This window comes from uncultured Dokdonia sp. (assembly GCF_947492535.1).
Classification (GTDB): domain Bacteria; phylum Bacteroidota; class Bacteroidia; order Flavobacteriales; family Flavobacteriaceae; genus Dokdonia.
The window spans coordinates 115,344-173,014 of sequence record NZ_CANLNH010000004.1 but is presented as its reverse complement, the minus strand read 5'-3'; the positions used below and the strand labels follow the sequence as shown (position 1 = coordinate 173,014).

43 protein-coding genes (1 of these 43 only partly in view) are annotated in these 57,671 nt (G+C 34.8%); 29 read left to right on the top strand and 14 right to left on the bottom strand.

The window, feature by feature from the left end; translation table 11 throughout:
* Positions 1–270 carry the start of a branched-chain amino acid transport system II carrier protein gene (brnQ, locus tag Q1A60_RS07090; RefSeq protein ID WP_299764094.1) on the bottom strand. Its footprint begins 1,008 nt before the window's first position, so 270 of the gene's 1,278 nt are visible here — the first part of the coding sequence; the start codon lies at positions 268–270; the stop codon falls past the left edge of the window.
* A gap of 36 nt (positions 271–306) precedes the next feature.
* Between brnQ and Q1A60_RS07085 the strand changes: the two genes are divergently transcribed.
* A complete protein-coding gene (locus tag Q1A60_RS07085; RefSeq protein WP_299764096.1) occupies positions 307–1,080 on the top strand; it encodes an alpha/beta hydrolase in 774 nt (257 codons plus the stop codon).
* Between the two features lie 190 nt (positions 1,081–1,270).
* Positions 1,271–1,519, top strand: coding sequence for a hypothetical protein (locus Q1A60_RS07080; RefSeq protein ID WP_299764098.1), 249 nt, complete (start codon positions 1,271–1,273; stop codon positions 1,517–1,519).
* Positions 1,520–1,526: 7 nt separating this feature from the next.
* Here Q1A60_RS07080 and thiL read toward each other — a convergent pair whose 3' ends face one another.
* Positions 1,527–2,576: a thiamine-phosphate kinase gene (thiL, locus tag Q1A60_RS07075; protein ID WP_299764100.1), complete on the bottom strand. Its 1,050-nt coding sequence runs from the start codon at positions 2,574–2,576 to the stop codon at positions 1,527–1,529.
* A 254-nt stretch (positions 2,577–2,830) separates the two neighbouring features.
* On the opposite strand from thiL, the gene Q1A60_RS07070 reads away from it, so the two are divergent.
* Genes Q1A60_RS07070 through Q1A60_RS07050 form a run of 5 tightly spaced genes read left to right on the top strand, consistent with a single transcriptional unit; the run spans position 2,831 to position 8,812 of the window.
* The gene (locus Q1A60_RS07070) at positions 2,831–4,270 is read left to right on the top strand and encodes a choice-of-anchor B family protein (protein ID WP_299764103.1); all 1,440 of its coding nucleotides are present in this window, start codon (positions 2,831–2,833) and stop codon (positions 4,268–4,270) included.
* Positions 4,267–5,517 carry a choice-of-anchor B family protein gene (locus tag Q1A60_RS07065; protein ID WP_299764105.1) on the top strand — a complete coding sequence of 417 codons (1,251 nt, stop codon included), beginning with the start codon at positions 4,267–4,269 and terminating at the stop codon, positions 5,515–5,517. The genes Q1A60_RS07070 and Q1A60_RS07065 overlap by 4 nt, the downstream gene beginning before the upstream one ends.
* 16 nt (positions 5,518–5,533) lie before the next feature.
* Positions 5,534–6,961, top strand: coding sequence for a hypothetical protein (locus tag Q1A60_RS07060; RefSeq protein WP_299764107.1), 1,428 nt, complete (start codon positions 5,534–5,536; stop codon positions 6,959–6,961).
* 10 nt (positions 6,962–6,971) lie between these two features.
* Complete coding sequence (locus Q1A60_RS07055) at positions 6,972–7,736, top strand: MbnP family protein (RefSeq protein WP_299764109.1); 765 nt, start codon at positions 6,972–6,974, stop codon at positions 7,734–7,736.
* Positions 7,736–8,812 (top strand): cytochrome c peroxidase, encoded by a 1,077-nt coding sequence (locus Q1A60_RS07050; protein ID WP_299764110.1) that lies wholly within the window; start codon positions 7,736–7,738, stop codon positions 8,810–8,812. The genes Q1A60_RS07055 and Q1A60_RS07050 overlap by 1 nt, the downstream gene beginning before the upstream one ends.
* 4 nt (positions 8,813–8,816) lie before the next feature.
* On the opposite strand, the gene Q1A60_RS07045 is transcribed toward Q1A60_RS07050, so the two are convergent.
* The 3 genes from Q1A60_RS07045 to Q1A60_RS07035 all read right to left on the bottom strand — a co-directional run bounded on the left by Q1A60_RS07045 (position 8,817) and on the right by Q1A60_RS07035 (position 12,607).
* The gene (locus tag Q1A60_RS07045) at positions 8,817–9,659 is read right to left on the bottom strand and encodes a hypothetical protein (RefSeq protein ID WP_299764112.1); all 843 of its coding nucleotides are present in this window, start codon (positions 9,657–9,659) and stop codon (positions 8,817–8,819) included.
* A gap of 37 nt (positions 9,660–9,696) precedes the next feature.
* The gene (locus Q1A60_RS07040) at positions 9,697–10,455 is read right to left on the bottom strand and encodes a sulfite exporter TauE/SafE family protein (RefSeq protein ID WP_299764114.1); all 759 of its coding nucleotides are present in this window, start codon (positions 10,453–10,455) and stop codon (positions 9,697–9,699) included.
* A gap of 115 nt (positions 10,456–10,570) precedes the next feature.
* Complete coding sequence (locus Q1A60_RS07035; RefSeq protein WP_299764116.1) at positions 10,571–12,607, bottom strand: TonB-dependent receptor; 2,037 nt, start codon at positions 12,605–12,607, stop codon at positions 10,571–10,573.
* Positions 12,608–12,703: 96 nt separating this feature from the next.
* On the opposite strand from Q1A60_RS07035, the gene Q1A60_RS07030 reads away from it, so the two are divergent.
* The 16 genes from Q1A60_RS07030 to Q1A60_RS06955 all read left to right on the top strand — a co-directional run bounded on the left by Q1A60_RS07030 (position 12,704) and on the right by Q1A60_RS06955 (position 28,026).
* Complete coding sequence (locus Q1A60_RS07030) at positions 12,704–15,076, top strand: hypothetical protein (protein ID WP_299764117.1); 2,373 nt, start codon at positions 12,704–12,706, stop codon at positions 15,074–15,076.
* A 156-nt stretch (positions 15,077–15,232) separates the two neighbouring features.
* Complete coding sequence (locus tag Q1A60_RS07025) at positions 15,233–16,333, top strand: T9SS type A sorting domain-containing protein (protein ID WP_299764118.1); 1,101 nt, start codon at positions 15,233–15,235, stop codon at positions 16,331–16,333.
* Between the two features lie 167 nt (positions 16,334–16,500).
* Positions 16,501–16,830 (top strand): iron-sulfur cluster assembly accessory protein, encoded by a 330-nt coding sequence (locus Q1A60_RS07020; RefSeq protein WP_299764120.1) that lies wholly within the window; start codon positions 16,501–16,503, stop codon positions 16,828–16,830.
* A 138-nt stretch (positions 16,831–16,968) separates the two neighbouring features.
* The gene (gene sufB, locus Q1A60_RS07015; protein WP_299764122.1) at positions 16,969–18,414 is read left to right on the top strand and encodes a Fe-S cluster assembly protein SufB; all 1,446 of its coding nucleotides are present in this window, start codon (positions 16,969–16,971) and stop codon (positions 18,412–18,414) included.
* 27 nt (positions 18,415–18,441) lie between these two features.
* Entirely contained in the window at positions 18,442–19,317 is an 876-nt protein-coding gene (locus Q1A60_RS07010; protein ID WP_299764124.1) for an N-acyl homoserine lactonase family protein, read from the top strand.
* A 7-nt stretch (positions 19,318–19,324) separates the two neighbouring features.
* Positions 19,325–19,741, top strand: coding sequence for a hypothetical protein (locus Q1A60_RS07005; protein ID WP_299764126.1), 417 nt, complete (start codon positions 19,325–19,327; stop codon positions 19,739–19,741).
* Positions 19,742–19,772: 31 nt separating this feature from the next.
* Positions 19,773–20,522, top strand: a complete 750-nt coding sequence (gene sufC, locus Q1A60_RS07000) for a Fe-S cluster assembly ATPase SufC (protein ID WP_299764128.1) — start codon at positions 19,773–19,775, stop codon at positions 20,520–20,522.
* 23 nt (positions 20,523–20,545) lie between these two features.
* Positions 20,546–20,938 (top strand): four helix bundle protein, encoded by a 393-nt coding sequence (locus Q1A60_RS06995; RefSeq protein ID WP_299764130.1) that lies wholly within the window; start codon positions 20,546–20,548, stop codon positions 20,936–20,938.
* A 39-nt stretch (positions 20,939–20,977) separates the two neighbouring features.
* The gene (gene sufD, locus Q1A60_RS06990; RefSeq protein ID WP_299764132.1) at positions 20,978–22,291 is read left to right on the top strand and encodes a Fe-S cluster assembly protein SufD; all 1,314 of its coding nucleotides are present in this window, start codon (positions 20,978–20,980) and stop codon (positions 22,289–22,291) included.
* A 175-nt stretch (positions 22,292–22,466) separates the two neighbouring features.
* Positions 22,467–23,705 carry a cysteine desulfurase gene (locus tag Q1A60_RS06985; protein WP_299764134.1) on the top strand — a complete coding sequence of 413 codons (1,239 nt, stop codon included), beginning with the start codon at positions 22,467–22,469 and terminating at the stop codon, positions 23,703–23,705.
* 11 nt (positions 23,706–23,716) lie between these two features.
* Complete coding sequence (locus tag Q1A60_RS06980) at positions 23,717–24,274, top strand: GNAT family N-acetyltransferase (RefSeq protein ID WP_299764136.1); 558 nt, start codon at positions 23,717–23,719, stop codon at positions 24,272–24,274.
* 63 nt (positions 24,275–24,337) lie between these two features.
* A complete protein-coding gene (locus Q1A60_RS06975; RefSeq protein WP_299764139.1) occupies positions 24,338–24,760 on the top strand; it encodes an META domain-containing protein in 423 nt (140 codons plus the stop codon).
* Positions 24,761–24,762: 2 nt separating this feature from the next.
* Entirely contained in the window at positions 24,763–25,188 is a 426-nt protein-coding gene (locus Q1A60_RS06970; RefSeq protein ID WP_299764141.1) for a SufE family protein, read from the top strand.
* A gap of 138 nt (positions 25,189–25,326) precedes the next feature.
* Positions 25,327–25,653, top strand: coding sequence for an SUF system Fe-S cluster assembly protein (locus Q1A60_RS06965; RefSeq protein WP_089369915.1), 327 nt, complete (start codon positions 25,327–25,329; stop codon positions 25,651–25,653).
* A gap of 602 nt (positions 25,654–26,255) precedes the next feature.
* On the top strand, positions 26,256–26,759 hold the full coding sequence (locus Q1A60_RS06960) for a DUF2480 family protein (protein ID WP_299764145.1): 504 nt from the start codon (positions 26,256–26,258) through the stop codon (positions 26,757–26,759).
* Positions 26,760–27,078: 319 nt separating this feature from the next.
* Positions 27,079–28,026 carry a DUF3078 domain-containing protein gene (locus tag Q1A60_RS06955; protein WP_299764147.1) on the top strand — a complete coding sequence of 316 codons (948 nt, stop codon included), beginning with the start codon at positions 27,079–27,081 and terminating at the stop codon, positions 28,024–28,026.
* Between the two features lie 85 nt (positions 28,027–28,111).
* Here Q1A60_RS06955 and Q1A60_RS06950 read toward each other — a convergent pair whose 3' ends face one another.
* Positions 28,112–29,455 carry a hypothetical protein gene (locus Q1A60_RS06950; RefSeq protein WP_299764149.1) on the bottom strand — a complete coding sequence of 448 codons (1,344 nt, stop codon included), beginning with the start codon at positions 29,453–29,455 and terminating at the stop codon, positions 28,112–28,114.
* Positions 29,456–29,564: 109 nt separating this feature from the next.
* Entirely contained in the window at positions 29,565–30,776 is a 1,212-nt protein-coding gene (gene hflX, locus Q1A60_RS06945; protein WP_299764151.1) for a GTPase HflX, read from the bottom strand.
* Between the two features lie 63 nt (positions 30,777–30,839).
* On the opposite strand from hflX, the gene Q1A60_RS06940 reads away from it, so the two are divergent.
* Together Q1A60_RS06940 and Q1A60_RS06935 are read left to right on the top strand one after the other, a co-directional pair.
* On the top strand, positions 30,840–31,820 hold the full coding sequence (locus tag Q1A60_RS06940) for an endonuclease (protein WP_299764153.1): 981 nt from the start codon (positions 30,840–30,842) through the stop codon (positions 31,818–31,820).
* Positions 31,821–31,907: 87 nt separating this feature from the next.
* A protein-coding gene (locus tag Q1A60_RS06935) for an IS3 family transposase (RefSeq protein ID WP_299764155.1) occupies positions 31,908–33,148 on the top strand; the annotation gives its coding sequence in 2 pieces (ribosomal slippage) (positions 31,908–32,253 and positions 32,253–33,148; 1,242 coding nt in all).
* Positions 33,149–33,199: 51 nt separating this feature from the next.
* Here the strand turns inward: Q1A60_RS06935 and Q1A60_RS06930 are convergent.
* On the bottom strand, positions 33,200–35,806 hold the full coding sequence (locus tag Q1A60_RS06930) for a T9SS type A sorting domain-containing protein (RefSeq protein ID WP_299764157.1): 2,607 nt from the start codon (positions 35,804–35,806) through the stop codon (positions 33,200–33,202).
* A 465-nt stretch (positions 35,807–36,271) separates the two neighbouring features.
* Between Q1A60_RS06930 and Q1A60_RS06925 the strand changes: the two genes are divergently transcribed.
* From Q1A60_RS06925 to Q1A60_RS06915, 3 genes are all read left to right on the top strand, one after another.
* Entirely contained in the window at positions 36,272–41,188 is a 4,917-nt protein-coding gene (locus tag Q1A60_RS06925; protein WP_299764159.1) for a choice-of-anchor L domain-containing protein, read from the top strand.
* Positions 41,189–41,271: 83 nt separating this feature from the next.
* Positions 41,272–42,186: a type IX secretion system membrane protein PorP/SprF gene (locus Q1A60_RS06920; RefSeq protein WP_299764161.1), complete on the top strand. Its 915-nt coding sequence runs from the start codon at positions 41,272–41,274 to the stop codon at positions 42,184–42,186.
* An 18-nt stretch (positions 42,187–42,204) separates the two neighbouring features.
* Positions 42,205–44,085, top strand: a complete 1,881-nt coding sequence (locus Q1A60_RS06915; RefSeq protein ID WP_299764163.1) for an OmpA family protein — start codon at positions 42,205–42,207, stop codon at positions 44,083–44,085.
* A 542-nt stretch (positions 44,086–44,627) separates the two neighbouring features.
* Here Q1A60_RS06915 and Q1A60_RS06910 read toward each other — a convergent pair.
* Both Q1A60_RS06910 and Q1A60_RS06905 read right to left on the bottom strand, forming a co-directional pair.
* A complete protein-coding gene (locus Q1A60_RS06910) occupies positions 44,628–46,604 on the bottom strand; it encodes a DUF5689 domain-containing protein (RefSeq protein WP_299764165.1) in 1,977 nt (658 codons plus the stop codon).
* Between the two features lie 37 nt (positions 46,605–46,641).
* Complete coding sequence (locus tag Q1A60_RS06905) at positions 46,642–49,503, bottom strand: TonB-dependent receptor (protein WP_299764168.1); 2,862 nt, start codon at positions 49,501–49,503, stop codon at positions 46,642–46,644.
* Positions 49,504–49,645: 142 nt separating this feature from the next.
* Between Q1A60_RS06905 and Q1A60_RS06900 the strand changes: the two genes are divergently transcribed.
* Positions 49,646–50,704: an endonuclease/exonuclease/phosphatase family protein gene (locus Q1A60_RS06900; protein ID WP_299764170.1), complete on the top strand. Its 1,059-nt coding sequence runs from the start codon at positions 49,646–49,648 to the stop codon at positions 50,702–50,704.
* A 119-nt stretch (positions 50,705–50,823) separates the two neighbouring features.
* Here Q1A60_RS06900 and Q1A60_RS06895 read toward each other — a convergent pair whose 3' ends face one another.
* The 4 genes from Q1A60_RS06895 to Q1A60_RS06880 all read right to left on the bottom strand — a co-directional run bounded on the left by Q1A60_RS06895 (position 50,824) and on the right by Q1A60_RS06880 (position 57,520).
* Positions 50,824–51,258: a hypothetical protein gene (locus Q1A60_RS06895; protein ID WP_299675862.1), complete on the bottom strand. Its 435-nt coding sequence runs from the start codon at positions 51,256–51,258 to the stop codon at positions 50,824–50,826.
* Between the two features lie 113 nt (positions 51,259–51,371).
* A complete protein-coding gene (locus Q1A60_RS06890) occupies positions 51,372–52,385 on the bottom strand; it encodes a M12 family metallopeptidase (protein WP_299764173.1) in 1,014 nt (337 codons plus the stop codon).
* 361 nt (positions 52,386–52,746) lie between these two features.
* Positions 52,747–54,006, bottom strand: a complete 1,260-nt coding sequence (locus Q1A60_RS06885; protein WP_299764175.1) for a M12 family metallopeptidase — start codon at positions 54,004–54,006, stop codon at positions 52,747–52,749.
* Positions 54,007–54,280: 274 nt separating this feature from the next.
* Complete coding sequence (locus Q1A60_RS06880; protein ID WP_299764177.1) at positions 54,281–57,520, bottom strand: carboxypeptidase regulatory-like domain-containing protein; 3,240 nt, start codon at positions 57,518–57,520, stop codon at positions 54,281–54,283.
* Positions 57,521–57,671 lie beyond the last annotated feature (151 nt).

The window sequence follows — 57,671 nt, the reverse complement described above, 5'->3', positions numbered from 1 at the left end:
CGAAATCACATATACAATAAGACTATATATAAAGGCAAAAGTAGGAGATACTTTTTTACCAAAATCCATCATCGTCCCTTGCAATCGCGCATGTCCATAAATAGCTAAAATAGGAATCACTACCGCAGAAAGCACAAAACCTACAGCTACCATAAACCAACCATCACCTGCATTATAACCTAAAAAAGCAGGAAATATCAAGTTTCCAGCTCCAAAAAACAGCGAAAACAATGCAAAAGAAGTAATAAAAGTTTGTTTGGTGATTTTCATAGGTTCATTGATATTTGCGCATCAAGATAAGTCAAAATGGAGATTACACATAAAGGGAGTCGTATTTTTTATACAGATCAGGGAGCGGGAGATCCTATTCTATTACTACATGGCTTTTTAGAAAATAGTACGATGTGGGGTGGTTTACTTCCTTTTCTCATAAAAAAGTATCGCGTTATTTGTGTGGATCTTTTAGGGCATGGTAAGACTGATTGTTTAGGCTATATCCATACTATGCAGGATTTTTCAGAAGCTTTGCACGCCGTCATACATGAATTACATCTCCACAAAATTACCCTTATTGGACATTCCATGGGGGGATATGTTGGGATCGCTTTCGCGAAAGCATACCCAGAAAAAGTCAACGCATTATGCCTCTTAAATTCTACCCCAGAAGCAGATCAGGAAGAACGAAAACAATTGCGACTCAGAGCTAATCAAATGGCTAAAACACAATTTGAACAATTAGTACGCATGTCTTTTATTAATCTTTTCGATCCTGCCTCCAAAGAAACATACCACGATGAAATTACAGCGGCATTACACCATGCCTTACAAACCACTATACAAGGATACATTGCTTCAAACGAAGGTATGCGCTTAAGAGAAGATGCAACAAACTTCTGGAAAAATGCTTCATTTAAAAGAGGCATGATTTTAGGAGAAAACGACTGGATTATTGATGCAAAACGACAAGAAGAAAAATTCAACTCCTATATAGCCTATTTTTCAATTATTAAGGGTGGACATATGAGTCATATATCTAATAAAGAAACTATGATTGAGCATATTTTAAACTTCTTATCATAAATAACTCACAGTATTCCCTAACGTCCCAATTATATTTTTAACAAGTAAATAGTGTATATATCCTCCCAAATCTATCTTAATATGTTGGGAAAATATTTGAAAATGTTAAAATTTTAAGTATTTCGTCGATAATTTTGTGTTGTTTGTGGATTTTGTATACATTAGTACTCAAGTTAAAACCCCAAACCCCATGAATACAACTAAAACTAAAACAGAACCTACATACAGCCCATTTTCAAACCTACAATGCAAAGTGTTTGGTCACAAGTATAGAATTACAAAAAGATACGAATCAAACATCAAAGAATTTGAATGTGCCAATTGTAAAAAGCAGTTTACATTAGATGGATACGGTCATTACACACCACTTACTCCAAAATTACGTCGCATTAATGAAGTGTACGAAAATTTCTACACGAGAAGATTAGCTGCACGTTAATAAAAAATCACTCAGATTGTAGTGCATTCCAACCTCTTGCTTCTAAAGGTATTTTAGTATTAGCTCTTGTGATAAGATGAGCCCCCTCTCTCTCTTCTGTCATATGACCTATTATTGTAAAATTAGGATTTGCTTTAATTTTAGGATAATCTTCTTGAGATATTGTAAACAATAACTCGTAATCTTCTCCTCCACTTAAAGCTATAGTTGTACTATCTAGTTGAAATTCTTCACATGTACTTATTACTTGAGGATCTAATGGGATTTTCTCCTCATATAAGTTACATCCCATCTTAGAATTTGCACATAAGTGTAAAATCTCTGAAGATAATCCATCACTTACATCTATCATAGATGTAGGTAGTACTTGTAGAGATTCGAGCAATAAAACAATATCTTTTCTTGCTTCTGGTTTTAATTGACGCTCAACAATGTATGTATATTGTTCTAAATCTGGTTGACTATTTGGATTTACTTTAAAAACCGCTTTCTCTCTCTCTAAGATTTGTAATCCCATATATGCTGCTCCTATATCTCCAGTAACAACAAGAAGATCTCCTTCTTTTGCTGTATCTCTTCCCACAATCTTATCTTTTGAAGTATGCCCTATTGCTGTTATACTAATAACAAGCCCTGTAGTAGATGACGTAGTATCTCCACCCACTAAATCTACTTTATAATTGGCACACGCCGTTTGGACACCCACATATAAATCTTCTAGTGCTTCTAGCGGAAAACGATTAGAAACGGCTATAGAGACTGTAATTTGACTTGCCATAGCATTCATCGCATACACATCAGACAAATTGACCATCACCGCTTTATATCCCAAATGTTTTAAAGGCACATAACTTAAATCAAAATGGACCCCTTCTAGCAAAAGATCTGTAGTAACAACTACTTGAGTATCTGGAAATGATAATACAGCCGCATCATCACCTATTCCTTTTATTGTGGTTTTTTGTGTAACTTTAAAATGCTCCGTAAGATGATTTATGAGTCCAAACTCTCCTAACTCTCCTAAAGAAGTTCTCGATTGATCTTTATTTTCTAACATAACTACAAAGGTACTAAACAACCTCTTAAAGGTCTAATACCATTTCAACTGTAAATTCATCTTTTTACGTATATTCAAAACAGAAATGGTATAGCTTTATAATTGATTTCAGAATATTTATAGATCTCCATGGGGGGTTTTTTACGAGTTGTTTGTTATATAAGTGAATATTGACAAGTAATACTTGATCGGATATTTCGTGAGTACAACACAAATTTTATAAGTTTACATTAACCCTAGATAAAAACCCACCAATGAAATTGCACCTAACTAAAATATGTTTCCTTTTCGGACTCTTACAATTTTCTTCTATACTAATAGCGCAAACTCCTTGTGAAGGAAATACGGCCGATGGTTTTCCTTGTGCTGATTATGGTATTCAAGATATACTTACTAATGCAGAAATGGGTACAGATTTTACAAATGATAGTTGGGGGTGGACAGATCCTGAAACAGGAAAAGAATATGCTATTATTGGTGTAAGAAATGGAACTGTATTTGCAGATATTTCTACTCCATCTGACATCGTATACTTAGGCAAACTACCTACGCATACTACATCAAGTCTTTGGAGAGACATTAAAGTAAGTAACAATTATGCTTTTATTGTAAGCGAAGCCGGAGGACATGGAATGCAGGTATTTGACCTTACTAGATTACGAGATGTTCCAAACCCTCCAGAAACCTTTACAGAAGATGCGCATTATAATCAATTTGGAAATGCGCATAATATTGTTATTAATGAGAATTCGGCAAATGAAGACGGTGTCTTTGCATATGCCGTAGGAACTTCTACTTTTTCTGGAGGTGCACATTTTATTGATATTACAGACCCACTTAATCCTACACCTGCTGGCGGATATGCTACCAATGGATATACGCACGATGCACAAGTAGTTACTTACAATGGTCCAGATCCAGATTATATAGGAAGAGAAATTTATATAGGAAGTAATCTAAACATTGTAGCTATTGCAGATGTAACAGACAAAGACAATCCTACAGAAATAGCAACCATGACATATAATGGTATAAGTGATGCGCATCAAGGATGGTTTACAGAAGATCATCGTTTCTTTATATTAGGAGATGAAACAGATGAGATATTCTCTGGTTTCAATACGCGTACCATTATATTTGACATGGAAGATCTTGATAATCCTACCGTACATTTCGAATACTTCTCTACAAATCCCTCTACTGATCATAATGGATACGTTGTAGGAAACACATTCTATCTTGCGAGTTATAGAGCAGGAATGAGAGTTATAGATATATCTGATATTGCAAACCAAAATATAAACGAAATAGGTTTTTTTGACACTGTTCCAAATACAAATAGCGTAGGTACTGGAGGTGGTGTATGGAATGTATATCCCTTTTTTGAAAGTGGCAATATTATCTTATCAGATCAAAATCAAGGGCTTGTATTAGTCGCTTCAAATGACGTTCTATCTACAGAGTCTTTTGAAAATCAACTAGATGTAACTATGTTTCCAAATCCTTCTTCAGGTATCGTAACCATAAATACAAACACCCCTGTTGGTCAAATAGCTATATACAATACATTAGGACAAGTAGTACATACGACAAAAAGTACCACTACAGATACACAATTAGATCTCACTCACTTACAAACTGGTCTCTATTTTGTAAAAACAGCAAATAGCACACAAAAATTAATATTAAAATGAAACTAAGAAGCTTCTTTTCTCTGGTTATTTTAGGAATTATACTAAGTTGTAGTAATGATGATGATAGTACTGCACCTATAGTTGTAACTCCTGACACAGAAGAAGAGTCAGCTCCTATTGCCGATGGCCGCCTGGTATGCGAAAACGGATTTGCAGGTATTTTTCCTTGTGACGACTTTGATCTTATGGCTCAAATTAATCTTTCTCAATTTGGAAACTCTGCAGGAGGTAATGACATATGGGGATGGACAGATCCAGTTACAGGTACAGAATATGCACTTTTTGGGCATCGTGAAGGCACTTCATTTATAGATATCTCAATACCTACAGAACCAAGAATCGTAGGATTTCTACCTACGGAAACCGTTGCTTCTGCATGGAGAGATATTAAAGTATATAATGACTTTGCCTTTATTGTAAGCGAAGCTGGCGGGCATGGGATGCAAGTATTTGATCTTTCTCTATTACGAGATGTAGATCCAGATCAAAACATAACATTCACGCCTAGTGCAGTGTATACAGAGTTTGGAAATGCACATAATATTGTTATTAATGAACAACAGGCTTTTGCCTATGCTGTAGGTACAAGTACTTTTAGTGGGGGTCCTCACATTATAGATATTAGTGATCCTTTAAACCCTACATTTGCGGGGGGATTTGAAGGAGAAGGATATACACATGATGCACAAGTAGTCACGTACAATGGTCCCGATACAGAGTATATAGGAAGAGAAATTTATATAGGAAGTAACGAAGATGAAGTCGTTATCCTTGACGTTACTGACAAAGCAAATGTGCTTCTAATTTCTCAAGTAAATTACCCTAATATTGGATATACACATCAAGGATGGCTTACAGAAAATCATCGTTATTTTATAGCAAATGACGAACTAGATGAAAGCAACATAGGTTTTAATACCCGAACGCTTCTATTTGATTTTACAGATTTAGACACCCCCACATTTTCGGGATCTTTTGATGGAGATACAGGCGCTATAGATCATAATTTATACGTAAAAGGAAACGAAGTCTTTTTATCAAACTATACCCGTGGCATCCGCGTGGCAGACATATCAGGTATCGCCTCCGGGAATCTATTTGACACTGGATCTTTTGATACATTTCCATCAAATAATAACACGTCTTTTAATGGAGTATGGAGTATATACCCTTATTTTAACAGCAATAACATCATCATTAGCGATATAGATGGAGGGCTATTTATCATTAGAAGAACAGGAACTTAAATTAAGAACAAGAAAAATGAATTATTTGCTTTTTATGCTTTCGCGAAAGCGTATACTCAGCCTTATATTACTTACTGCAATGATCCTAAGTTGTAGTGATGATGAGTCTCCTGTAGTACCCCCAGAAAGTACAGACATCGAAACAGAAGAAGATACAACTACAGACACCGAAACGGAAAACGTATCTATCACATTAGATTTTGCACGTGTATATGGAGGTAGTGAAGATGACACCTTTCACGATGTAGCTGCGACTAGTGATGGCGGTTTTATTGCCCTAGGATACTCTCAAAGTATAGATGGTGATATTACAGATAATGCAAATCAAGTAAATATGTACTGGCTTGTCAAAACAGATAGTGAAGGAAACATACAATGGTCAAAAACCTATGGAGGCACAAATGATGACCGTGGAGAAGAAGTTATCCAAACTTCAGATGGCGGATATGCGATGACGGGATATAGCCGAAGCAGTGATGGAGACGTAAGTAATAATGAAGGATTTCAAGATCATTGGGTTGTAAAACTAGATGCGCAAGGAGAAATTGAATGGGAAAAAAGTTATGGATTCCCTGGATCTGATCAAGCATTTTCCATTATACAAACCACAGATGGTGGTTATTTTACATCAGGCTTTTTAGATGTAACAGCATCTAATGGAGATGGTAATGACTTTGCAGCACCAGGAAATAACAACACAAGAACCACATTACATGGCGTAGGTGAGTTCTGGGGACATAAACTAGATGCCAACGGTAACAAAGAATGGCGTCGTTATTTTGGAGGCACAAATAATGACAGAGCCTATGCAACCGTACAAGCCGATGACGGTGGTATTTTAATGGTAGGCGCTAGTGAAAGTAATGACTTTGATATTTCAGATCCTAAAGGAAGCTATGATTTCTGGGCAGTACGTTTAGACGCTTCTGGTAATTTGGTCTGGGAACGTTCTTTTGGTGGATCAGAAATTGATATCGCATTTGCTGCCACAAAAACAGCCGATGGCAATTATATTATTGCAGGTGACACACGAAGTAATGACGGAGATGTTACTGAGTTTAATGGCAATGCCGATGTATGGGTAATCAAAATAAACGATCAAGGCACATTACTTTGGGAGAAAACGCTAGGAGGAACAAATTTTGACTCTGCCAGAGCTGTTGTTGCAACAACAAATGGAATTGCCATTACAGGATCATCACGTAGTAATGATATAGACGTTACATCTAATAGTGGTCAAAATGATATTTGGATTGCCTTATTAGATGATAATGGAAATCTACAAGACCAACGAGCTATAGGTGGTGATGGTATTGATTTTGGGTTAGGAATTGCTGCAAATAACCAAGGAGACATCATTATAGCAGGAGAAACACAAAGTAATACTGGAGAACTTACAAGTAGTAATGGTTCTCTAGATGCAGTATTAATAAAAATAAACTAAGAACATTGATATGAGAAGATTTTTTGCACTTATAGTAGGAGTTGCTATCCTACTTACCGCATGTAATAATAATGACGATCCTGGCACTATAGTTCAAGACCCAGGGAATCTTAATTTAGTATTCGAAAATACCGTAAATGGTACTTCCTTAGATATGGCTCCAACTACCTATACAAATAGTAGTGATGAGACGTATACCGTAAATGAATTAAAATATATTATCTCCAACATTACATTAATCAAAACAGATAACACCGAGTACATCTACCCTGTAGAAGACAGTTATTTCTTAATTAATGAGGATGGAAGCAAAACAGCAAATCTTTCTAATATTCCTGCCGATACGTATAAAGGAATTAAATTTGGTTTTGGAGTTGATCCAACAAAATACCCTATTGAATCTGGGACATTAAATTTTATTCCCCTAGCTGAAGAAGCAGGTATGTTGTGGACGTGGTCTGCTGGATATAAGTTTTTAAAATTTGAAGGAGGCTACGCAAATGCTACAGATCCTACCAACGAAACTCCGTTCTTATACCATGTAGGAAGTCATGGAGCAAACCTTGACAACTACAAGGAAATAACACTTATGCTTAACGAGTTTGGAATAAACAGTGAAAACACAGCTTCAAAAACAATTCAGTTTGATGTTGCTAAAATCTTTGATAGTGTCCATACACTCTCTTTAGAAGAAAAAAATGAGATCATGGTTGATCCTGTAAATGCGCCAAAAATCGCAGAAAATACAAGTACCGCTTTTAGTATTTCAGAGTAATGAAAATAGCACACTATTTTATTCTTATCCTTTTCTGCTGGAGCTGTAGTTCAGACTCTAGTGATGGTGATGCAATAACACCTACAGATGATGATACGCCAATGACAGTCACAAATCCATTATTGGATTTTACGGTACCGTCTAATTTTCCTGATGCTACCTATAGTATCGCGCAAAATCCTCCTACCGAAAAAGGATTTGAATTAGGAAAAAAGTTGTTCTATGATGGGCAATTAGCTTCAGATGGAGTCGTTTCTTGTGGGTTTTGTCATATCCAATCTTTTTCATTTACACATCATACGCATATTACAAGTCATGGCGTAGATGGACAAATAGGAACACGTAATGCGCAACCTTTACATAATCTAGCGTTTATGAATGAGTTCACGTGGGACGGGGCCGCTACATTCCTAGACACACAACCTATCATTCCTATTACAGCTGAAGTAGAAATGAATGAAACGGTGTCTAATGTGATTTCAAAATTGAGTGCAGACGATGACTATCCTACGTTATTTGCTGAAGCTTTTGGGTCTGAAGGCGTAAATGCCGATAGATTGTTTAAAGCCTTATCTCAATTTATGGTCATGATGGTAAGTGCCAATTCTAAGTTTGACAAATTAGAACGTGGAGAGTCAGTCACTTTTACCGATGAAGAAAACGCAGGTATGGCTATATTTGATGCTAAATGTGCTTCCTGTCATGCAGGCACTTTGCAAACAGATCAATCCTACCGTAATAACGGACTTCCCATAGATCCACAGTACAATGACATAGGACGCGAACGTGTTACTGGGTTACCAGATGATAACCGTAAGTTCAAAGTTCCTAGTCTACGTAATATAGAAATCACCTTTCCCTATATGCACGATGGTCGCTTAGGAACACTAGAAAATGTACTTGATTTTTATACCGATGGTATGGTAGATAGTCCAACATTAGACGATCAGTTTAGACGTCCTGATGGTACATTGGGACTTGACATTACTGCAGAAGAAAAAGGACAGCTTATTGCTTTTCTAAAAACATTGACAGACAATGATTTTATAGAAGACAGACGCTTTGCTGAGTTTTAGAAAGTTATTCGTTTATACTTTTCTCAATAGTAGTTTTTAATCCCTGAGCAATGATATGCTTTGGATCTAATGCTACTGCCTTATCTATGTATTTTTGAGCAAGCTGTAGACTATCCATTTTAAAATACACATCTGCAAAAACCACCTGAGGGTTGGCAATAGTTTCTCCTTTTGACATCTCTAATACTTGGTTTGCATACGACAATGCTTGTATATAATTGCCTAATTCTGCCTCAAGAGAAGCACTATAACTTTTAAAGAAAGGAAGTTCGTCTAGCTCTTTTTGTGATGCAAGAACATGTAATGAATCCAATGCTTGTTGCGCTCCATACTTAGCATGCAACACTTCTATATATTCTGCTTTGATATAACTTTCTTTTGGAAAACTATGAACAAATGTTCTGTAATTCTCTTCAGACAACGCACGAAAGTCTTTTATAATAGTTCCTATCTTCTCTGGAGATTGCGATCGCGCATTCATAATCTCAATATTTAGCAAGTATATATCTAGCAATAATCGTTCTTCTGCTGTTAAGGTTTCTTTTCTAGATGTTAGCAATTCTTTAATGACTAAGCGTTCCTCTAGATCGTTACTTATTCTCCCCACTAAACTGTGCCCTATTAAAAAATCAGGATCATAAGAAATTGCTTTCCTAAATGCCGCTTCAGATAAGGTCCATTGTCCTTTATCCATAATATGCTCCCATCCTTTATGAAAATAAAATAAGGCTGAGTCATTTTTTGTTCCATAATCAAATCCTGCCTGTCCTTTATGATAGTTACAAGAACAAATAGTCAAACAGATACTTACCAAGAGTATAGACCGTAAACTATTTTTTAATACCATATAACTTTTGATTTAAAAAAGGAAAATAATCTATAACTTACGTAAAAAACAGCTTTCCTATAGCAGCTAGTAAAACAACAATAAGTACATAATAAGCTATTTGATCTGCCCATTTATTTTTACTCGCAAATCGAGCAGTTAGATAGCCACCTATGGTTTGTCCTATCGCGAGAATACTTCCTATTTTCCAGTCCACCAATCCTTGGAAATGAAACATAGCTAGTACAACCAGCGTGTATGAACCTATGACCAGACCCTTAAAGGCATTACTCTCGATAATGTTTACTTTCATTCCTAATACCATAATAATAAGGAAAAACACGCCCATGCCCATCTGGATAAAACCACCATAAAATCCGATAGCAAATAAGGCTGGAATCCATATAAACATATTCGGTTTATACTCTGAATCTGTTTTTCGCAACCATCGTTTAGGTTTTACTAAGACAGCAATCAGCATAAATACCATCATAAAACGGAATACCGCTCTAAACTGCTCATTGCTTACATTAAGTGCAAGAACACCCCCCGCGATGGCACCTATAAAAATAGGCCATAAATATTTTTTTACATGTATCGGATTAAGCTTCCCGTTTTTATAAAAAACGCCTGCTGCAACACTCGTTTGCGTAAAAACACCGATACGATTGGTTCCGTTTGCTAGATTAGGTGGCAACCCTAATAATTCTGTAAGAATCGTAAGTGTGATCGCACTTCCATTCCCTGCCAATGTATTAATACCTCCAGCGATCATAGCGCCTACGCTGGCAATTACATATAATTGTATATCTGTCATAAAACTCAAAGATACTATACAATCTTATAACGCTCTCAAGAAAGTGATGTTTATACCAAGTATCACATCGAATCTATTGACGTTTTAATACCCCTACAAAAGAGTGATTTGTGATTTAAATTTTTATAACGACTCCACCATATCCATTAAAACCTGGTGCAGGTTCAAAAAAGCGACCTCCAAAGGCATTGATACGTACGTTATCTGTATACTCTTGATCAAGTAGGTTATTTACTCCAATATATGGTTGTATGGTTACATTTTTATAATTGAAATCATACCCGCCACGCAGGCTTATATTTTCATACCCTTCTACTTCTGTATCATTACTATCATTTGCATATTGCAATCCTACAATATTAACTTGAATTCCTGCGTAAAACCCTTTTTCAGAACGGTATTGTATGCCTATATTTCCTAGATGCTCTGGAATTCCAGGTAATACATTTCCATCAAAGGTTCCATTAGGTGTTGTGAAATCATCGTATGTAAAATCAGAATAGGTGTAGGCTGCCGAAATTGTCCATGCTTTCGCGAAAGCGTATATACCTTCCACCTCAACTCCATTACGTTCTGTTCTTCCTGCATTTCTAAAAAATGTACGATCTGGAAAGGCTTCCAGTTCAAAAGGCACTAAGTCATCGCGGGTATCTATTCGGAAAAATGCTATTTGGTATCGAAATCTATTTGCAAACTGTCCTTTAAAACCAACCTCATAATTAGAGGCTTTTTGCGCTTCTAAATCCTCATTAAACCCCTGATCTCCATTTGGATTTGCTGAGAGTTCTGATAATGCTGGTGTTTCAAAACTTGTAGAAAAGTTGGTATAGACGCTATGCGCTTTCGCGAAAGCATAATTCACCCCAATACTAGGATTTACAGCATTTAATGTAATATCGCCTGAATCGTCTCCGTTGCTTAAAAAGGCATCATCTGCTGTGAGTTTATTATAGTCGAAGCGTATTCCGCCTGTGAAATACCATTGATCTATTGCAAAGTGATCTGTCACATACACACCTACATTTGTAAATCGTTCTTTCTGATCTAAGGTTTGATCTCCTTGTGTTCCTTCTAGGTTTCTGAAACGTTGCCTGTTGTCATTTTGATATCCAAAATCATAGCCCGCTTTTACCGTATTACGTCCTTTTGAGTATGTGATCGAAGCGCCTTGTCCTAAGTAATCTCGTCCTAAATCTACAATACCCCCAAACTCAAAAGGCAACTTCCCATCAAACTGCCTGTTGTTATAAAACAAATAACCATCTACGGTTGTAAATTTATTTTTAGTCCACGTGGTACTGATGCCTACTTTAAACTGACGTATGGCTTCTCCTGTTTCAAAGAGTATATTACGATCTCTGGCTTGTCTTCTATTTTCTTGAACGGCTTCTAAGGTTAAGCTTCCAGGATCATCTGCTTCGGGAGAATCACTATAATTAAGTAGTGCTTTTATGGTAAGGCGATCACTGATATCAAATTTTGCTTTAAAATTGGTATTTACTTGTTTGAATCCACTTTGATCTCGATAGCCATCGGAAGCCACATAATTTCCATGAAATATATAGGTAGCATTTTCTGAATTGATGCCGCCTGTTGCTTGAAAGTTTTGAAACCCGTAAGAACCTACACTTCCTTTCCAATTAGAAAAAGGCTTCTCAACCTTATCTATCGTTTGAATATCAATCACACCACCCGATGCATTCCCGTATAAACTGGAGCTAGGTCCTTTTATTATTTCGATACGATCTATAATTCCTAAGGTAAGATTATCTAATTGCCCTTGACCATCTGGAGTGGTTTCTGGAATTCCATCTACAATTAACTTTATCCCACGTATTCCAAAGGCAGCTCTCGCACCAAAACCACGTATAGAAATTCGTAAGTCTTGTGCAAAGTTATTTGTGTTTTGTGCAAACAGCCCTGGACTTTGTTGTGTAAATTCCTGCAAAGAAAGCTGTTGTCTGGTAGCATCATCTGGAGTTGCTTGATATACAGATACCGAAGCAGGTAACTTTTTAAGGGTACTGTTAATACGAGAAGATTGTATAAATATCGTATCTAGTTTTTGTGAAGGAATGGAGTCTGTTTGTCCATAACTCATTTGAGCCATAAACATGCATATACCAAAAGAGTAACGTAAAATCTTTTTCAACGGATTGTTATTTTTTTTGAAAAGTACGCCCTTGTATAGAAAACTCAAAATAAAGTTAGAAAATTAAGGTATCTTTAAGATACTAACTAACAACTCATGATACGATTATTTAAGAAACTTAAGAGGTGGACGTATGCCCAATTAGCTAAAATCACACCTGGAACTACGGCCACAAAAGGAGCTACAAGGGCACTATTTATAAGTGCTATCCTCCTTTTCTTATGGTATGCTATTTGGACAACCATTCAAGCTAAAGATTCCTGGTTATTACTCCTTTTTATTGGTTTTGGTCTACTCTTTATTCTAGCTATACTTCTTGGGTTATGGGTTTTAAAAAAATTAAATAAAATCCCTAAAGGGTATAAACGAGCTTTACCTATCTCAATCATACTCCTTTTTTTTACTTTGGCATTTGAAGGTATTTATGTAATAGCAGCCATCGTTATTATATCGTTACTTGGGGCAGCTATTGCTGTCTTATTTAAAGGGTCATTTAAAAAGTTGACGACTCCTAAAAAAGCAGTCACGATACTTGGATTGTGTATAGGATTAGGAGGATTCATTGGCGCGTTAATAGGGTATATTCCTGTAGGCTTTGATGTAAAACCTATTATAAATGCGGCTTCTCAGAATAGTGATGATATTCAAAATATACAAGCACCATCTCCAGCAGAAAAAGGAACATATAACGTAAAAACACTTACCTATGGTAGTGGCACGGATAAACATAGGCCTGAATTTGCCGATGGGATTACGATCAAAACAGACAGTGTAAATGGAGTTCCTTTTCTTGATAATTGGAAAGGGTTTAGTGGTTGGTATAGAGAAACGTTTTGGGGATTTGATGCGAAAGCATTACCTGTAAATGGATATGCTTGGTATCCTGAAGGTGATGGTCCTTTTCCATTAGTACTTACAGTACACGGCAATCATATGATGCAAGATTTTTCGGATGTTGGTTATGGGTATCTTGGAGAATTGCTTGCTTCTCGCGGAATCATATTTGTCTCGGTAGATGAAAACTTTCTGAACAGCTCTTTTACTGATGTTACTGGTGGTTTAGATGAAGAAAACGATGCCCGCGGATGGATGCTTCTAGAACATTTACGTGTTTGGCATGAATGGAATGCAGATACAAATAGTCAATTTTATAATAAAGTAGACACTACAAAATTAGCGCTCATAGGCCACTCTCGTGGCGGAGAAGCTGTGGCACATGCAGCATTACTCAACAAGATGCCGTATTATTATGACGACGCTACTATTTCATTAGACTATAACTATGACATTCAATCTATTATAGCGATTGCACCCGTAGATGGACAATATGAACCTGGAGATGCACGCACCTCACTTAAGGATATTAATTATTTTACCATACATGGTTCTCAAGATAGTGATGTCACTTCTTTTGCAGGATCTCAACAATACGAACGCATTTCTTTTTCCGATAGTACTCATTACTTTAAATCAGGACTGTATGTTCAAGGAGCTAATCATGGGCAGTTTAATACGAGTTGGGGAGATAATGACATAGGTGTTTTTACAAAATTTTTAAATAATAAGCCTTTATTATCAGGAGAAGATCAACGAAAAATAGCAGAAATATATATAAGTGCTTTCTTAGAAACCACTCTTAAAGACGACAAAACATATCTTCCATTGTTTACAGATGCTAGAAAAGGAAAAGACTGGCTCCCAGAAACCATTTACTTAAACCAATATGAAGATGCTAGTTTTCAAGTCTTGGCTTCATTTGATGAAGATTTCTATGTAAATACGGCAACAAAAGACAGTATTACACTTACTTCAGAACGTTTATCTGTTTGGAGAGAACAAGAAATCAAACTTAAATGGCGCAAAAAAGGAAGTCGTGCCGCTTATCTAGGATGGCATTATGATGATTTAGAAGAAGGAGATCCTATTCATGACACTATTAAAGCTAGGTATACTATACAAATCCCTAATACCTTAAAAACAATTGATAGTACAAATGTACTTACCTTTTCGATGGCAGAATCTACAGAAGATTCAAATCCAAAGTCTAGTGGGAAATGGGTCAATTCAAATACTAATGAAGAGGATACAATCGAAGAAGATGAAGAGAAAGAGGAAACTTCTGAAAGTGATGAAAGCAATTCTGAAGAGAAAGAGGAAGATGACACACCTAAAGAACCTATTGACTTTTCAATAAGAATAACAGATGCGTCTGGAGAATTTATTCAATTCCCTTTAAGTCGTTTTTCAGCCTTACAGCGAAAGTTAAAAGTAAGGATATTAAAATCTCAATTTATCACAAATGAGGATCAATCTGAGACCATATTTCAGACATTTTCTTACCCTCTTGAAGAGATTCGTTCACTAAACCCTTCGTTTGATATATCAACCATTCAAAGAATCGATTTTATTTTTGACAAAACGCCAAAAGGAGTAATTATATTAGATAATATAGGATTTATGAAACAATAATGTAATGCTGCGATTATACGCTTTCGCGAAAGCGTATACATATAGGATATAAACCATAGCAAATATGAATTTTATAGGGTACAACTTAATTTTTAACATATTAAAAAAACAAGAACCAGCTATAAATTAGTATTTTTAGTTTACACATTCATCATTATGAAATCAAATTACATTCTATTTTTCCTATTATTTTCGGTATTTCTTAATGCTCAAGAAGATTTAAATCGAACTTGGTTTTTAACCGAACTTACCATTGAAGGAAATACTGTCCCTATTCCTAACGAAGAGTTTCAAGACGGATACCCTACATTGTCTCTTTCTGTTGGAGATCCTGTAAGCGAACATATGGGTATAGGAATTTGCAATAGCTTTATAGGAATGATGGGGGCTACTGATACGGTACTAAACATTATTGATTTTTCCCATACACTTGTTTTCTGTGAAACACAAGAAGAAATTGATTTTGAAATGGCTTATTTTAATTTTTTAAGTATTCCAGAGAACCAAGATTTTTCTTATAGTATAAATGACGATTTTTTAGAATTTACACAACTCATACTTACAAAAGGCAATGGAGACCAAGCTATTTATAGTACTATTAATCAAAATCCCCCTCAAAACCTCACACAAGAACCTTGGTATTTAGATTATTTTGAAATAGATGGAATTGCTCAAAATTATCCTCCACAACAAGCAGAGCAACTTAATGATTTTACAATTAGTCATTTTGATGAAGGAGAAGGTTTAATTCAAGATTACATTTGTTTTTATGGAGGTGCAGGTGCTTATTCTGCTTTTGATTATTTTGGAACACCTACTATTTCTATCAGTTACCTTGGACAACTTGCTATGGATTGTGGTGTAGAAAGTTTAAATGCTTTTGATTCTGCATTTACAACACAACTAGAAAACAAAACGTTTTCTTATGAAATCATAGAAGAAGGACAAGGAAGGCGTTTAATCCTTACCGATGCAAATGGAGATCGTATTTTTTATAACAATGCTTTTTTAAGCACAGAAGAGTTTGATCAAGTTTTCATTGAGTTATTTCCTAATCCTTCCTCCGATAAACTTACTATTACAGGAGAACATATAGAGCGTATACAGTCCTATCAAATTATGACTATGACAGGTAGTGTTGTGTCTCAAAATACTTTTAATACCACAATTGACGTAGAAAGCCTTGCTACAGGTATGTACTTTTTAAAACTACAAGGAATACAAACAGAAACTATACATCGTTTTATTAAAAAATAAAGATTTAAAAAATGTAATGTACGTGTTGGAAGCACATTTAATCCTATCTAAACTTTTCTAATTATTTCATAATAGAAAAACCCTATCATAGTATATGTTAGAATAATGTTAGGTTCTATTGAAAAAAGCTACTTATCGCGTATATTTGCATATTATTTAGAATCATTATGATTAAAGTAACACAAGAAGCTAAAACAAAAATCGCCGGTCTTATGAAAGATGACGGGTATGACATTGCTACAGACTACGTAAGAGTAGGTGTAAAAAGCGGTGGATGCTCAGGTTTATCATATGATTTACATTTTGATAAATCACAAGCTGACGACGATAAGGTTTTTGAAGATAATGATGTACGCTTAATTGTAGACAAGCGTAGTTTTTTATATCTCATTGGCACCACCCTAGAATATAGTGGAGGGCTTAATGGTAAAGGATTTGTATTTAACAATCCGAATGCACAGCGTACCTGTGGATGCGGAGAAAGTTTTTCATTATAATAAAACTAATGGGCCAACGGGAGAATGAAACAGTTTAGAGATAAACGCACCACCTTTTTGTTCTCCTAAGCCCTATTAGATCTATTATTTAAAAACGTACATAGATTGATTTTTTAAATCAGTCATAGCAAAAAAAAAATGGCATATACTGAAGACGATTTAAGGGAGGAACTTAAAACTAAAGAATACGAATACGGTTTTTATACCGATATTGATTCTGAAACATTCCCTGTAGGGCTTAACGAAGATATTGTTATAGCAATCTCAAAGAAAAAAGAAGAACCAGAATGGATGACGCAATGGCGCCTTGAGGCGTTTCGTCACTGGACTAAAATGGAAGAGCCAGAATGGGCAAATGTCAATTATGAAAAACCTGATTTTCAAGCTATTTCTTATTATTCGGCTCCAAACTCAAAACCTAAGTATGACAGCTTAGATGAAGTAGATCCAGAATTACTAGAGACTTTTAAGAAATTAGGAATCTCTATTGATGAGCAAAAGAAACTTGCAAACGTAGCCATGGATGTGGTTGTAGATTCTGTTTCTGTAGCCACTACCTTTAAAGATACCCTTGCTAAAAAGGGAATTATTTTTATGAGTATCTCTGAGGCTATTAAGGAACATCCTGAACTCGTTAAAAAATACATTGGTACTATTGTACCTCAGAAAGATAATTTTTACGCCGCTTTAAACAGTGCTGTATTTTCAGATGGATCTTTCTGTTATATCCCAAAAGGCGTACGTTGCCCAATGGAACTTTCTACTTATTTTAGAATTAATCAAGCAGGGACAGGTCAGTTTGAGCGTACCTTAGTAATTGCAGATAAAGGAAGTTATGTAAGTTACTTAGAAGGCTGTACAGCTCCAAGTCGTGATGAAAATCAATTACATGCAGCCGTTGTTGAGTTGATTGCTCTTGATGATGCAGAAATCAAATATTCAACTGTACAAAACTGGTATCCTGGAAATAGCGAAGGAAAAGGAGGCGTTTTTAACTTTGTAACAAAGCGTGGTCTTTGCGAGAAAAACGCAAAAATCTCTTGGACTCAAGTGGAAACCGGAAGTGCAGTTACTTGGAAATACCCTAGCTGTGTTCTTAAAGGAGATAATTCTATAGGAGAATTTTATTCTATAGCGGTAACTAATAATTACCAACAAGCAGATACAGGAACAAAAATGATACACTTAGGAAAAAACACTAAGAGTACTATTATTTCCAAAGGTATTTCTGCTGGAAAATCACAAAACTCATATCGTGGATTGGTAAAAATAAATGCCAATGCAGATAATGCGCGTAACTTTTCACAATGTGATAGTTTACTAATGGGGAATGCATGTGGTGCACATACATTTCCTTATATAGAAGCAAAAAACAAATCTGCGCAAATTGAGCATGAGGCTACCACTAGTAAAATTGGAGAAGATCAAATTTTTTACTGTAATCAGCGTGGTATTGATACAGAAAAGGCAATCGCATTGATTGTAAATGGTTTTAGTAAAGAAGTACTTAATAAACTTCCTATGGAGTTTGCAGTAGAGGCTCAAAAATTACTAGAAATTAGTTTAGAAGGAAGTGTAGGATAATCAAAATCTATAACCATTTAGAAAGTCATGAAAAAGATTATCACATTAGTAGCTGTTGTATTAGCTATGATGTCTTGTAAGGAATCTTCTGTAGAAAACAAACAATCTCAGGAAGAAACTAAAACTCCTGCAAAACCAGCAGTTGCGTTATATACATTTAACGGAGGGTCTGTTGGAGCAAATAATTTAAACCTTTTTGCTCAAGGAGAAACGTATAAAGGAGAATCTAAAAAGCTAGTTGATGCTTTTTATGTAATAAAACATCCAAAAGGTGTTTTATTATGGGATACAGGTTTACCAGAAGGTCTTGTAGGTCAAGAGCCATATACAACTCCTGATGGAGCTTTTACAATTTCTAGAAAAGATTCTATATTAAATCAATTAGCCTCTATAGGAGTTAAAAAAGAAGATATAGACTACATCGCATTTTCTCATATCCATTTTGACCATACTGGTGCTGCAAATCATTTTGCTGCATCAAAATGGCTTGTACAAAAACCTGAATATAATTTTGCTATAGGTGAAGAAATAAAAGGAAACGGTTTTTATGCGCCAGATTCTTTTAAAGAACTTACCAATGTCATCGAACTTTCAGGAGATCGTGATGTATTTGGAGATGGTAGTGTCATTATAAAATCAATGCCAGGTCATACGCCGGGTCATCAAGTACTTTTTATTGATTTACCAGAAAATGGACCCACGTTGTTATCTGGAGATATGTATCATTTTCAAGAAAATCGAGATGGGAAAGTAATTCCTGTATTTAATCATGATCTTGATCAAAGTAAAACTGCGATTGCTAATTTTGAAGCTTTCGCGAAAGCAAAAAACGCTAAAGTATATATACAACACGAGCCTGCAGACTTTGTAAAAATGCCTGTAGCTCCTAAAGCACTAAACTAATATCCCTATGAAAAAAATAGCCATTTTATTTGTTTTAGCAGTAAGTATCATAAGCTGTAAAAATGAAACTAAGACAGAAGATTCCTCTAAAGAATCTGATACCGTAGTAGCTGGTAACTTAAACACTGATGAATCCCTTAAAACAATAGAAGGAGAATTTCTATTTGTAGACGGCGCAGGTGTTATTATGGGTAAGAATTTTATCTATGGTGTTTCTTTAGATGAAATGACTGAAAAACTAATCAAACAAGTCTCTGACAAACAAAAAGACAAATTTGATATGGTACCTGTAGTTATAAAAGGAGAAATACACCCTAAACCAGAAGGTAGTGATGTTTGGGATGAGATTGTAACTATCAAAGAGATTATTGAAGTGCTCCCCTCTAAAGGAAATGAGCCTATTAAAATAGAAACAGGAAAATAACAGCCTGAAACAAAAAGTAATAAAAAACACTATGTTAACAGTAAAAGACCTGCACGCAGGTATAGAAGAAAAAGATATCCTAAAAGGAATCAATCTTGAGATTAAAGCTGGAGAAGTACATGCTATTATGGGGCCTAATGGTTCTGGAAAAAGTACATTATCTTCTGTTATAGCAGGAAAAGAAGAATATGAAGTTACTGATGGTGATATCTTTCTTAATGGAGAGTCTATTCTAGAAATGGATCCTGAAGAACGTGCACATGAAGGTGTGTTTTTATCTTTTCAGTATCCTGTTGAAATTCCTGGGGTAACCGTTACAAACTTTATCAAAACGGCTATCAATCAAACACGTAAAGCAAAAGGACTAGAAGATATGCCTGCTAGTGATATGCTTAAAATGATACGTGAAAAATCAGAGCTTCTTGAAATAGATCGTAAGTTTTTATCTAGATCTCTTAATGTAGGATTTTCTGGAGGAGAGAAAAAGCGTAATGAGATTTTTCAAATGGCTATGCTTGAACCTAAGTTGGCGATCCTTGATGAAACAGATTCTGGTCTTGATATCGATGCACTACGCATTGTAGCAAATGGTGTAAACAAATTACGTAGTGAAGATAACGCTGTCCTAGTAATTACTCACTATCAAAGACTATTAGATTATATCGTACCAGATGTTGTACACGTACTTATGGATGGTAAGATTGTAAAGACAGGAGGCAAAGAACTTGCTCACGAGCTTGAAGAAAAAGGATACGACTGGCTTAAAGAGGAACTGGTTTAAAAGTTTCAAGTCTAAAGTTTAAAATGGCTACTGTTAAACGTTTTGAAGATTTAAGAATATGGCAAGATGCACATGCATTAAACAAAGAGATTATTCTAATTGCCAAATCAACAGAACTAAAACAAAATTTTAAACTTAAAGATCAAATTTGCAGTTCGGCTGGATCTATTATGGATAATATTGCAGAAGGCTTTGAACGTGACGGAAACCTAGAGTTTAGACAGTTTTTGGCTATAGCTAAAGGTTCAGCAGGAGAAACGAGATCTCAGTTATATAGATTATTAGACTGGGAATATATAAATGAAATAACTTTTGAAAAATTAATTGCTGATTGCGAATACTTAAGTAAGCGTATATCCAGCTTTATAAATTATCTCAACAAAAAAGATTACCAAGGAACAAAATTTAAGAGTTAACGCTTTAAACGTGAAACCTTAAACTTGAAACCAAAAAATATGAGTTTAAAAGATAAATTAGTAAGTTCACACATCGTTTTTCAAGACAGTCTTGATCCAGACTCTCCCATATATGATGTACGTGGCAATGCTATAAAAACATTTGAAGCAGAAGGATTCCCTACTAAAAAGGATGAGGCTTGGAAATACACATCCCTCAATAGCATCTTAAAGAAAGACTACAATATCTTTCCTACTAAAAAATCTTCCTTAGATTTTAAAGATGTAGAGCGTTATTTCATTAATGATATAGATACTTATAATATCATTTTTGTAGATGGTGTTTTTAATGCACACTTATCCTCTACAACACACGATGGGATCGATGTATGTACAATGAATTCTGCACTTACAAAATCTAAGTATAAACAAGTTATTGATGTATACTTCAATAAAATTGTAAAAGAAGAGAGTTTAACATCGCTTAATACTGCTTTTGCTAGAGATGGAGCCTATATCTATATCCCTAAAGGAAAAGTAGCAGACAAGCCTATCCAGATCATTCATTTTGCAACAGGGTCAAAAGAAGCTGCACTTCTACAACCTCGTAATCTTATTGTTGCTGAAGAAAATTCAGAAGTACAAATTATAGAACGTCATCAGAGTTTATCAGATAATGCGACGTTTACAAATTCTGTTACTGAAGTTTATGCTGCAAAACGTGCTATTATAGATTATTATAAAATCCAAAATGATAAGTTAGATGCTTCTCTCGTTGATACAACAGAAATAGAGCAACATGGAGAGAGTATTGTTTCTGTGCACACTTTTTCATTAGGAGGAAATATTACACGTAATAACCTCAACTATTATCAGAAAGGAGAGCGTATTGATTCTATATTAAAAGGAGTAACGCTTATAGAAGGAAAACAACACGTAGACCATAATACATTGGTACATCATATAGAACCCAACTGTGAATCACATCAAGATTACAAAGGGATCTTTGCAGATAGTGCAATAGGTGTTTTTAATGGAAAAGTAGTTGTAGAAAAAGAAGCGCAAAAAACAAACGCATATCAATCTAACAATAATATCCTGATAGATGATAAAGCGACGATTAACTCAAAACCTCAATTAGAGATTTTTGCAGATGACGTACGTTGTTCACACGGATGTACTATTGGTCAATTAGATGAAAGCGCTTTATTTTATTTACAATCTAGAGGTATTGCCAAAAAAGAAGCAAGAGCATTATTAATGTATGCCTTTGCAAACACGGTATTATCAAGTGTAAAAATTCCGCAATTAAAACAACGTATCACCAAACTTATTGCCAAGAAAATTGGCGTAAGCATAGGGTTTGAGATATAAGAATATAGTATAATCATATATTAAAATACCCGCCCTAAAAGCGGGTATTTTGATAAAAAGGTATAAAACCAGGATCCCGCTGAAAAAGCGGGATTAGTTCAACTTACAATTTTGAGTACGTCTTACAGACTTCTCAAAATTGAGGTTCACTAATAAAAAGAAGGCGAGACTGAACATGGCAGCAACAACATCACATACTACGTTTAACGTACAAGACATACGAAAAGATTTTCCTATACTTTCAAGACAAGTAAATGGACAACCTTTAATCTATTTTGATAATGCTGCTACGTCTCAAACGCCTCAAGCAGTCATTGATGCCATTGTAGATTACTATTCTAATTACAATGCAAATATTCATAGAGGTGTACATGCGCTTTCGCAAGAAGCAACTGATGCTTATGAAGAAGCACGTATTAAAATTCAAAAACATTTTAATGCTGCAAAAGCTCATGAAATTATCCTTACTTCAGGAACAACACATGCGATCAACTTAATTGCAAATGGATACAGTGCACTGCTTCAAAAAGGAGATGAAATCTTGGTATCTGCTTTAGAACACCATAGTAATATTGTTCCTTGGCAAATGCTTTGTGAACGCACAGGGGCTATCTTAAAAGTGATTCCTATGACGCAAAGCGGGGAGTTAGATATGGACGCTTTCGCGAAAGCGATCTCAACCAACCTTAAATTGGTATTTGTAAATCACGTATCAAACGCATTAGGAACTGTAAATCCTATAGAACATATTATCGCCGAAGCACATAACGTAGGCGCTGCTGTGGTGATAGATGGTGCACAAGCAACCCCACACATCAAACCAGATGTACAAGCTCTTGGCGCTGATTTTTATGTAGCAAGTGCTCATAAAATCTGTGGCCCAACAGGTGTTGGAATTCTATATGGAAAAGAAGCCTTATTAGAAAAGTTACCGCCTTACCAAGGTGGTGGTGAAATGATAGATCAAGTCACTTTTGAAAAAACCACCTACGCTGGCTTGCCTCACAAGTTTGAAGCAGGAACGCCAAATATTTGTGGTGGTATTGCTACCGGTGTTGGATTAGATTATATGAATGCGATAGGATTTGATGTGATTGCTGCTTATGAAGAAGAATTACTTCAATATGCCACAGAGAAACTCCTTAAAATTGAAGGGCTTAAAATCTATGGAGAATCTTCAAAGAAAACCGCTGTTATTTCTTTTAATGTTGGATCGATTCATCCGTATGATATTGGTACTATCTTAGACAAATTAGGGATTGCTGTACGTACAGGACATCATTGCGCACAACCTATTATGGATTATTTTAAAATTCCTGGTACCGTAAGAGCCTCTTTCTCCTTTTATAACACAAAGGAAGAGATCGATACGTTTGTGAAAGGTGTGGAGCGTGCTGTGATGATGCTTTCGTAAATGCCTAAGTAATGATTACTATTTCTGATCAATTAGTATTGCAACCTATCACATTAGAAGATCAGCCAGCGCTGTACGAACTAATGAAACGCATCTATCCGCCTGCCTATGAACATTTCTGGCAGGATCAAGGGAATTGGTACATCAATAATTTATATACTCTTGAAAACCTTAAAAAAGAACTTCAGGAAAAAGGATCGTATTATTACTTTGTACGCTTTCGCGAAAGCGTATACAACAAAGAATACACGACCATTGGCATCTTAAAAATAATAGAAAATTGCACGTATCCTGAACAACCTGATCGGCAAAGTTTCAAAGTACACCGCATTTATCTAGATACAACGATACAAGGGAAAGGCATTGGGAGACGCCTTATGCAGTATGCGCAAACACGTGCTCAAGAGACCGGCCATCAGCTCATTTGGCTAGATGCTATGGATCAACACCCACAGGCTATGAATTTCTATAATAGTCTAGGATATATAAAAGGAGGCTTACAGCATTTAGACTTTGAATTATTACACGATATGTACAAACCCATGTGGTATCTATATAAACATCTATAATTTCTATACCGTCACGATGACAGTTGGCTATTTGGGCACTATCTTTGCCATAGTATGTTCACAATGATGTTACGATTATATATCTTATTAATTGGCTTTAGCATGACCTATTCATGCACTACTGCTCAAAAAACAAGTGTACAAGATGAGACCTCCATTTTTGCAGGTACTTTTATTGTAAATACCTTGTATGGTCAGGAAATAGAAGGGAATGATCTTAATGTAAAAATTAATGATCGTACATCAAAAATCTCGGGATTTTCAGGATGTAATACGTATAGTGTTGGATTTACAAAGAACAAAAATAGTGTTACATTTTCTCAACCTATAGGTACGAGAATACTTTGTGACGAAGTAGTAATGAACAAAGAAAGACAGTTTTTAAATATCTTTACGACTACAAAAGAATTTAGCATCCAAGAAGATACATTGGTGCTATATGAAGACGGCAAAGAAGTTTTAAAAGCAACACGTTTTATATTTTAATTATGGCAGCAATAAAAGAAATACAAGAAGAGATCATAGACGAGTTTTCTATGTTTGACGACTGGATGCAACGTTATGAGTATATGATTGATCTAGGAAAATCGTTACCGCTTATTGACGAGCAATATAAAACAGACGATTATATTATTAAAGGGTGCCAAAGTAAAGTTTGGGTACATGCCGATATGGAAGATGGAACTATACATTTTACAGCAGATAGTGATGCCATTATTACTAAAGGGATTATTGCTATTTTAATCAGAGCGTTTTCTGGACAAGCACCTCAAGATATTATAGATGCCGATACTGCATTTATAGATGAGATAGGGCTTAAAGAGCATTTATCTCCCACACGAGCTAATGGTCTTGTAAGTATGATTAAACAATTAAAGTTATATGCAATAGCATATCAAACGCAGCTTAATTAACGTTATATACAAAAAAATAATACTCGTGATAATTTAGGTGAGATTCCTATTTTGAAATAATAATCATAAGATTCTCACCTTCGTGGGAATAAAAAAAGTCGATTGTGGGAAAGATTCCTGCCTTCGCGAGAAATAAATATGAGCGATACAACAATAAACACAGAAGAGTTAGGCGAAAAAATAGTTCGCGTGATCAAGACAATATACGATCCAGAGATTCCTGTAGACATTTATGAGCTCGGATTGATTTACGATGTTTTTGTAAATGAAGACTATGACACAAAGGTGTTAATGACATTAACGACACCTAATTGTCCCGTAGCTGAAACACTACCTCTGGAAGTAGAAGAAAAAATAAAATCAATCAAAGGAGTAAATGATTGTGAAGTTGAAATCACCTTCGACCCTCCTTGGTCTCAAGACCTGATGAGTGAAGAAGCGAAATTAGAATTAGGGATGTTATAAGCACACTTATCAATCACTATCTTAAAAGGAGTTTGGTGGTTGTTCAGTAGATTTTGTAATTTTTTCCTTTACAAAATATAGTGAACTTTCCGTTTCACACAAATGCAAATGAGTGAAGAAGCGAAGTTAGAATTGGGAATGTTATAAACATACTCATCAATCACTATCTAAAAAGGAGTTTGGTGGTTGTTCAGTAGATTTTGTAATTTTTTCATTTACAAAATATAGTGAACTTTCCGTTTCACACAAATGCAAATGAGTGAAGAAGCGAAGTTAGAATTAGGGATGTTATAAGCACACTTATCAATCACTATCTTAAAAGAAGTTTGGTGGTTGTTCAGTAGATTTTGTAATTTTTCCTTACAAAATATAATGAACTTTCCGTTTCACACAAATGCAAATGAGTGAAGAAGCGAAGTTAGAATTGGGAATGTTATAAGCACACTTATCAATCACTATCTTAAAAGGAGTTTGGTGGTTGTTCAATAGATTTTGTAATTTTTTCCTTTACAAAATATAGTGAACTTTCCGTTTCACACAAATGCAAATGAGTGAAGAAATAAAATACTAAGTAAAGATGGCATAAAAACATCTAAGAAACCATGGATGAAATCATAAATAGAGTAGCAAATAGTAAACTGATCACATTTGATCTTGAAGAGTTATATGCTTCGGGCGATCGTAAGCGTGTAGATATTTCACAATGGCTAGAAGAAGGTTTTATATTACGAGAAAAACGCTTTCGCGAAAGCGTATCCAACCATAATTGGACACAATATCAAGATGCCTATGTTTCATTGCATTGTAGTACCGATGCCATTATTCCTGCTTGGGCATATATGCTTGTCGCCACACAATTACAAGGTATTGCAAAAAAAACCATTACAGGTTCTCAAGAAACACTAGAAACAATTCTATTTACAGAAGCAATTTCAACATTAGACACAACTCCTTATCTAAATAGTCCCGTCATTGTAAAAGGATGCACAAACAAACCTGTTCCTGAAAATGCATACCTATTACTCATAGAAAAATTACAACCTGTTGTAAAAAGTTTACTCTTTGGTGAAGCCTGCTCATCAGTTCCATTATATAAGAAAAAATAAATTGGTCTACAAAACTCATCACTAATCTAAGACTTATCATTGTTAAAGATTAAGGTTTTGTATGCAAAACCAGCATATGATGAAAATGCGATTAGTGGCCTTCAGGTACGAGAAGTTTTAGAGTTAAGTCTAAAATATTCTTCTTTTGATTAGAAGTCGCAATCCTAGCTACTCATAAAATCATATTATCAAAAAACAAATCGACAAAAAGACTATTATTATCGTCGTAATACACATTAATAGGCTTTACAGTGTCTAAAAGTGCATTTTTCAAGGATGTTCTATATTTGCAGTAGTAATTAACAAACCCAATTTACTTATGAAAAAAATCATAGCATTAGCGGCAACTATACTCTTGACATTCAATCTATCTGCACAAACAGAAGAAGAATTAAAAGAACAACAAGCCCCTAAAAAAGCTGAAATCGCAAAACTTCAAGGAGAAGTAGATGCATTACAAGCTCAAATAGATGCATTACCTGGATGGAAAAAAGGAGCTTTCGGAACTATAGGAGGAAGTATTTCTCAGTTTAGTGATTGGTTCTCTCAAGGAACACCTAATGTATCTTCTGGAAATATTGCATTTACTGTAAATGGTTTTGCAAATCTTACACAAGAAAAATTCTTCTGGCGTAACGCTGCAAACATCAATTTAGGATGGGTAAAATTTGATGATAAAGACGACCCTGAAGATGATGATAGCTTTAGAGCTGGAACAGATGTATTTAACATCTCTTCTTTATATGGTAGAAATATAACTAAGAACTTTGCAATTTCTGGACTTGCAGAGTATAGAACAACGATACTAGACAATTTCAATGATCCTGGATATTTAGATCTTGGGGTTGGGGGTACATGGACTCCTATACCAAATTTAGTAGTGGTTGTGCATCCTTTAAACTACAACTTTGTATTTAGTAGTGGTGATACTGTTTTTGAGTCTTCTTTAGGAGCAAAAATCTTAGTTGACTATACACGTAAAATAGGAGCGATTAATTTTAAATCTAATCTTTCTGCATTTCAAAGTTATGAATCTAGTGATTTATCAAACTGGACTTGGACCAATTCTTTTGGTTATACACTATGGAAGAAAATTGGAGTTGGATTTGATTTTGGTTTAAGAGGAAACAGACAAGAAACTGTAAACTTTGTAAACAATCAACTACTTGCTGCAATGCCTATGGCAACTCCTTTTGAGTTAAGTGACGATAATGTAGATGACGAAATACAAAGTTATTGGACATTTGGATTAAGCTATGCATTTTAATTAAAGAATTAATTAGAATATAAGAACCCACTCGTCTTGAGTGGGTTTTTTTATGCTTTCGCGAAAGCGTACCAAGTACCCCTATTTAATCAGGATAATACCAAAAAGGAATCCTAGCAACGTCTCTTGTAATAATAGAATCATTTCTTTGGTCTTTTCTGGTGATATGCAACGTGTGCATACCTCGAGAAACATCTTTTAAATCTAAAACCGTTTCATACCCCCTTTGATTCTTAAGGTTATGTGACATAATATAACTAGTAGGCATAATGGTATCATCCAATTTAATTGTAATTACCTCTTCTAATAAGCGTATATATTTCTTAAACTTAGGGTATGCCGTACTATCATCTTCAATATTAAACTGGAAATTAACACCCCCAGATTCATACCCACGCTCATCGTTTTCAGGTACTAACGTACTATCTATTTTGTAAATAACATCCTCTATAGCAATCCTATGCTTTATAAAAATAGGCAATGCAGATTCCTTCATAATCTTAGAGGGAATAGCAGCACCTCTCACAAATGCACTTTCTCTATCAACGATTTCATCATCATAATTTATAGCTCTAGCATACTCTGCTCTGTTTGCCCATCTATCTATATGAAAATTAGACTCCCTTATATTTACAGAAAATAATAAAAGCCCTCCTATAAAAACAGGTAATAATACTGCTAGAATACGTTTCCCGAGTTTATTATCTAATAAATTATATAGCAATGGTCTATATAGAAATGAAAATGTAATACGGCTCATTAACCTATATATAGGAAAGTATATAACCCCAATCCATTTTTTCTTTTTCAAAAAGCCTTGTGTAAAAAAATCAAAAGCAGTCAAGAAAATAGCAATAAACATAAATACTAATATGATAGTACCTATAACTTCTCCTATTTCACTAGTTCCAAATAGGCCATCAATAATAGCCACTAATGCTGCTACGACGCCAATAGTTATAAAGAAAGAGAGGAAGAAAAAAACTAATAAAAAAGATAACGCAAAAATGATACTACAATAATCTTCTAGTTTTGCAATGTATTTATCAAAAGACCCTATACGCTTTTGGAGATAGTTTTTAAACTTATCTGTATAATTAAGCACCTCATAATCTATATCTCCAGAAAAATAACGCAATCCTACAGCTCCAATCCAAAGCCCTCGCAAAATAACATGAATGATCAAACAGATCGTTAAAGACAAAAGACATATAATAATTGCCGCAAAGCCTATCCCAGAAATAGCGCTAAGTGCTGAATTTCCTATTGTTTTTGCAGCAACCGAATTGGTAATCTTAATAATAGGCTCAAAAGCTTGAAATAAGCCTAAAATAGCAACTCCAGAAATAATGAGTTCTAATTGCCAACTTTCCTGTTGTAAAATGTCAAGCCATTTTTTAAACTTAGAATCTTCGTGTTTAGGATGCATATATGTGATGGTTAGTTACACAATAATAAGTAAAGATTTTTTAAAAAGTGTTACAAAAAAATGCAAGCCTACTAGACTTGCATTTTTTTATCTTATAATGAGATCGTTATTATATCCCTTCTACATACTCTGGATATAGAAAACTATTATAAGGAAAACGCGTCACGTGAATCTCCCTTACACGTTCATATACTTTCTTCCTAAAGGTTTCAAAATTATCTTTATTTAATGCAGATATAAAAATAGAGTCTCCATTGGTTCTAGCCATCCAAGTTTGTTTCCATTCATCTAGAGAGTAATGTGCGACTGTACGCTCTATCATTAAATCTTCCTCATCATACGCCTCTGGCTGATACGCATCTATTTTATTAAACACCATCAGAACGGGTTTATCTGCACTTTTAATTTCGTCTAAAATTTGATTTACAGATGCGATATGATCTTCAAATTGAGGGTGTGATATATCAACGACGTGCAGTAATAAGTCAGCCTCTCGCACTTCATCTAGTGTACTCTTAAAAGAATCTACCAGTTGTGTGGGTAGCTTGCGTATAAAACCTACGGTATCTGAAAGTAAGAATGGCAAATTTCCAATCACCACTTTACGCACTGTAGTATCTAGTGTTGCAAAAAGCTTATTTTCTGCAAATACTTCACTTTTACTTAAGGTATTCATGAGTGTAGACTTTCCTACATTGGTATATCCTACCAAAGCCACGCGCACTAATGCTCCACGATTCCCACGCTGGGTTGCCATTTGCTTATCGATCGCTTTCATCTTCCCTTTAAGAAGCGTAATACGATCTCTTACAATACGTCTATCTGTTTCAATTTCGGTCTCTCCAGGCCCGCGCATTCCTATACCTCCTCGTTGACGCTCTAAGTGAGTCCATAAGCCTGTAAGCCTTGGTAATAAGTATTGGTATTGCGCAAGTTCTACCTGTGTACGAGCATAACTCGTTTGTGCTCTTTGTGCAAAAATATCAAGTATCAAATAGGTGCGATCTACAATTTTACATGCTAATAATCGCTCTATATTACGCTGTTGGCCAGGAGAAAGCTCATCATCAAAAATGACCGTTCCTATCTCATGTTGCTCTACATATGCCTTGACATCTTCCATCTTTCCTGTTCCTAAAAATGTTTTAGGATTAGGCATATCTAGCTTTTGCGTAAATCTTTTAGTCACTTCACCTCCTGCTGTATACGCAAGAAATTCAAGCTCATCCAGATACTCATTCATTTTATCCTCACTCTGATGACGTGTGGTCACCCCAACGAGAACACATTTTTCATATTCTATTTGTTCAGTTTCTAGCATGAGACAAAGGTAGGGAATAGGTTGTAATCCTTTTTAGTAAATTAGTCTCTAGATAAAATATGTATGAAAGATAATTCCGCTTTCGCGAAAGCGCACTCAGAACAAAAGAAAATAGGTGTTGCATTTTACAACCTAGAAAACCTTTTTGACACCCAAGATGATCCCGAAACACTCGATGATGATTTTACCGCCGAAGGATATAAAAACTGGAATAGCAAGCGATATACTAAAAAGCTAAACAAGCTAGGTCGTGTGATTTCACAAATTGGACACAAAGAAACAAATAACGCCCCTTCATTAGTAGGCGTTGCCGAAGTAGAAAACAAAGCAGTACTTCAAAAACTTATAGAAACTGAAGATCTCGAAGACCATGGGTATGACATTGTACATTACGATTCTCCAGATGAACGGGGTATTGATGTAGGTTTATTATACCTAAAAGAAGATTTTAAAGTCATAGATAGTGAGACCGTTTCTGTATACTTAGAATCAGAATTTGGAGAACGTGATTATACCCGTGATATTCTACACGTTACTGGAAACTTAATGGGTGTGAGAACGCATGTATTAGTAAATCACTGGCCTTCCCGACGAAGTGGTGTAGAAGAATCACAACCCAAACGAATTACAGCTGCTCAAAAAAACCGAATGATTATTGAGCGTATTGAAGAGGAAGAACCTGAAGCACGTATTATTGTTATGGGCGACTTTAACGATGGTCCTCATAATGAAAGTATCAAAAACCATTTAGTTCAAAAAGATCTGTATAATCCTATGGTATTTCTAAATACCCGATATGAAGGAAGTCTTAATCATGATTTTGAATGGTATCTCTTTGATCAAATTATTCTATCTGCAAATTTTATGCGTATGCATAAAAACACTCTTAGATATGACAAATCTGATATTTATAATGAGCACCACCTCACTGAATTTAAAGGACGTTTTAAAGGGAATCCATTTCGTACCTACGCTGGCAGAAGATATTTAGGAGGGTATAGTGACCACTTCCCTGTGTATTGTATCTTTAAACATACACCATAAAATTAAAAAGCCTGTGAAATTTCACAGGCTTTTTTTATATAACTAGTGTCCCGTCCTGAAATAAGTTGACACAATTTCGACTTATTTATGAAACATTCAAAAAAAACAAGTAATAAGCGTACGCAACGTGATTACAATTTAGGCTTTAAATTAGCCGTTATCTCTCAAGTAGAAAAAGGCGAGATGACCTATAAACAAGCACAAAAGGCTTATGGGATTCAAGGTAGGAGTACTGTTTTGGTTTGGTTACGAAAACATGGTACCTTAGATTGGAGTAATCCTATGATTCATCATATGTCTAATCCAAAGCGAAAAGAGACCCCAGCACAGAAGATCAAACGTTTAGAGCGTGAACTCTCAGATGAGAAACTTAAGAATGAGATTCTCAATACTATGATTGATATCTCAGATAGTCAATATGGTACTGCTATTAGAAAAAAGTATTCTCCCATTCAATCCAATGCATCCGACAAGAAAAACAAGTGAGTCTCTCACCTTGTTGTCGATTGTTTGGGATCTCTAGACAAGCTATTTATCAATCTGAAAAACGTTTGATAGCTAGGCAAGAACAACTCTCTAAGATAAAACCAATGGTAGAAGGTATTCGAAGAGAGATGCCGCGTTTAGGAACTAGAAAATTATATTATTTGCTCAAAAAAGAGTTTAGAATCAATAATATAAAAATAGGAAGAGATGCCCTATTTGACGATTTCAGGTCTGAATCCATGTTGATTAGACCTAAGAAAAACTATACTAAAACCACCAACTCAAAACACTGGTTAAGAAAGTATCCGAATCTTATGAAAGAAACAAAAGCAACTGCACCAGAACAATACTTTGTGAGTGATATTACCTATATAAAAAGTAGAGAACGTACTCATTATCTTTCCCTAGTTACTGATGCTTATAGTAGAAAGATCATGGGATATCATCTTAGTGATGATATGAGTGCAGAAAATGTAGTAAAAGCCATCCAAATGGCTATTAAAAATAGAAACACAAAAAATCCATTAATACACCACTCGGATAGAGGGTTACAATATTGTTCTTCTGTTTATCAAAAACAATTACTAAAATCTAATATCAAACCATCGATGACAGATGGATACGATTGTTATCAAAATGCACTAGCAGAAAGAATTAATGGTATTTTAAAAGGAGAATTCCTCCTGAATAAATGTAATACTGGAGCAGAACTTAAAAAACTAATCACAGAATCAATAATTATTTATAACAACAAAAGACCACATTTGAGTCTTAACTATGAAACACCTAATTTTATACATAACAAAAAATCCAGTGAAGCTAGCTTCACTGGATTAAATTAAAGTATTTAAAAACTGTCAACCTATTTTAGGACGACTCATAGGATCTATTAATTACTGCTTAATAAACCTTTTAGTTACAGCCAGTCCATCTTTTGAAACAAATCTCACAAAGTACATCCCTGATGATAATTTTGATACATCAACAGAAAGGGAGTCTTGCTTAGGATTTATCTTTTGTACAATAGTTCCTGTAGAAGAGAAGATAATAATCTCTTCATACATTTCATCTAGAACATCAATTGTCAATTGTGATCTTGTAGGATTAGGGTACAACTTAATATTATCTTCAGAAGCTTCAGTAAACGAACGTAATGCTGTAATAGTTGGTGCTTCTTGTGAAGCTAGTGAATTAGTATTATCACCAGAAACAATCACCTGATCTATCCATATTTGATCATTATTTGCACTTGCATCACAACGGATACGGAATCTGTTTGAAGTATTAAAATTAAAATTACTACTATCTAATGTGATTGTATCTGTAAAGAAAGATCCATTAGAAAAATCTGTTCCACTCACATACTGACCTATTACTTGATATGATGATCCATTAAAGAATTCTACAAAATAATCTTCTCCATTTTCCATACTATTTGCAAAAGAATGGAATTCGATAGTCACTTGATTATTTCCTGATAAATCTAACACCGGTGACACCATATTTGAAGAATTAGAATTATCTCTTAATCGTATTGAGAAAGATCCTTCAAAAGAGTTTGAAGTAGATTGCCTTGCACAATCATTTCCCCCATCTATCCATCCTTCAAATCCTGTCTCAAAGAAATAACCAGCAATCACACCTGGAGCACCTCCATTACCTTCGAGGGTAGTAAATGATGTAGTAGCAGCGCCCGACACATTTCCTGCTGCATCTTGAGCAGTTACAGAAGCATTATATAGTGTTAACTCTGAAAGCCCTGTTACATCAAATGTTGTTGTTGCTGAAGACCCAACTATATTCCCATCTATAGAAACGGTATAGCTAACCACTCCTACATTATCTGAAGAAGCATTCCAACTAAGTGTCGCACTATTTGATGTAATATTAGAAGCTACGAGATTAGTTGGATCAGATGGGACTTCAGTATCCGGAGGTCCTGCTTGTAACTGAAACGCACCAACAACACCTCTTCTTCCACTATTCATATATTCATTAATAAACCAGAAGGTAGAACCATCAGAAGGATCGACATCCATTTTACTATAATCACCATAACGAGTACCTGGAATTTTAGCATCACCATTAGCAATCAATCCCTCCATAACGGTCATAGTACCTAATGGATCTGTACTCATTCTTCCAGTATAATATGAACTTACAAACACTGTTGATGGTGTATTAGGCCCAGACATAGATGTATATCCCATTCCTATATTACCTTGCGCGTCCATAGCCATACTTGCATTCCAAGCATGTCTTCCATCTGGAGCTGTATATGTGCCTTCTTGGTACAATGACCAAGGTTGGTTATCTCCATTCTGGCGGAATTCATACCAACGTACTGCTGCTTGCTCTCCAGAACTCGCATCTGCATCTACCACAAAATTAAAAACAGCCGAATTATGCGTAGCAAACTTTCTAAACTGCGCTTGATTCATAATAGTTGCTTGTAATGCATCTATACTAATACGTCTTCCATTTCCAGGTTGTAATAAATTTGAAAAACTTCCATTATCAAATACACTTATAAAAGGTGTTGTATTAATTTGTGTTGGATTAGACACTGTTGAACTTGACGGGTTAGACCAATTCACATCAGCAGTCCAAACTTTAATGTGATCTACTGACACCCCATTCCAAGCATCATCTTGTAAATATACAATGGTTGCTCCTCCAGGTGCAGGTAAATTGCTATCTGTTACATTTAATGCTTGTGGACTAAAAAATCCACTTGTTACAATCCCTGGAAGATTAAATCCTAGAATTTGAGCATTTGGATCTCCTACTAACATAGCATCTCTCTCTAAAGCCCACAATCTATTTGAACTGCCTGTATTTTCAGTAATATAATATCCATCACTCCATACAGATAATTTTTGATAATCTTGTATTCCAGAAATTGTATAAACAAACCAGTTTGCTGTGAGAGGGTTTGGTCCATCAGAGACTGCTACCTGAGCTCCTGACCCTAAGAAAGAAAGCACCCATCTATCTGCAGCATTATCATAAGATACGGTAAGATCACAACAACCACCAGATGGAAAAATAGCAGGATTTGGAGCAGTTTGTCCCAATAATTGATTCCCAGATTTATCATAAATAGCAAAACCTGTATTAAACACAACCATCACATGATTAGGACCCACAGCCAGCGAAGGATCTGTAGGTTGTGATCCTGATGCATAAGCATCAAAAACAACACTTGCAGGAGCCATGCGAACACTCTGCTCCATTTTATGCCTATTTCTTACAAAATAATCATTCTCAACTTGAGGATCTTTTCCTTGAACAATTTGAGGAGCTAAAGACCTCTTGTCTTTAGCTTCTTTTACAGAATTATCTGGTGCTACAAGGTCATTAGGCCTAGACAATAAAGAGCTAACATACTCTACTGAGGATATTTTACCTTGAAAAAAAGGAGGCTTCTTATCTTCTATTTGTCCATAGGACAAAAAAGAAAATAAACATAATACTGAAAATAGTAATTTAAATTTCATAAATCTTTGGTTTAATTAATTAGTAATCTGTAATATACAAATAAAAAAACACTAAATTCTATTGAGTGCATTAGCCCTAATTCATAAGATTCATCATAATTCTCAAAAAGCAATCACAAGAAGCGTTCACAAGTCAAAAGTTAGGCTTAAACAGACTATTTTTTGGAATTACTTCTCTATTAAAAACCTTAAAAAATACTTTTTAACACAATAACCCATTGTTAAATCTTAAATCTTGAAGATAACAATTGTTAGTCGTCGATGATTTTGTGCTTTATATCTAAAAAAAAAGTTAACGTTTTGTAGGCTTCTTTTTTTGTTTAACCTTAGTAACATTAAAAGACAAAATATCTTCTTTTTTATAGTTGCTTTTGTTTTTAGAAAAAATAAATCCTACTAATCAAAAAAAGATACTCGTCGAACTATTCCAATAGCATCGAATACAACAACTAATTTTCTATCATAATGAGAAAACAATTACTTTCGTTTCTAATTTTAATTATTACAATTAGCTCCTATTCCCAATCTATAGTTGTTAATGATTCTAATGATCCTGAATCTTCTCTAACTGCAGAAGAACTTATACAAGATGTTTTAGTAAATGGAAATTCTTGTGTTGATATTACGCTAACAAACCTAAGTGAGAACCCTACTGGAACTACTGACTTATCTGAGCGTAGCTGGGGTTACTTTAGAAATAATGACACCGACTTTCCTTTTGAGGAAGGGATTATATTATCTTCAGGGTTTGCAGTAAACGCACAAGGACCTAATGATCAAGGAGGAAGTTCTGATGGTCTTTTTGATTGGCCTGGAGATGTTGATATCGAAGCTATCTTAGATAACTTTACAGGAACCAATGTAGCTACAAATAATGCTACTGTATTCGAATTTACCTTTACTTCTGCATTAGATCAAATTAACTTTGAATTTATCTTTGCTTCAGAAGAATATGAAGATGATTTTGAATGTGATGATACATTTAGAGATGGTTTTGCCTTTTTAGTAAGTGGCCCAGGTATAGCTGACACATCTGGCGCTCCTTTTGGCGGACAAAACATAGCTTCTATAGTAGGTTCAGACAACGTTCCTGTAAATACGCTATCTATTCACAGCGATACTTTTACTTGTGGCTCCGAAATTAATGGAGTTAATTTCTTTCCTGAACTATACGTAAGTAATCAAGATGCAAACAATACAAATAGCATACAATTTGATGGTCGTACCGTCTCTTTAAATACTGCTACAATAGATATCTTACCAAATGAAGAGTACACTGTGAAAATGGTTATTTCAGATCGTGGAGATGCTTCTTTTGATTCAGCAGTATTCCTAAATGCAGGTAGTTTTAATATTGGCGCAACAGATTTAGGAGATGATATTCTCGTTGCAAGTGGAAATGCAGCTTGTGATGGAGATACAATAACTCTTAATGCAGAAGATCCAGACGCATTATCATATATGTGGTTTATGGATGGTGTAGAGATAGTGGGAGAAACAGGTCCAACATTAGATGTTACATTGCCTGGATTATACAGCGTTATAGTAAATCTTATTAATACAGATTGTGTTATTGAAGATGAAATTATTGTTGAATTTATTACTGCAGATGACGTAAATCTAGGAGATGATATTGAAGCATGTGAAGGTGATACTGTTACTTTAGACACAGGCTTTATGGATGGTATTGCTACTTATGCTTGGTTCTTTAATAGTGCTATCCTTATTGATGAAACTAATCCTACTTTAGATGTTACGCAAGCTGGGGAATATGCCGTAGTAGTTACATTTAATTCAGGATGTTCTTTTTCTGATGTAATTATGGTAGATTTTACAATAGCACCTATTTTTGATTTAGGAGATACTATAAATAGCTGTTTAGAAGATCCCATTACACTAGATGCAACACCCTCTAATGTAGATCCTTCTACGGTTACTTTCCAATGGTTTTTAGACAGTGCAATCCTTATAGGAGAAACATCAGCCACTTTGGATGTTACTCAAGAAGGGGTTTATAATGTTATTGTTACCTCTGGACCATGTGTCATTACAGACTCTGTAGTCGTAAATCCCTTGGCACTTCTTTTTGAATTAGGTGATGACTTTAATACTTGTTTTGAAGAAACTGTTACTTTAGACGCTTCTCCTACTAATACTGATCCAGCTGAAGCGACTTATGAATGGTCTCTTAATGGGACTATACTTACTGGAGAAACTGCACCTATGCTTACTGTTACAGAAGAAGGTACATACGATGTCACTGTAACATTTGGGATTTGTTCAAATACAGATACAATTACTATTACTCAAGCAAATCCAGATGGAACTCCTTGTGAAGGTGAAGAACCTTCTGATTGTACAACTATTGATGCTGGACCAGATTTAGCAGTAGATTGTGAAAATCCTTGTGTAGATTTAACTGCATCTATTATTACATTACCACTCACTTCTACTTCTTCTTATAGAATAGCACAAATAGAATGTCCAAACCCACCTACAAGTGGAGATCCTACAAACTTAACAATGGATGATACATGGAGTGATATCATAGATCTTCCTTTTGCTTTTAATTATTATCAGAATGATTACACAAGTCTTGTTATAGGAGCAAATGGTCAAATTTCATTTGATACTTCATTAGCAGGTGAATTTAATGATTGGAATATCGATCTAGGACAAACAATTCCTAATGATGATCAAGCAACATTTCCTTTCAACACAATTTATGGAGCTTTTCACGATATAGATCCAGGTGTAAATAATGACCCTGATGCTATTAACTTCTTTGTAAGTGGTGATGCACCATATAGAACATTTGTACTAAACTTTGATATGGTTGCTCAATTTAGTTGTAATGACTTATTGACTTCACAACAAATTGTACTTTATGAATCTTTAAATGTTATAGAAGTTAATATTATCAACAAGCCTGTTTGTGACGCTTGGAACGATGGTTTAGCTACTTTAGGAATTTTAGGTAACGACAATACTGAATTTGCAGTTCCTCCAGGAAGAAACACTGATAACTGGGAAGGCATTGATGAAAGTTGGAGATTTATTCCAGATGGAGTAGTTAGTGACGATGCTGAGTTTGCTTGGTTAGATGAAGATGGAAATGTAATAAGTAATGACTTGATTTTTAATGTATGTCCAACGGAAACTACGACATATACTGCTAGATTAACCTTTACAAACCCTGATGGAACAATATCCACAATTACAGATGAAGTAACCGTTACAGCAGATGTGGTAGATTATAATGTTGACATTGGAGAAGATGATGTATTTTGCGATATCACATCTTTCGAAATTGTACCTGTACTTACAGGAAATGTGAACAATCCAACTTTCTTATGGAGCACTGGAGAAACTACAGATACCATTACAGTAACCGAAACAGGCACATACACTGTTGAAGTAACAGTAGATGGATGTATCATGATGGATGAAATTACAATTACATTCTTAGAAAGCCCATGTATTGTTGTTTCAGAATGTCTTGTTGTAGATTTCTTAGAAGATTTCGGAACGGGTACTGAACGAGTATCTACTCCTTTTACAGAGTATACTTTTAATCCTGGTCCAGATCAAGTAAATGACGGTGAGTATGCTATTATCAATACTTCTGCTGATCTAAACTTTGGTTGGCATGACAATCTTGAAGATAATACTCCAGGAGATGTAAATGGACGTGCTCTATTTGTAAATGCAGATTTCAATACAGATGAGTTTTATAGAAGAACTGTAGATGGATTATTAACAGATACAGACTACACTTTCAGTTCATTTATTACAACAGTATATGATACTGACACAAATATTTGTCCTAATAATGGTATTCCAGCTAACGTGACATTTAGAGTTGAAGACACTACTGGAGCTACACTTGCTGAAATTGACACAGGAGATATTCCTAATGAAGCAGATCCAAATTGGCAACAATTTACTATCGATTTCAATTCTGGAATGAATACTTCGGTACAAATTGTATTGGTAAACAATTCAATAGGTGGTTGTGGAAACGACCTTGCCATAGATGATATTTCACTTTCATTTGGTGGTGCTCCTCCAGTAATAGTAACACCAAATGACTTAGAGCTTTGTGATGATCTTGCTGATATGGTTGAGTTTTTTGATCTTACGAGTCAAATCCCAACTATTTTAGATGGCTTAGATCCTACAGATTTTAATATTACATTCCATACAGATTTATTAGATACACAAGCAGGAGTAATGGCTATAGCAACACCAAATGCATATGCAAATACATCAGACCCTGAGACTATATATGTGCGTGTAGAACGAGTATCTGATGAAAGCTGTTTTAGTATCGTCGAATTTGATTTAATTCTTAATGATATAGTTTCATTGGCAAACAATCTGCCTTCTACAATTGACATCTGTTCAACCGATACTATACCTGTATTGGACGCAACACCTGTCGATCCTAGTGTAAATTTAGCTGCTGTCACATATGAATGGTCAGATGCCTCTGGCACCATTGTCTCTGTAAACGCACAATTTACTCCTACTGTAGGCGGAGTATATACTGTAGTTGTTGAGTTACTACCTTGTAGTCAAGAAACATTTACAGTAAATCTTACCATTACTCAAGCACCTACATTAGACCTTGGAGCAGATGAATTGCTATGTAACAATGAATCATTTGAAATCATTCCATCTATTACTGGAGATATCACTGGAGCTACATTCTTATGGAGTACTGGAGAAACAACACAAACTATTACTGTAGATCAATCAGGAACGTATGATCTTACCATAACTTCAGGACCTTGTATAGTAACCGACTCTATCACAGTTACTATTTCAGACCCTGTAAATGTTTCATTAGGAGATGACTTTACTACCTGTAGAGAATTCCCTAATACGATTACAGCTACTAGTGATGATCCAAATGTGACATACCAATGGTTTCTTGATGGAGATCTAATTACAGGCGAAACCTCTAGTTCCTTAAACTTCTCTGTTCCAGAAATAGCTTTTGGAACGCAAGTATATTCTGTTATTGTAACAACTGCAGCAGGATGTACTGGTGAAGATTCTATAGATGTATCATTATTTGATGTAGACAACTGTATAATAACTCAAGGTATATCACCAGATGACTCTCCTGGATTTAATGACACACTAGACTTAGAGTTTTTAGCTGCTCGATCTGGGATTGATGTTCTTCAGATATACAATAGACTCGGTACATTAGTTTTTGAACAGAATGATTACGTAAATCAATGGAGAGGTCAAACTGATAATGGAAATGATCTTCCAACAGGTACTTACTTCTATGTAATCAATCTTGAAACTGAAGACCCTCTATATGGAAGACAAGCTACTGGATGGATTTACATTAACAGAGGAGAATAAACAAAGGATAGCCAAAGACACTAATAGATAATATTTATTATCGCGCATAACGCATCATTTATGCAATAAATAAATTTTTAAAAATGAAAAAACTATTTTTATTAACCCTTATCACAAGCATTATATGTGTTGATTTTGCAACAGCACAGCAAGATCCTCAATATACACAGTATATGTACAACCAGAATGTGGTTAACCCTGCATATGCTGGTTTACAAGAAGGGCTTGCTCTGGGTTTATTGTATAGAAATCAATGGTCTGCTCTAGATGGAGCCCCTGAAACATTTACGTTCAATGCGCATGCACCTGTAGGCGAAAGAACAGGATTGGGAATCTCAATTATTAGAGATGAATTAGGACCTGTTAAAGAAACAAACGCGTATGTAGATTTCTCTTACACTATCCCTGTAAGTAGTAATTATCAATTAGCATTTGGATTAAAAGCGGGAGCTACTTTTCATGATATTGGATTAGCCGATCTTGAATTACAAGACGATAATGATCCATTCTTTTCTGAAAACATAAGCCAAACAAATCCAAATATAGGAGCTGGCGTATTTTTATATAGTGATAACTTCTACTTTGGAGCTTCCGTTCCTAATATATTAAGTTCGCTTCACCTAGATGAAAATGGACTTGAATTTGGCTCAGAAACAAGTCACTATTTTGTAACATCTGGGTATGTTTTTCAAGCAACAGAGAATATAAAACTAAAACCTTCTGTTTTAGTAAAATCAGCTTTTGATGCTCCTACTTCTTTTGATGTAAACTTTAATGCGCTTTTCTTAGAAAAATTTGAATTAGGAGTCTCATACAGATTAGACGACTCTTTTAGTGGTATTGTAGGTTTTCAAGCCACTCCAGATTTAAGAATAGGATATGCATATGATGCTGTTGTTTCAGAAATTAACAATGTGGCCCCATCATCACATGAAATAATATTAACCTATAATATCATCTTTAATAAGCGTGCATTACGCTCACCAAGATACTTCTAAAATAAAATACAGTACAAGATGAAGAAGTTTTACATATACATACTACTTGTTGCTACGAGTATTAATTTTGCAAATGCACAAAGCAAAGACACAAAAAAGGCAGATCAATTATTTGATAGATTAGCGTATACAGAAGCTATCGAAGAATATACGAGCCTTATTGAAAAAGGAAAAGCAGATGAGTACGTCTACACACAATTAGCACGCACCTATACTATTCTTAATGACACTAAAAAAGCAGAATCTTTTTACAAACGTGTTGTTAAAAATAAAAAAGCAAATCCTGAGACACTATTTGCATATGCTGAAGTTTTAAAAGCAAATGGAAAATCTAGTGATTATAAAAAATGGATGAAACGTTTTGTAAAGGCAAATTCTAATGACCCTAGAGCTGCTATATACCTAAAAAATCAAGATTACCTAGAAGAGTTAGAAGAACGTGATCCACTATATACGATTACAAATGCAGGGAATATTAATACAAAATATTCTGATTTCGGAGCATTTACAAAAGACAACAAAATTTACTTTTCATCTTCTAGAAATACAGATCGTAAAAGCCATAATTTAAATGGAGAACCATTTTTAGATATCTACGCTGCAACTACAGATGGATCTAAGGTTAGTAATGCTGAATTATTAAGTGGAGATGTAAACTCAAAATACCATGAAGGGACTATCGCTATAACGCCAGACGGAAAGCGTATGTTTTTTGATCGTAATAACTATTATGAAGGCGATTTAGAAAAAGATGAAGAAGGTGTAAATCAAATTAATCTTTATTCAGCAGAAAAAGTAGCTGGAGAATGGGTGAATATAGAGCCTGTTCCTTTTAATGATGACAACTATTCAACAGGTCACCCAGCGATTAGCCCAGATGGAAAAACATTATACTTCTCTAGTGACAAACCTGGAGGACAAGGTGGATCTGACATCTATATGGTTGAGATTAAAGCTGACAATTCTTATGGAGAGCCTAAAAATTTAGGAAGTAATATTAATACAATAGCTACTGAAGCATTTCCTTTTATCGCTTCTAATGGAGATTTATACTTCTCAAGTAATGGCCAATTAGGTCTTGGAGGTCTTGATGTATTTGTGGCTGAGAAAAATGGAAGTTCATTTTCTTTTCCTGAAAATTTAGGACCAGGTGTAAATAGTGGTAATGATGACTTTGGAGCAAATATAGATGTAGAAAAAGGAACTGGTTATGTTTCTTCAAACAGAAGAGGAGGAAAAGGTGGAGATGATATTTACGTATTAGGTAAATTACCTCCTTGTGATGTAGATGTAACTATCACTGTAGAAGATACAGATGGTAATGGTATTTCTAAAGCTTTAGTAGAAATTATGAATATTACTGAAAGTACTACAGATTCTGACACAGCTACTACAACTGGAAAATACTTATTTAGCTCTAAATGCAAAAGAGAATATAAAGTAATGGCATCTGCAGATGGATATATACCTGCTGAAAGAACAATTTCTGTAGCTAAGAAATCTGCAAATCTTATCATCACGCTTCAAAAGGAACCAACAATTACTCCTGATGAAGTTGTCTTAAATCCGATTTATTTTGATTTTGACAAATGGAATATACGTTCAGATGCTGCAGCAGAACTAGATCGTCTTGTTGCTACTATGAACAAATATCCAGATTTAGTAATTTCTGCAGAAAGTCATACAGACGTTCGTGGACCAGAATCATATAACCAAATACTTTCTCAAAAAAGAGCTGAATCTATGCGTGATTATGTAATCAGCAAAGGAATAGATGCAAGTCGCATTTCTGGAATAGGAAAAGGAGAAAGTGAACTAGCAGTTTCTTGTGAAGAGTCTGCTTGCTCAAAAGATGAGCACCAACTTAACAGACGTTGTGTCTTTAAGATTGTAAAATAACAAATCATAGTTTAAACACTCACTCAATTAAAAAGGCTTTCTACTCGTAGGAAGCCTTTTTAAGTATATACCACTATTTAAAGTAATCCATAAAAGTATAAGAATAATACAATGAGAATATTATAGACGGGATTCTACAATACAAATAAGCAGAACCTTATATACTTCTTATTAAGAAGCATGTAACTTCCAAAATCACCAAAGTAATTTTTACTCATAAAGATAAAAGACCCCCATATTTTTATCCATTATTTTTCATAATAAGAAAACATCTCATAGTCTAAAAAAGCATACTGAATATAGAAGATTTCGAGTTCGCCTTTTCTGACTTCAGTTTATAACAAATATTTTATCAAATATCTAGAAAGAAACAATGTTACTTCAATAGCATTAACAATAAAATAAGAGTATTCAGGAAGACTTTTAATGATTCTTTATACGCTTTCGCGAAAGCGTATAAAACCAAACTTCATAATAAATAAGCATAAAAAATCCCGACACTTTATAGTATCGGGATTTTTTAAATCTGTTACAGTATCTATTTACTGAGCATTGATTTGAATTTCATCAAGCTCGTACGTTCCATCAAAATTTGAATCTCCACTTCCTACATATTTGAAAGCGATATAACCACTTCCTTCTATACAAGAAAGATCTACAATTCCAGAATCAATCCAATCTCCAAAATCATCTGCATCGTCTACAATAATTCCTGCAGGAATTGCATCCCAAGTAGCTGTAGGGATATTAGCCGGCACTCCATCCCAATCACTTGAAAAGAGAAGTTCTAACGTACTTCCATCAGAGAAACTATTAGATGTCATAAACTGAAGTGTTTCACCGTCCTGAGCGTCTAAATCAAGTTCTGGCGTCACTAACCATGATATTGTAGAAGCGTCACCAGACATAAAAGATCCTACTCTAGCAGAAATTCCTAATGAAGGATTTTGCCCTGTACTAGAAAAAGCGGACCATTCTTGTGTTCCGGCTTCTTGAAAGTTTACCCATCCATTTCCAGAAATAGGTTGATTTGCTGTTTGTGTTTCAAAAAAGTCTTCAAATAAAACAGTTCCTCCAGCACTACTTGCAGTACCACAATCTACAGTTCCACCTCCAGTCGTTGAACCATCATCCATACTGTTTATCGCAAAGTTGTCTAACTCAAATGTTCCATCAAAATCTTCTTCTCCACTACCTACATATTTGAATGCTATATGAGCAGTTCCTTCTATACAAGATAAATCAATGTTGCCAGAAGGTTCCCAATCCTGAAAGAATGTATCATCAGAAACAATAGTTCCTTCTAATATAGGTCTCCAGTTAGCATCATCTATCGTTGCTGTATCTCCATCCCAATCATCTGCAAAAAGTAATGTTAACTCACTCCCATCAGCAAAACTATTTGAAGTTTCAAAATTAAGTGTTTCCATTTCCTGAGCATCAAAATCAATCTCTGGTGTAATTAACCAAGTTACAGTACTTGCATCACCAGACATAAAAGAGCCTATTCTTGCAGCAGTACCAAAACCACCACCTGCACTAAATGATTCCCATACCTCTGAACCTTCTTGTGCAAAATTAGTCCACTCACTACTTAATGATCCACTTGCTAGGTTATCTGCAAATACAACACCTGTTCCAACCTCATCAGCAATTCCACATAAATCACAACGGTCACCTTCAACAAACACCACATTACTTGGATCATTAATTGCTATATTAAAAACCTCTCCAAAGAAATCTTTAGTAAGTATTCCATTAATAGTACCTCTTCCTGCTGGAAGTGTTAATGCTTTAAAGTCTGAAAATGTACTTGTGCTTAGGATTGTTCTTCCTCCTGTTGCACAATCTTCTAATACACGCTCACCATCAAATTCATCTTGAGCTTCTGATGCATATGTTCTTTGATTATTGATCACCTCGTCTGCACTAAATTGAACATCCTGAAGCGCAATAAATAAGTTTGTTTTATCATTTGTAAATTCAGAAAATGTAAGAGGTAGAGGAACAATATCTACAACATCAGTACTTCTTACAATAACATCGTCTTGCTTAGGAGCTTGAATCTTCCCAATAGCGCCACCATCAGCAATTCCTAATGAAAGCACTCCATTAGAAATACCTGCCGTAAGTCCATCTAATCGAATAAACACTTTTCTACCTACTTCATAGCTCGTAAATAAAGGATTTACATCTATTAAAACTCTAATCCCCGCTACTGGGTTTTCTGGACTATCTTGAATAACAAACTCTTCAAAGAAGTTACCTGATTCATCACTAGAAATCACATATCCTTCTATAAATGTATCTGTTCCTTCATACGTAAATGTAGCATCTCCATTTTCTATAGCCTGCGCTACTTGCCCAGCAACACTACTGATACCTACACTTTGCCCTTCTATTGTGACTACTCCAGGATTTAGTTCTGGCACAGAAAAGTCATCATCTTGCACACAAGAAACTAGTACTACTACAGCTACTAGCATTGCGAATATTTGTGTTAATTTTATTGTTTTCATAATCGTATATAATTCTATAATTTCTTGATATTTTTAATTAAAAGCGAACGTAAAAGTTCACGTAGTATGTAGTTCCGTTTCCAAAGAAAAATCTCGGTCCAAACACAGGTCCGTTTTCTCTTGCTTGATCATCACGTACATTTCTAAATGTTGCATTACGCGATTGCTCAAAACCTCCAGTCACATACTCTTGATCTAACACATTATTTATAGTGGCAAAAAACCCTAAAAAGTAATCGTTTACTCTCCATGACTTTCCTCCAGTAACATTTACTAAAAAGTAATCATTAAATTCTTGTTGCTTTAATAATCCTCTAGCAACATTTGCATCAAAATCATTAATTGGTAAACCATCGCTATCTGTTACAAAATTTGCAGAACGTGCTAGATTACTTACATCAATATAAGCATTAGAAAAATAATTGGTTGTTACACCAATATTCCAGAAATCTGGATCTCTATATTCAAACCCTAACTGGAATGCTCTTTCTGGACCACCTGCTACGTGTACATCTTTTAAGTTTGTTGTACCATCTCCAAAACGTAACGCGCCATCAAAGTCATCACTTCGTAAGTATAAGTTAGGATTATTTGTAAATGTATACTGTCCTACACTTGCTGCCGCTTTTAATTTAAGCGTTGGTAATACTTGTGCTTCAAGTCCAAGCTCTATTCCCATATTACGTCTCCCTACATTGGTAAGTATTTCTTGTACAAACGCATCTCCATCTGCTCCTAAACCTCCGAGATCTTCTGTAAAATAAAATCCTAAATCTGTTCCATTTTCAAATCCAGTATAATATCCCGTAAGTCTTCCTTTTACAAGTGGTGATCTAAAAATATAACTTACATCTACAGATTGTATTTGCTCACTTTCTAATCCTTCTACCACTTCGTTATTTTGACGTGCATTTACAAAAGAGTTACGTATCGTCGGTGCATTCGTATAATATCCTCCATTTACATCTATAACATGACGTCCTGTAATCTTATATGTAAGCCCTCCTTTTATCCCTCCTGTAGTAAAGTCTAATTTTTCACTATTACCAAAAGAACCTACAGAACCTTCTACGTTTTGAAAGTTTCCATTTTCAAATAAACCATTACGTTGATACGTAGTTTGTGTAACCGTACCTCCTACATAAAAGTCTACTTTGTTGTATTTAAATTGCGCTTGCGCGAAACCAGATACAACATCGGCATCAATTTCATAATTATACTTATAACGATCTCCTTCTCCTACAATTCGGTTAGGATTACGTACATCACTTTGCGCACTAGCTGTAGAGATAATCCCTGATGAGTCTCCAGATTCTGCTTCTGTAAAGTTATCGATGTCTAAATACCCCGTAGCACCAAGTAAATCTTCTACCTCTGCATAATTTTCACTACTCAAGTTACGGTAACTTACATTTCCATTTAAAGTAATATTATCTGTAAGTGCACTATTTATAATAATGTTTGCACTTAACTGGTTATCTTCTATAACGTCATTCTGAACAACATATAATGCATTTCTACCTTGCTCTCTTAAGGTAGCATTACTTTCGTATAATAAGTTCCAATCAAACTGCCCATCATTTACAAAATCTTGTTGTGCTAAGAATGCATTTTGAAAATCATTTGCAGTAGGGTTTTCATCTTGTAAAAAGAAACTTGGTAGTAATTGATAATAGTCTGGAGAAGGGTTACGAGCACCTCCTGCAAAAAAATCTTGTCCATTTGACTGGATAAGTGTCGTACCATTATTATCAATTCGGCTATTCTTAATAGTTCCTGTTTGGTATCCTAAGTTTGTATTTATGGTTGTTTTATCAGAAACATTCCATGTATGATTTAACATTAAGATAGGCTCTTCTATTTCTCTAATACGTGTATTACGTATTTGACCATTCTGATATCCCCAAAAAGGATTGTACTGTCTTCCTTTAAGATTAAAAATCTCTTGTGTGAGAGCCGTACTACGTCCTCTTCTGTTTGGAGTATAAATAGATGTAAAGTTAAGACTGTGTTGATCATTAAACTTTTTCTCTACAGAAGCAAAAAACGAATTTGCATCATATAATGTTCCATCTATATATCCTTCGTTTCCAAAACGTCTCGAAGCAAGGATTGTATATGCCCAACCATCTGCTCTTACTCCAGAACTATAGCTTGCCATTATTCTTCCTTGATATGAACGATTTGCAGAAGCATAAGAGACACGACCTCCTTTACGATATTGAGAAGCTCTCATATCTATATTTGTAGTTCCAGCCAGTCCTCCAAAAGAATATTCATTTGCAGAAAGCCCTTGTGTAAATTCACGATTACGTTGTACATCATTAAGACCTCCCCAGTTTCCCCATTGAGGACGACCACTAAACTGCTTGTTCATTTCGATACCATTGATAAGTAATTTACCGTTGGCATTATCAAGCCCTCTAGGTCTGAAAAAAGTAGCACTCCAATCAAAAGCTGCAGCACTTAAATATGTATCGCGTCCCGCCGAAAGTAATCCTGAAACATTCAAACCGCCTATATCATCATCTTCTCCATTAAGATCATTGTCAGATAATGAAATAAGCCCGTTTAGTTCTTGTTCTTTTGCTACATCTACATCAAGAGTTACTTCTCCTAAATCTAGTGTTTGTCCTTCATTAATAACCACTGGAAAACGTCTAGTCACGTATCCATTTTTTGAGATCGAAAGAATTTGATCTCCTACCGGAACTTGTGTTAAAACAAATGCTCCATCTGCACCTGTCTGCATCGTTTGACTCGTACCTTCTATAAAAACAGTAGCCTCGGCTAAGTTTTCTGTGGTAATTCTGTCAATTACTGTTCCTTTTACAGACGTTTGAGCAATGACTGGTAACATTGCAAAAACAAGTAAAAGTTTAAAAAAAATGTACTTCATAAATTAGTTTAGTTAACATCGGGCTTCCTTCATTAAGAAAACCTTTACATTTGCCGCGCAAAAGTACTCATTTTCGAGGGAATGATTACCTTTGGCACGAGATATGTTTATCTCTTTACAGAAAATTAATACACGCACTACAATGTACTTAAAAAAGTATCTATTTATTGTTTTTATAGTATCGTTCGCTTTCGCGAAAGCGCAAGATCAAAAAACATACAAACCACACACCATTGCATTCTACAACGTTGAAAACCTGTTTGATACAGAAAACGACCCGATCACCTTTGATGACGACCGAACTCCCAACGGAAAAGACCATTGGACCGAAGCTATTTATGCAGATAAAGTCCAGAAAATGGCACGCGTTATTTCAGAAATTGGAATGGATATCACTAAGAATTCACCTGCCATTATTGGGCTTGCTGAAATAGAAAATAGAAAAACCATAGAAGACCTCGCTAATGACCCACAATTGCTAGAGAAAGATTATGGGATTGCTCATTTTGATTCTCCAGACCGAAGAGGGATTGACGTAGCGCTTATGTATCAAAAAGCACTGTTTACACCTAAAAACATTAGTAAACACGAACTTATTATTTACGATAATGAAGATCCTACAAAACGAAGATTTACACGTGATCAATTATTAGTATCTGGATTATTAGACGGTGATATGATTCATATTATTGTAAATCACTGGCCGTCACGTTCTGGAGGAGAAGCACGTAGTCGCAAAAAACGTATGGCTGCTGCCGCACTTAATAAAAAACTTATCGATAGCTTACAGAGTAATGACCCATACGCAAAGATCATTACGATGGGAGATCTTAATGATGACCCTACAAGTCCTAGTGTAAAGAAAGTATTGAAAGCGCAAGGAAATAAAGAGAAGGTAAAAGATAAGATGATTTACAATCCTATGGAACCTATGTTCAAAAAAGGAATAGGCACCTTAGCGTATCGAGATGGATGGAATCTTTTTGATCAAATTTTAGTTACAGAGCCACTGCTTCGTAAAGACTATAGTTCTTATAGGTATTTTAAAGCAGGTATTTATAACAAAAACTACTTAAGCAACCCTAAAGGACGTTACAAAGGCTATCCGTATCGTAGTTTTGCTAATGGTGGATACACAGGAGGATATAGTGATCATTTCCCAGTGTATATTATCTTAATTAAAGAAGTCGCTACAAAATAAGCAGGGCATTTTACAAGCTCTTGCCTACCTATAGGCAGGATCGCAAAAGCATATACCAAAAACTAAAAAAGGGGAGATATTACATCTTCCCTTTTTCTATATATCGTGTTTTCTATCTTTTAGAACCATTGATTCCATGGGATCATTGCTAATACCGCAATAAGTGCCAGTGTATAGAAAATAGCTAGTTTTTTGAACTTAGGCGTAGACAAACGTTGTTTCTTATGTTTAGAATATCCAATAGTTACTAGCACAATTGCAATAATCATCAATGTAGGATGCTCTACTGCTAGTTTACGTGCTGCACTAGATAATCCTCCCATACCATTTGTTGTAATAGCATTTAAGCCATTAGGAGACACAAAGAACAATACCAATCCTATCAATAGCTGAAGGTGCATCGTGATTAATGTAAAAAGTGCCAAACGCATATCTTTTGCACCATATTCTTTTTTTCCAAAGAACTTAGCAAGTGAGTTAATCGTAGTGATCACTAATATAGCAAGGACTAAATAAGCCCATATAGAGTGTACAAATTGAATTGTAGAATACATAATGGTGGGTGTTTAAATAATTACTACTCAAAGATAGGGCATTTTAAAGCAAAAAATGCTGTAAGATTTACTCAAACAGCATTTCAAAATAGCAAGTAATTATTTCTTATTTACTATCTACTTCTAAATAACGAGCCACAATAATCAGCTAAATTAGCAGATCTTGTGTATTGAGGACCGTCTGGTTCTCCAAAATCATAATATTGATCTAATGTCACTAATGTTGTAATCAGGTATGAACTTTGACCAGCTGGTAGTGTCACAGTATGATTGGTTATTGTTGTTTGCTGTCCACTGGGGTGAGTTTGTATATTAGATACAGTTTCTACAATTTCATAACGTACTGTCAACGGCGATGTAAGATTTGAACTAAAGTTCAAGTAAAATTCTTCTTCTCTGTATTGAGTATCTGGGGAAGCTTCAAAATCTATAAGCACTCTGTCAAAAGATTTATTATTTAAACGAATTTCATCAGTCTGATATCCGTGTATTTGGGCAATAGTAGCTGCATCAGCAATAGAAAAATTAGTTCTATTACTAATCCATTCTGATCCATCGAGCCTAGTAAGTGTAAGACCAGTACAAGTATCACACAAGAAAGCGTCATTGCGATAAAGCATGATAGAATTAAAATCAAAAGTTCCTATTGTAACTTGATTAGAAGGGATTTCAAACTGATCAAGTTGTAATGGATTTATATTATTTTCATTTACGATAATAAAATTATCCCTATCAAATCGCTGATGTTCGTGCCATAAACCTAAGGCATGTCCAATCTCATGCACAGCAGTACCAATATCAGAAGCATTGGGATTTATTCTAATTACTTGCAGTCCTCCTTGTCTTCCCAAAGCAGAATCCCCTCCTATCATTGGATCATTAATATCTCTAAACTCTATATAACTATCTGCAGTTTGATTAGAAGACAATTCAACAAAGTTTATACATGATAATCGACCTCTTATTCTATTCATTGCAATACGTACATTTTCAACACTAGAAAAACTGGGATGAAATCTATATGGAATATACAAATTATTCCATCTTTTAGAAAGATTACTAATTGCTACTGATCTATTACCACTCGATCTAGACAATACTTCTATTTGTTCTTTGTTCAAAAGCATATCCCCCCAAGAATAAAAAGTATCATCATACTTTAACAAAGCTATTTTTCCTCCATCTTTTGCAGGTATGTATATAGTGTCTTGAGTAAAGTTGACTATTTCTTCTTTTACAGTAAGAAATGAATTGTTTTCTTCTTGAAGAAGATCTTCTTCAATTTCATTTTCACAAGATAAAAAGGCAATAAAGATTAATAAAAAAATATTTATTTTTTCATGATATTATTTTTTAATTCCTCAAAATTAAGTGATTAATGTTAATTTTACTAAATAAAAAACCGAAAACATAGTTAATGTCGGTTAGGTTTTAGAATTTACACTTTTCCGAAAATATATAAGCTATAACTTAAAACGATTACCATTCTCAATTAACTTGATAACCATTGCCAGGTAAGATAACAATATATCTTTCATATGCAGGACCATCTTGATCTCCAAAATCATAGTGCGCTTCTTCTGCTACCACAGTTTCAAGAAAACTAGACTGTTGACCTGTATTTATTGACGTTGTTCTAAAAACTTCACTTACTGAAAAATTACCATCTTCATAAGTAACTTCCTCTACGACTTTATAATTGATAGTTAAATTTTCTGTAGCAGAAACTGCTACTCCATTTTCAAAAAGAGTTACAAAATAATCATAAGTAAAGACTTGATCTTCTGGAGTCGCTTCTGCATCTACTAGTATTCTAGATTCTTCTGCAAAGGGCCCTGTGCAGTTCGTTTGTAAATCGTGTATAAACTGTATCGTCTCTATATCACCATTTGAAAAATTATTTCTAGTGTTAAAAAAAGGATCGCCATTTAAATCTGTCAAAGGAAAACAACCATCTTGAAAAGTACTAGAACTATAAATCATTATAGAAGCAAAATCAAAAGGTCCAACTGCAATCTGATTATTACTAATGTTAAAATTATTTTCACGACCACTCTCTACACAATTCGGATTGTAAATAACAAAATCATTTCTATCTGCTCTTGTATGTTCATGAAATAAGCCAAGAGAATGTCCAATTTCATGTACGACAACTCCCACATTCGTAATCGTACCAATTCTTATTATATTAACTGTAGAATTTTTACCAACAGGAGAGCTACTAACGTTACCATCAATTGATCGAAATCTCATATAACCCCCTAAAGAATTACAATTATTCGTAATACAATCTACTTCTATAAAAGAAAAGCATGGCAATTGAGCCTCGACTATTGCTAATGCATTTTCTATTATTGCACTATTAGGAATATCTGGTTCTATATAATAGAAAATATCTAAACTATCCCATCTACGATCTTCATTATCTGTCGAAACACCTCTATTATTATCACGACGAAATCGGAAAAACGACCTAAATTGATCATAAGTAAGTATCATATCATCAATCTGATATTGTCTTTGTGAGGCAAATCCATTAATTACTGGATATTTTTGAGAATACGATCCTATTGTTACGGTTATATCTCCGTTTGCCTCCGTAGTAATAATAAAATCTTCTGTATTATACTGCTCTTCTTCCGTTTCAAATGATTCTTCAGTTGAACATGACAAGAAGAATCCTACAAGTAAAATGAGTTGTAAAATTTTGAACTTCTTAAAGTTTAACTTTTTAGTTATTTTTTTCATGAATTTATAATTTTATGGTTATTTATAAAGATGTTCTAATACTTAAAGAATCTTACCCATTCATTTTACTTATAATTTTCACAAATTATTCTACTCTTTACTATTATCATATAAAACAATACTATACAAATACTTAAAACCAATAAATTATAATCCTAAAAAGCGTTATAAACAAAAAAGCTCGATGAGGAAATCCTCATCGAGCTTTTTGATTATCACCAATCTAAAATATATAATAGCTATTTTGAGATTCGTAACACTTATTATAAAAGTATTAGTTAAAAATATAACGTAACCCTATTTGTGCTTGCCATCTAGATGAATTAAGACCTGCATCATCTATTTGATTAAGTCCCCCTTCTACTCTATCATTAAATGTGTATTGAGGAGTTGTTCCATCATCTGCAAAACCTTCAAAGTTTACAAGAGTTGCCGTATCAAATCCACTTGTAAAGAATCTTCTTCCCCAATCTTTATTGATAAAGTTAGTAAAGTTAAACATATCTGCTGATACTTGAAATGTATGTTTTTGCTCACCTATCTTCAATGAAAATTCTTGTGCAAATTTCAAATCCACAACATGACTCCAATCTGCTCTACTTCTATTACGCTCTGCAAATTGACCTCTACGAGTTCTTAAATAATCATCACCTTCTATAAAAGCATTTAAAGCTATCCATTGCTCTTCTGCAGTTACATCACCATCATCAATTAACTGTGCCTCTTGGAAGTTAGATGGGATAAATGGTAAAGGCGTAAACCCTTCTCCAGTATCATTAATTAAACGATTACTTCTACCTCCACCTACAACGTAACTATAAGGTGTTCCTTCAGCTCCTTGGTAAAATAAACCAATCGTAGTTTTTACATTATCTGTCCATTTAATATCTACAACAACATTAGCTAGCGTTCTATGACCTTGACTAAAATCAGAGATAGACGTTCCAAGATTATTAGACCCATTAACACTTTCATTAAAAGCCCAATTAGAAATATTTTGAGAAGATGTTCCTTCAAAAACAGTTGTAGACCTACCATAAGAATAGGTAGCACTTGATCTTACATCAACTTTGGATGAATAAAAGTTTTTAGTAATGGTTCCAGATACATTATATGCTTCTCCGTCATTTGTGTTTGAAATTAAAAAGATTCCTTCATACGTATCATCTATCAACTCAGGACTTCTAGAACCAATGTTTCCAAAATTAGGTCTTGGTCCAGCTCCTGTGGTTGTAAAACGCTCCTGGATATTTAAGTTTTCTATGTTAAGACCTGTAATTACACTACTATGAGAAATTTCTCCAGAAAAAATAAATCCTTTTCCAAGTTTTTGATCTATTGCAAAACTCTTTTTAAATACTTGTGGCAACATCAAATCATCTGCAAGTAAATCTATATTACCTTGAAATTCCCCTTCTTGTCTAAACTGAGAATTCACATCTGGATTAAAGTTAGGAACTAAATTTGTATTTCCTGAATCTGGACTTGGTCTAAAAACTCTTGTATTTGCTACCACTGTACCTGTATTATTGTATGCACCTCCTGGCCATACTAAAGGTATTCTAGATGTAAACATTCCTATCCCTCCTCGAATTTGAGTTGTTTTATCACCTTTTACATCCCAGTTGAAACCTAATCTAGGAGAAATATGAGCCCTGGTGTTAGGCCCTTGTCCTACACGTGCTCCTTGAAGATCTTTTCCAGCTGCTTCTAATATACCAACAGTTCTATTATTAAAATCTTCGTTTCCTCTTCCATCATCCCATACTGGCAAATCAACTCTTAAACCTCCAGTAAGTCTAAAATTATTAGAAATTTGCACTTCGTCTTGAGCATAAAATCCTAACTGGAATAAATCAAATTCTGCAGCACCTATAGATTCATCACCAGTACCTCCTAATAGAGAATAACTACTACGGAACTCATTTGCCTCGTCATTAAAGAAATCCTCTAATGAATTATATGTATACTCTCCAAAATTACGACCAAAAAACACATTCTTTACAGAACTATACTCATTGTGTGTTCCTAATGTTACTGTATGACGTCCAGAAAATATCTGAAAGTTGTTTGTAAGAGTAAAAATATCTTGCTCTAATAAATTTGCCGTAGAGAAACGCTCAGAACCTGCAAAAATTCTCGCATCACCATCATTAATTTCTATAAATGGAAATGGATCTCCATTGATTCCTCTATCATCTCTTACTCTTGTGTAGCCAACAATAAATCTATTTGAATACTTATTCCCGAATGTAGAATTAAGTTCTAGAGAAGCAGTGTTTGTATTGGATTCAAAGTTTTGAGCAGAACCTGTAAAGTTAATAGTTCTAGCGCTTGAACGACCTATCCCAAAAAAGTCTGCCTGCACTAAATTATTACGAAAAGACAACTTGTGATTTTCATTAATATTCCAATCTAATTTCAAAAGAAATTTATTACTTTCCAAGGTTCTTGTATTATTATCAAAAGTCCCAGCATTATAACCATATTGGTCCAATAAGAACTGACTAAACTGATTAACGCCCTCTATACCTGATTCTCCAATATAATCTCCAGGAATAAATGGTTGTGGTGTTTCATCATTTTGACCTTCATAATTTATAAAAAAGAATAATTTATCCTTAATAATTGGCCCTCCAGCTGTTACCCCAAAAGTCTTAGCAGAAAATTCTGCTAGTTTTTCTCTTTCGTCATCTTCCAAGTCTCCAGGTGTTTTACCTGCAAGAGACTCATTTCTTAAGAGGTAATAAGCAGACCCATTAAATTTATTAGTTCCTGATTTCGTAACAGCACTAATTGCACCTCCTGCAAAACCCCCAATAGTCACATCATAAGGAGCTACATTTACTTGAAATGACTCGATAGCATCAATTGAAATTGGATTCACTCCAGTTTGACCTCCATTGGTTCCTGATCCAGAAAGACCAAAAGCATCATTATTTACAGCTCCGTCAACATAAAGCGCATTGTAACGATTATTCTGACCTCCTATAGATAGTTGATTATCTCCTCGTAATTGCGCTTCTGGCGTAAGACGTGCAAAATCTGCAATGGATCTTGACACATTAGGCAACGCTTCAATTTTCTTTTGGTTAATTGTTGTTTCTGAGCCAGTTTTATTGGCATCAAAGACACCATTTGATATGGCAGTAATCACAATTTCATCGAGTGCATTGGCAGATTCCTGCATTGATGTACTAATATTACTAGTCTCACCTAGAGAAAGAACAAATCCTTCTTTCTTGAAATCTTCAAAACCTACATACGATATTGTTAAATTATAAGGGCCTCCCGACCTCATATTTGAAATACGGTAAAAACCGTCAAAGTCTGTAACAGCTCCATAAACAGAACCTGTTGGAACGTGAGTTACAACAATGTTAGCTCCTGGTAAAGGGCCACCATTATTGTCTAATACTCGACCGTTAATTGAACTTGTAGTTACCCCTTGTGCAAATGACATAGCCGTCATAAGTAAAAAAGCAATTACAGATAAAAGTGTAATTTTCTTCATAATGAATTGATTGAATTAAGCATGGCAAAATTAACCAATTCTTGTATCTGTTAAGATTATCACAACGTTAATTAATTAACATTATAGAGTTTTTTATAAACACAATGCATCAATTATGAATATATCATAAGATTTATTTATTAAAAGTCTA

What these genes read in the sequence shown, in the direction of transcription:
- Q1A60_RS07005 (WP_299764126.1), top strand. Translation starts at nt 19,325, where the DNA reads ATGAAAAAAATAGCCATTTTATTTGTTTTAGCAGTAAGTATCATAAGC.
- Q1A60_RS06910 (WP_299764165.1), bottom strand. Translation starts at nt 46,604, where the DNA reads ATGAAAACAATAAAATTAACACAAATATTCGCAATGCTAGTAGCTGTA.
- Q1A60_RS07045 (WP_299764112.1), bottom strand. Translation starts at nt 9,659, where the DNA reads ATGGTATTAAAAAATAGTTTACGGTCTATACTCTTGGTAAGTATCTGT.
- Q1A60_RS07085 (WP_299764096.1), top strand. Translation starts at nt 307, where the DNA reads ATGGAGATTACACATAAAGGGAGTCGTATTTTTTATACAGATCAGGGA.
- Q1A60_RS06890 (WP_299764173.1), bottom strand. Translation starts at nt 52,385, where the DNA reads ATGCTTTTGAACAAAGAACAAATAGAAGTATTGTCTAGATCGAGTGGT.
- thiL (WP_299764100.1), bottom strand. Translation starts at nt 2,576, where the DNA reads ATGTTAGAAAATAAAGATCAATCGAGAACTTCTTTAGGAGAGTTAGGA.
- Q1A60_RS07065 (WP_299764105.1), top strand. Translation starts at nt 4,267, where the DNA reads ATGAAACTAAGAAGCTTCTTTTCTCTGGTTATTTTAGGAATTATACTA.
- Q1A60_RS06980 (WP_299764136.1), top strand. Translation starts at nt 23,717, where the DNA reads ATGATTACTATTTCTGATCAATTAGTATTGCAACCTATCACATTAGAA.
- Q1A60_RS06940 (WP_299764153.1), top strand. Translation starts at nt 30,840, where the DNA reads ATGAAAGATAATTCCGCTTTCGCGAAAGCGCACTCAGAACAAAAGAAA.
- Q1A60_RS06925 (WP_299764159.1), top strand. Translation starts at nt 36,272, where the DNA reads ATGAGAAAACAATTACTTTCGTTTCTAATTTTAATTATTACAATTAGC.
- Q1A60_RS07040 (WP_299764114.1), bottom strand. Translation starts at nt 10,455, where the DNA reads ATGACAGATATACAATTATATGTAATTGCCAGCGTAGGCGCTATGATC.
- Q1A60_RS06995 (WP_299764130.1), top strand. Translation starts at nt 20,546, where the DNA reads ATGGCTACTGTTAAACGTTTTGAAGATTTAAGAATATGGCAAGATGCA.
- sufB (WP_299764122.1), top strand. Translation starts at nt 16,969, where the DNA reads ATGGCATATACTGAAGACGATTTAAGGGAGGAACTTAAAACTAAAGAA.
- Q1A60_RS07020 (WP_299764120.1), top strand. Translation starts at nt 16,501, where the DNA reads ATGATTAAAGTAACACAAGAAGCTAAAACAAAAATCGCCGGTCTTATG.
- sufD (WP_299764132.1), top strand. Translation starts at nt 20,978, where the DNA reads ATGAGTTTAAAAGATAAATTAGTAAGTTCACACATCGTTTTTCAAGAC.
- Q1A60_RS07030 (WP_299764117.1), top strand. Translation starts at nt 12,704, where the DNA reads ATGATACGATTATTTAAGAAACTTAAGAGGTGGACGTATGCCCAATTA.
- Q1A60_RS07070 (WP_299764103.1), top strand. Translation starts at nt 2,831, where the DNA reads ATGAAATTGCACCTAACTAAAATATGTTTCCTTTTCGGACTCTTACAA.
- Q1A60_RS07010 (WP_299764124.1), top strand. Translation starts at nt 18,442, where the DNA reads ATGAAAAAGATTATCACATTAGTAGCTGTTGTATTAGCTATGATGTCT.
- Q1A60_RS06960 (WP_299764145.1), top strand. Translation starts at nt 26,256, where the DNA reads ATGGATGAAATCATAAATAGAGTAGCAAATAGTAAACTGATCACATTT.
- Q1A60_RS06930 (WP_299764157.1), bottom strand. Translation starts at nt 35,806, where the DNA reads ATGAAATTTAAATTACTATTTTCAGTATTATGTTTATTTTCTTTTTTG.
- Q1A60_RS06920 (WP_299764161.1), top strand. Translation starts at nt 41,272, where the DNA reads ATGAAAAAACTATTTTTATTAACCCTTATCACAAGCATTATATGTGTT.
- Q1A60_RS06880 (WP_299764177.1), bottom strand. Translation starts at nt 57,520, where the DNA reads ATGAAGAAAATTACACTTTTATCTGTAATTGCTTTTTTACTTATGACG.
- Q1A60_RS06985 (WP_299764134.1), top strand. Translation starts at nt 22,467, where the DNA reads ATGGCAGCAACAACATCACATACTACGTTTAACGTACAAGACATACGA.
- Q1A60_RS07080 (WP_299764098.1), top strand. Translation starts at nt 1,271, where the DNA reads ATGAATACAACTAAAACTAAAACAGAACCTACATACAGCCCATTTTCA.
- Q1A60_RS07055 (WP_299764109.1), top strand. Translation starts at nt 6,972, where the DNA reads ATGAGAAGATTTTTTGCACTTATAGTAGGAGTTGCTATCCTACTTACC.
- Q1A60_RS06915 (WP_299764163.1), top strand. Translation starts at nt 42,205, where the DNA reads ATGAAGAAGTTTTACATATACATACTACTTGTTGCTACGAGTATTAAT.
- Q1A60_RS06905 (WP_299764168.1), bottom strand. Translation starts at nt 49,503, where the DNA reads ATGAAGTACATTTTTTTTAAACTTTTACTTGTTTTTGCAATGTTACCA.
- hflX (WP_299764151.1), bottom strand. Translation starts at nt 30,776, where the DNA reads ATGCTAGAAACTGAACAAATAGAATATGAAAAATGTGTTCTCGTTGGG.
- Q1A60_RS06955 (WP_299764147.1), top strand. Translation starts at nt 27,079, where the DNA reads ATGAAAAAAATCATAGCATTAGCGGCAACTATACTCTTGACATTCAAT.
- Q1A60_RS06965 (WP_089369915.1), top strand. Translation starts at nt 25,327, where the DNA reads ATGAGCGATACAACAATAAACACAGAAGAGTTAGGCGAAAAAATAGTT.
- Q1A60_RS06900 (WP_299764170.1), top strand. Translation starts at nt 49,646, where the DNA reads ATGTACTTAAAAAAGTATCTATTTATTGTTTTTATAGTATCGTTCGCT.
- Q1A60_RS06970 (WP_299764141.1), top strand. Translation starts at nt 24,763, where the DNA reads ATGGCAGCAATAAAAGAAATACAAGAAGAGATCATAGACGAGTTTTCT.
- Q1A60_RS06950 (WP_299764149.1), bottom strand. Translation starts at nt 29,455, where the DNA reads ATGCATCCTAAACACGAAGATTCTAAGTTTAAAAAATGGCTTGACATT.
- Q1A60_RS07025 (WP_299764118.1), top strand. Translation starts at nt 15,233, where the DNA reads ATGAAATCAAATTACATTCTATTTTTCCTATTATTTTCGGTATTTCTT.
- Q1A60_RS06975 (WP_299764139.1), top strand. Translation starts at nt 24,338, where the DNA reads ATGATGTTACGATTATATATCTTATTAATTGGCTTTAGCATGACCTAT.
- sufC (WP_299764128.1), top strand. Translation starts at nt 19,773, where the DNA reads ATGTTAACAGTAAAAGACCTGCACGCAGGTATAGAAGAAAAAGATATC.
- Q1A60_RS06895 (WP_299675862.1), bottom strand. Translation starts at nt 51,258, where the DNA reads ATGTATTCTACAATTCAATTTGTACACTCTATATGGGCTTATTTAGTC.
- Q1A60_RS06885 (WP_299764175.1), bottom strand. Translation starts at nt 54,006, where the DNA reads ATGAAAAAAATAACTAAAAAGTTAAACTTTAAGAAGTTCAAAATTTTA.
- Q1A60_RS07050 (WP_299764110.1), top strand. Translation starts at nt 7,736, where the DNA reads ATGAAAATAGCACACTATTTTATTCTTATCCTTTTCTGCTGGAGCTGT.
- Q1A60_RS07060 (WP_299764107.1), top strand. Translation starts at nt 5,534, where the DNA reads ATGAATTATTTGCTTTTTATGCTTTCGCGAAAGCGTATACTCAGCCTT.